The sequence below is a fragment of the Bacillus cereus group sp. BfR-BA-01524 genome, from assembly GCF_022662595.1.
Lineage (GTDB): Bacteria > Bacillota > Bacilli > Bacillales > Bacillaceae_G > Bacillus_A > Bacillus_A thuringiensis_S.
The window spans coordinates 57,672-105,496 of record NZ_JAKUDW010000005.1 but is presented as its reverse complement, the minus strand read 5'-3'; the positions used below and the strand labels follow the sequence as shown (position 1 = coordinate 105,496).

The following is a 47,825-nucleotide window of genomic DNA, read 5'->3' as shown; positions in this document are numbered from 1 at the left end:
CAAATTTCAATGGTAACGCATTTTTAGGTGGTGCTGGTGGGAAAGATATCACAATTCAGCTTTCTGACGCTTCAAATGATACAATGAAAATCACAGCTATCGATACAAAAGCTATAACAACTGCAACTTTAGCTACACCTACAGCTACAGGCGCAGATAAGGCTTTAAATGCAGCTTCTGCACCAGCTCAAATCACAGCTCTTGACACTGCTATTCAAGAAATTGCTGACGCTAGAGCAACTTTCGGTTCTCAATTAAACCGCTTAGACCATAACTTAAACAACGTAACGAGCCAAGCTACTAATATGGCAGCTTCTGCTTCTCAAATTGAAGATGCTGATATGGCAAAAGAAATGTCTAACATGACAAAGTTCAAAATTTTAAACGAAGCTGGCATCAGCATGCTTTCTCAAGCTAACCAAACTCCACAAATGGTTTCTAAATTATTACAATAAGCTATTTGAGTTAATTTCCTGAATAAACCTCTCTGCTTGCAGAGAGGTTTATTTTTTCTATATAGATAGATTATTTATAAAACTTTCTTTTTTATGTGGAAGAGAGTATCCGTGATGCTTAGAAGCGGTCAGTGCTTATCTTGATTCCCTCTTATGTTAAAACACAAACAGTAAATAAGCATAAGCCCCTCTATCCTTCCATAACTGTTTATTAGATCAAAAGATACCGACTCTAACAATCTATAAGGAGTGTCTATTATGCGTATTGGTACGAATGTTTTAAGTATGAATGCTAGGCAGTCGTTGTATGAGAATGAGAAACGTATGAATGTTGCAATGCAGCATTTGGCGACTGGTAAGAAGTTGAACAACGCTTCGGATAATCCCGCTAATATTGCAATTGTGACTCGAATGCATGCGAGAGCAAGTGGTATGCGCGTGGCGATTCGTAATAATGAGGATGCGATATCAATGCTTCGCACGGCAGAAGCTGCCCTTCAAACTGTGACGAATATTTTGCAGCGTATGCGTGATTTAGCTGTTCAATCCTCAAACGGTACAAATTCAAATGAAAATCGTAATTCGCTGAATAAAGAGTTTCATTCTTTAACAGAAGAAATTGGCTATATTGTCGAGACGACTGAGTTTAATGATTTATCCGTATTTGACGGTCAAAACCGTCCTATTACATTAGACGATATCGGTCATACGGTACATATGACGAAACATATTCCCCATTCCCCTACCCAACATGACATCAAGATTTCAACAGAACAAGAAGCAAGAGCAGCGATTCTTAAAATTGAAGATGCTTTACAAAGTGTGTCACTTCATCGTGCCGACCTTGGTGCTATGATAAATCGTTTACAATTTAATATTGAAAATTTAAATAGTCAAAGTATGGCGTTAACAGATGCTGCATCTCGAATTGAAGATGCAGACATGGCGCAGGAGATGAGTGATTTTTTAAAGTTCAAATTATTGACTGAAGTTGCACTTAGTATGGTTTCACAAGCGAACCAAATTCCGCAAATGGTCTCTAAACTACTACAATCATAAAAATAAATCTTCCATCTTTGGAACGATTCCATACAAAACAAAAGGGAAATACATATAAACTATGTATCTCCCTTTTATTTTGTACCCAAATTTTATTACTGTGTTACCGTCATAACTTGTCCGCTACGGTCAACCATTATTTTCATTTTTCCGTCTTGTGCATTATATAGCCCAAGTTTATGTAATTCCATTTTACAATCTTGTACGAAAGTTGGTAATTTACGAATTTGATCGATATCAGAACTTGTAATGAAATGAATTAAAAGCTGCGTCATACCTTTAATATCTTGTACAAGCTCTTCTTTCTCTCCTTTTAGCCTTTCATTTTCTAGTTGTAACGAATGCAATTCACCTTCTAGACTACGTGTATTCTTCGCTTCTCTAGAACGCCCTGCTGCCATGCTAGAAAGCTTATAAATACCTTCCATAAACTGATGTAGTTCGTCTTCTTTCCTTTCACTACATTGATTAATTGTTTCAAAGTTATCAACGATACCAGATATAACTGTTACAAGATTTTTTTCATCCTCTTTATGCTGAATTTCTTCTTTTAATTCGTACTCGTTTTCTTGTTTTCTTGCAACGATTGTCTCTTTTACTGGTATATATTTTCGCTTTCGTCCTGGTTTTTGTTTTTCAATATTTTCAAACGGTATTTCACGTTTTTTCAATTTATAATACGTATTTTGCAATTGACTTTCTGTTTTTGGAAAAAGATTTAGTTCATTTTTACTTACGTATTTTGAAATATTTAAAATGTTTAAACCGTGACGTTGACAAAATTGATACACTTCATACAGTAGCTCTAGTTCAGACTTCAGCCATGTAATTGCTGATTTTTCATATGCTCGCATCCCGCCATTTTTTTCTATATCTATTTGAAATAATACCATTCTATTATGTAAATCAATTAACTCTTCATACTTTACTTGGAATTCTTTTTCTATTTTTTTTAATTCCGCTTCTAGTTGCATATCGTTCATTTTATTATTTGACATGTTTTGTAAAAGACCTAATACATTAATTGCTGTGTGGTGATACATAATCTGTGCCACTCCCCCTCATCCTTTCACAATTCTCATCTGACTCCCATGTCTTTTAAGAAAATAGAAATTTTTACATATCCATATTATAACAGTTCGAAATTATCTGTCAAATAATAAACATACAAAAATGTATAGAAAGTATAAAAATTTGGAAAATGTTTTTTATTAATATGTAAAATTGCATATTAATTACATTTAATTATATTATATGGTATTTTGAATGTTTTTTCACCGAAAAAATTTGCGTTACCACGAAATATTACTAAAATAACCATCGAAAATACGTTTGCTTATATTTTTAAATAAAAAATCTTCAAATAAAGATTTTTTCATACATACAGCGCCAAACACCCCAGAAATCTTTCATTTTTCTGCCAGCTTAAAGTATAGAATACTAAAAAGGAACTAGCCAATGCTACATATGGCTAGTTCCTTCCTCTCTCTAACAGAATAGAGTTATAAACCCAGTCTTCAAATCCTCAATCGAAGTCTCACTTCTTCTTACTTAAAACTACTTCATACCTTTGAACTCACATCGCATGAGACTCTATTAAGCACTGAAAACTTCCTTACATAAGTAGTTCCTCTATTCCTACTCAATAGAAAAATGTTATACACCAGCTCTTCTACTTACCTATAACCACTCCATATGTCTCGTCTCAACATCGCATAGGGCTCTATTAAGCACTGACCGCTCAACACTTGGCTAGAGCTTCTATTCCGGCTAAGTAGAAGCTTTTAAAGCACTAACTTATCAACTAAACCAATTAGCTCTTGAATATCTGGCTTACTTACTTGAGCATTTGCTCCTACAGCTTCACCTTTATGGAATAATTCATTTGTAATTAATGAAGAGAAAATAATGACTGGTAAACGATTCATTACTTCACTATCCTTAACCACTTTCGTTAAATGATGTCCATCCATTTTTGGCATTTCAATATCCGTAATTAGCAAGTGAATATGTTCAAACATTTTTTCGCCTTGCTCTTTCGCTAATTTTTCAATTTGCGCTAACGCTTCTGCACCATTGCTGAAGAAGTTCATTTTCGTATATCCAGCTGATGATAATGTTTCTTCTAATATTTGGCGAAGCATCGCTGAATCTTCTGCAATGTAAATTACTTTTTCAGCTCGATCTGTTTTTTGTTCTAATCCTGCAATTGATTTATTGTCATAACCAGTGCCGCTAATTTCACATACAATTTTTTCATAATCTAATAGTAAGATGATTTTTCCATCTAGTTTTACAATACCAGATGTCGTTTCTTCTAGTCCCATAGATAATGAAGCTGGTTCATCAATTTGTTCCCACGAAATACGTTGAATACGATGCACTTCATCAACGCGAAAAATAACTTTCATTTGGTTTAATTCTGAGATGATAAATTTCGTTTGATCAAGTGGCTTTGTTGACTTTAAATTAAGAGCCATTGCCAAGTTAATAACAGGTAAAATTTCACCACGTACTTGAACAACACCTTCAACTGCATGATGAGATTCTGGCACAGTTGTAACAGGGAATGGATTAATGATTTCACGTACTTTCATTACATTAATACTAAATAGGTTTTCACCAACAGTGTACGTAACAATCTCTAATTCATTTGTTCCGCTTTCTAATAAAATACTTTGTGCTTGTGACATAAAGGTGTCGCTCCCCTTCCATTAATTCCGTATATCTAATTATTAAGCTTTATAAAAGAGAAAAAGTCAACTACCTATATAAAAAATATAGATAGTCGATCGATTCATTTTATTAAAAAACAATTAATCTTGTATAAAAGAAGCAAGTGCTTCTAATAACACTTCTTGCGCCCCTACAATTTCTGTCGGCATTGCTTCCCATTTTTTCGAAAGCTCCGTCTCTACTCTTATTCTTAGCTCAGAATTCATTTCTGCTAACACATATTCTTTCGTTGCTATATCAACATCAAGTAGCGCAAGTGCATATAATTCCGGGTCATTTATTTTTTCGAATAATCGCTTTAATACTACCGGTGCTATATGTTTTAATTTTTCAATATGAATTTCCTTATCCGAAAATAGTAACTCATATTGAATAAACGTAACATTTTCTTTAATCACTTTAAAATAGCAATTATTTTTTTTATCATTTACAAAATAACCATTTGGATCTGCGATAATACTTTCTACTTTACGAATTAAATCTGGCAAACTATTCGCCCCCATTACAGTCCGCTGCTCAACCTCACTCGGCGAAATGAATGTAACGCGATACTTATTTTGCGCCATCCTCCTCACCTCTCCTTTTATAAAAATCTATCATCACAAACATATAAAATGAAACTAGCATACTCTCATTTCATTGCCCTATTGTCACAACTCACAGACTATAAAAAAGTACTGGCTTGCTATAAAGAGATTATTGTTCAACCATTCCAGTAGATTTCTATAGTTCTCTTCTTACAGCTCCGAGCCACCTAAGACTAAAAACACTTTTAAGCGCCTTTAAGCAACTCAATATTGTTGAACCAAAACGCAATTTGCTGATCTGTAATGCCTGATAATGTAACAAAAAACTCACGGCACTTCATCTCGTCCTTAAACAGTTGATACTTCCATGCGCCATCATTACCAACACTGACGAAATAAAACTCATGAATACGACCAATAATCGCTTTCTTTTCAGCAAATGAATACGGGGGCACTTGCTTAATTTCAAATTGATCTGGTAAATATACACGCTCTTCTCGTTCCATTTTTAGCACTTGCTCAGCAAGTTCACGTTTATTCTCGAAAAATGGCAATTGTAAAATTCGTTCTTGTCTTGTCATACGAATAAAAACCCTTTCTACTACATTACGATCTTTCTTTATAATACATTATCGAATTAAGTTTACAACTTCATTTAATACTTCATCTGACACTTTAATTACTTTCGCATTTCCTTGGAATCCACGTTGATATAACATTAAGTCAACAAATTCTACAGATAAATCTACGTTTGAACTTTCTTTTGCTGAACCTCTTACATTACCTGCACCATTCTCACCTGCCACACCAATCCCTGGAATCCCTGCTGATGGTGTGGCAATGTAATTACCATTCCCAGTTTTCATTAATCCACCTGAATTAGGGAATGTAGCTACAGCTAGTTGTCCTACAACCTTCATACTACCATCCGAATATCTCATCATAACGAAACCACCGTCAGAAATTGAATAGTCATTTGCAATTGCAGCTGGACGCCCCGTTACTTCTGTTGTAGAAATAGTTTTCCCTGTTGGATAATTTGTTAAACCACTTAAGTCCAGTGTCAGTCCCTTACCAAAAGGAATTTTAACCGTTCCACCTTTAGTAATTTCACCAGTTACTGGATTTTTTTGTACAGCTTCATCTGTCTCCTTTAGATTTCCTAATGTATCAAATTTAAGATTTTTTTCGCCCGTCATGCCTTCAACCGGCTTAAACTCTTTTTCGTTTTTAGAATCATTTCTTACAGAAACTGTATACGTATATTCACCTGGCACAGGCTTTTCAACTTCTTTACCATCTACAGTCTCTTTTGTAGTCTTTTGTTTAATATTTACACGTAACGTTAACGAGTTCCCTTCCTCATCAAAAACTGTGAATTCGTGAGATAATGCATTTTGATTTCTAGGAAGGTTTCCACCTATTGTTGCTTTATCTGTTTGAATCCCACCAACAGCTGATCCCATTGGAATATGAATTGGACTTGGTCGTGAAGAAAAATCTATTTCTTGAGTTCCTGTTTTCACACCATACCCTAGCACATACTGACCACTTGTATTTGTAACATAGTTATCTTTCGATACACCGAAAGACCCTTTTCTCGTATACTCTACATTTCCGCTATTACGATCGCCAACTAAAAATAAACCATTTCCCTCTATGGCTGTCTCCATCTTATCACTAGTTAAAGTAATAGAACCATCACTAAAATCTGTAGATGTCCCACTAAACTTTACACCGTTACCGATACTCTTTGGATTCGTACCAGCATAAGCACCATCCCCACGTGAACCAACCGTATTATTATATAGCAGATCATCAAAAATAGCTTTTTGCTTTTTATATCCAACTGTTTGTGCATTTGCAATATTATTTGAAGTAACACTTAATGCATTTTGTGCCGCATTCATCCCTGTAATACTCGTATATAACGCTTTAATCATAACCTATATACACTCCTTTTATTAATTTTGCTTAACCTCTTCATTTTTCTCTATATCATCTTTCTTCTCATCTTCTGGATTTGTTTCTGCTATCGGTTTATCTGAAACCCTTTCTACAAAACGAAGTGAGACAACTTGATTATCAACAATAAGTTGTACATCGTTATTTTCGGCAAGTCGAACTGTTTCCACTTGACCAGTCACTTGCTCCCCCTTATTGTTTATACCTCTAACATACTTTCCTAAAAATTTCATCCCACCATCAAGAGCTGTCGTATACATCGTTGATTGTAGTTTATCTACTGCTTTCGTCATATTTTGTACTTGCTCCATAAGCGATAGTTGAGCCGTTTGATTCATCATTTGGTTCATATCCATCGCATTAAACGGGTCTTGATGTTGAAAGCTCGCTAAAAAAAGTTTCAGGAAATCATCTTTATCCATAATACCGGGTGTTTTTTGATTACTTGCTGATACTCCGTTTGTTTGTTGAACTGGCGATTGCACACCATTTACAGATGCGTTTTTTGTTTGCGCCCCTGCTTGTAACGGAATATGATTTGTACTCGTTGTATTTAATCCAACTGTTGGCACGCGTTATTCCTCCAATAATCCCGCAAATTCTGTTGATTGTTGTTTTTCATGATTTGTATTTGCTAATTTCTGTTTTTGCCTTTGCTCTTGTTCTCGCTGTTCTTTACGATTTTCATCTTTATCTGAATAGCTAATTTGAATATTGATTTCTTTTTCTTTTAACTTTAATTTCAATTCATCAAAAATGATTTCAACACGTTTTTTCGCATCGTGTTTTTCCATTTCTACGTGAACGTCAATTTGATCTCCATGTTTTTTCATAAACACTGTTAATGTACCAAGTTTTTCTGGATTTAACTGAAATAAAACACGTTCTTGTTTCACTACAAATTTTTGCAAGGCTTCTACTTGTGCTTCCATTTTTTTTCCTAAGTCAGGTAATGAAACTTTCTCAGCACCACTATTCGATTTCCCTATTTGTTCGGTACTCGTCGTTTTATTTAATAACTCTGCACCTGCAGAGCTCGAATCGTTTAATGCATCACCTTCTGGCAACTCTACCTTTGCATCATCGCTCTCAGCTTTCGAAAGATCTACATCTTTAAATTCTTCTTGTTTCTTTGCAATATTACAAGTTTCTGTTTCTACAACCTTCAATGCTTGCATCGTTTGCTCTGGCATCTTCATTTTGTCTAATACCATTTGCATTGTATCTTCTAAACATATAGCATTTTTGATATTCATATTTGAAAGAAGTTCTTGTAATTGTTGTAATTCAGCTGCAGGTAATTCATTAAGTTTAATATTGCCATATTCTTTATATAGCTCTTGTATTTTTTGTATGTATTGATATAACAATTTCGGCTGCACATGTAATTGCTCAATTGCAACCATTTGCTCAGATACAGCTAATAACAACTGTTCTGTCTCTTTTTTTTCTTCTTTCTTTACAATTGGTTCTTCTTTCGTTACCGATGGTTTAGAAAGGTTATATTCTTTTTTCTCTTCTTTTGGTGCTTCTTCTCGTTTCGTTTTCTCCGTTTTCGGCTGCTTTTTATTTTCCATTCTCATCGTACGATCAAATGAAGAATCTTCATTTTTCGATTGTACTTCTAGCCCTTTTTCTTTTTGCGGAGGTAAACTTTGTTGCACCGGTAATACAGACTGTATCACTACATTCACCTCATCCATTCATACACATTTTCAAATCCAGAAGCATTTTTTCTTCCAGCTTTTCTTGTGCTTTCGCAAGCTTTTTGCAATCTTCTTGATACATCTCATCAATGACACGTTCTTTTTCTTTTACTTGCTCTAAAAGACTTTCATTTTTTTGAATAAAACCTTCCGTTTTTTTAATTTTCCGATTCCATTCTTCTATTCTTTCAGGTGAAAACGTATGTGAAGAAAGCATACCAGCCATAATACGTTGCCCAGTTTGTACGACTTTACTACGCGATTTCACAACATATAAATCATATTCTTTTTTTTGTTCTATTTTTCTTTTTTCAGCTGTTAATTCATACACTTCTTTTAAAATATGTTCTTTTTCTTGATTTATTTGCAATTTTATTGTGTCGTACTGCTGTTTATCCACCTGTTTTCATAACCCCTTTCTATTATAACGTTCTCTTTTTCTATTATATAGTTTTTTTCCAAAAAAATCTGTGAAATATTAAAAAACAAAAAAATAAGACCTCTTATGCAGAGGCCTTATACTATATGCTGTATCGCTTCAACGATATCATCAAATTGGAAACTATCCGATCGACCTTGCTTTAAAAATGTATTTATGCCTTCTACTTTATTTTTACATTCAAAAATATAAGCATTTTCTTCATTTTCTTGAATCGTTCCTAGCTTAAAATACAATTCATTTTCTTTATAAATTGATAAAATCTTTCTCATTTCATTTGCAAGTTGCCAATGATGTGGCGAAACAATTTCTTCCATAATCCTACTTACTGAATCTAATACTGAAATTGCAGGATAATGACTAAGCGTTGCAAGCTCACGCTTTAATACGATATGTCCATCTAAAATACCACGTGCTAAATCTGGTACAGGACCATTTAAATCGTCCCCATCAACAAGCACCGTATAAATACCTGTTATAGATCCCTTTTGTGTTTTTCCGGAACGCTCTAACAACTTCTTCATATAACTTTCCATTAACAGTGTTTTACCACCAATCGGTAACTCTTTAACAGCAATATCAACACTTCTTCGTGCATCGGCAAAACGAGTAACAGAGTCCATCATAAGTAATACGTTATTGCCTTGATCACGGAAGTATTCAGCAATAGACGTTGCAAGTTTCGCTGCACGAAGTTGCATAAGGTGACTTTCATCTGACGTCGCTACAACAACGACGCTTTTTCGCATACCTTCCTCGCCTAACTCTTTTCGAATAAAGTCTTTTACTTCCCGGCCACGTTCTCCTACTAAACTAATAACATTTATATCAGCTTTTGCATTTTTTGCTATCATTCCAAGTAAAGTTGATTTACCAACACCTGATCCAGCAAAAATACCAATCTTTTGACCGATACCAATTGTTAGCATAGAATCAATTGATTTTATTCCTGTTTCAAATACATCGGTAATCTCTTCACGTTCAAATGCATGTATAGGTGGTGCATCTAGTTTCATTTTCTGTAATGGAATGTTTTCAGCTTCCTCATTTAACACTTCACCATTTGCACTTAACACTTTTCCGAGCAAGTGATTACCACGTGGTACAACAACATCTTCTGAAACTAATGTCACTGAATCTCCATAACATACTTTTTCTGTCTGTTCAAATGGAAGTAGCATATTATTTTCCTTTTCAATGGCAATCACTTCACATAAGACGTTATGTTCTCCAACGAAGCAAACATCACCAATCTTCGCTTTCGGCCCTTTTGCTACGAAAAACTGTTCTTGTACACTATGAACTTTGCCTACTTTCGTATACAGCGGTGTTTCAATGAACTTATTCCATTTTTCGTTCTCATTCATTAACAGGCGGCTCATACATTTTGCTCCTCAAATAACTTCTCTTCTTCCCATTTCTGACGAAGTTTCGCAAATATAGGTGCAAATTTAAATTCAAAGAACTCTTTCTCTTCCTCCAGAACAAATTCACCAAACTGCAGGGAGAAATCATATTTCCATTCTACTAATTGTAGTAACCAATATTCTTTCGTATTTTCCTTCTCTTCTTGAATACGTTCAAACGTTTCTGGATGTACTGTAATGATTAATTTTTCAAATGAAGTTGGTAATGTTTGCACGATGCCAGTTAAAATAGGTAAAACATCAAGCAATCGTGAATCTACCGCTTGATTCACGATTTTTTCTGCTAAATGAAAAGATTGATCCCATAATAACTCTGTCCATTCATACGCTGTTTCTTGTTGTTCTTTTTGAAATTGCACACGCGCTGCTTCCATCTGTTCCATTTGCTCATGAATATGCATTTGAAATTGTTCTTTATCTTGTAATAACTGCTGCCGCTCTCGTTCTAGCATTTGCTTCTCTTGCCTTAGCTGATTCATTTCCATATGTAACGATTCTTGCTGGGCGCGAAGTTCTGCATGATCAGCTTGTAATTCTTCCTCTTCTATTTGAATTGAAGCTGGTTTTGGAAATTGTAATTCATACGTTTCTTCAGAAAAAGAAACAGAATTCTTCGGAATTCTGTTTTTAAATAAGGACATCCTCTTCACCTCTTTGAACGATAATTCTTCCTTCTTTCTCTAGCTTTTTCACTGTACCAGTGATCGTTTGCTGCGCTTTTTCAGCATCCGTCATCTTAAGCGGTCCTAAGCCATCTAATTCTTCTAGAATCATCTCTTTACGGTTTGAAGACATACATGTAAATAATTTCTCTTTAATTTCTTCTTTTGCAATTTTAAGTGCTTTCGCAAGAACACCGTTATCTGTAATTTCTTCTAATACACGGCGAAGCGCAAGATCTTCAAGACCAAGTAAGTCTTCAAAGACAAACATATTTTCTTTAATTTTCTCAGATAACTCATAATCGACTTCATCCAGCTTTTGAAAGACTGTTTTTTCAACACCTCGTGAAACATTATTTAAAATATTTACGATTGTTTTCAAGCCATCAGTTTTATTAATTGCACTAAATGCCATATTATTTAATTTCGATTTTAACAACTCACCAATTTGATTAATTAACTCACCATCAACTTGTTCTAGTTTCGCTATACCCATTACCGTTTCAACGCGCTTATGATCTGGCAATCTCTCAATTAATTGAGACGCAAGTTGCGGTTTAATATAAGAAGCGATAATTGCAATTGTTTGTGGTGACTCATCATTAAGCACTGTAAGAAGTGGCTCTAAATCTGTAAGTGAATTTAAGAACTCAAACGGATTATCTTTGTTATACCAAAGGTCTTCCAATAATTTTTCCAGTTCGTCTTCTGGCATGTTTTTAAATATGCGACGAATGTATTCTTTATCTGGAGTGACTAAGTTTAATTCTTTTACATTTAGTTCATATAAGAACTCTCCTAGTACATTTTCTAACGTTTCTGGTTTGTATACACGAAACTTTGCGATTTCACGAAGTAATACTTCTTTTTCCTCAGCTGTCATATATTCAATGACTTTTGCTGCCACCCCTTCTTCTAATGTACGAATAAGGATGGCAGCTTTTTCTTTGGAGGAGATTTCATCTAACATCGTTGTTCCTCCCTTACTGTCCGTTTAACCATTTTTTAATTACTTTTGCAGTTCCTTCTACATGTTCTTTCGTAGCATCCTGCACTTGTTCATCTAACGTTGGTTCTTTCGGTTCTTCTGGTTCAGGTTTTGGCTCTGGCACTATTTTTTCTTCAGGAATTTCCAAGATACTTTCATTACTTGCAGCAATTTCCTCTTCTGCTAAGTATTCTTCATATTCCTCTTCTTCTTTCTTTCTCTTACGTCTTGCTAATAAGAACCATACTAGGCCACCAATCGCTAATAAGCCAGCTGTAATTCCACCGAATAACCACCAGTTCATACCACTTTTTTCTGGCTCTTTCTCTTTTTCGGCTTTCGGCTGATCGAACTGAACAGTTACAACGTTAACTTGACCATTTATAAAGTTACCGTTCGGATCAGCTTGAAGTCCTGCCGCTGTTCCGATTGCTTCTTTAAAAGTTGTCATATCAATTCTACGTTTTACTAGCGTATCATTATCTACCCATACAACAACATTTGTTTTCGTTAATTCTGGGTGTTTCTTAATTGTTTCAACTGTTTTATCTATTTCATAGTTTTCGATTTTGTTACCATTTTTATTATCATAGACAACTTTACCATTTTGATTATTGTTCGTACCGTAGTTTGGCACTTCACCGTTCGCTGTAATACCAGCACCTTGCTTCGTATCTGCCCCTTCTTGCGCAGTAGAGCTTTCCTCTTGCTCTTGTTTACTACGAAGTACACCTTTATCACCATACTTCTCTGACTGACGTGTAACTTCATCGTAGTTTACAGATACTTTCGTATTCACTTTATATTCATTCGGTTTAAACATCGTCATTAATGTTGCATCAATGTCTTGCTTTAATTTACCTTCAAGTTGGTGCTGCATCTCAACTTCTTTCTCATAAGAAGAGGAACTACTAGAATGTGCTTCATCTGCTCCTTTTGAGATAACACCTTTTTTACTATCAATAACACTTACTTCTTCTGCTTTCACACCAGGAACCGCTGCACTAATCATTTGCTGTATACCTGCAACTTGATCAGCTGTTAACAATTGTCCACGCTTCACTCCAACCGTAATCGCCGCTGTTCCTTTCGCTTTTTCTTCATCAAAAATTGTCTCTTTTTCAGGCAATGTAATTTGAACATTTGCCGTTTCAACTGTCGCAAAGTTTCTTACAATATCTTGCTCCAATTGCTTCTTCGTACCGACAATTTGCTTCATTTTTTTATCTTGCTCACTTGAACCGAGCGAGCTTTCTAATAAAATTTCTTCACCGCTTTTCGAATTAAACGGTAAGCCCATCCCATTCATTTCTTTTCGAACCCATGGAGCATCATTCTTTTGCACACGAATCGAACCATCGGCCGCTAATTGATAATCGACACCTAACTTCGATAATTCTGCTGTAATCTCTTGTTTATCTGCATCATTTAAATTTTGATATACAACAACATATTTATCTGGCAAGGTGAAGTATAAAAGTGCTCCTGTTACAATCGCTAAAAGCGCAGCACCGATTACTAACTTATGCCACGTTTTTAACGATTGGATAACATTTTTCATCTTTTCCATTTAAACACACCCGTCCACTTTCCTAAATTTGCATATTAATTAGTGACTTATAATTTTCAATAAGATTATCACGTACGAGAGCAGCCGTTTTCATTTGAGATTCAGCTTTCTTTTGCTGAATTAAAACGTCATGTGTTTCTCCTACCCCTTTAGTTAGTAAATCATATACTGCTGTTTGCGCATTGTTTTGCGTTTGATTCATATCTTCCAATAAATCAATAAACTTTTTCCCCTCAACTACAGATGTTTGAGAAGTCTTCGGTGCACCAATTGACTGAATTGCTCCAAATGGTTGTGTATGTAACATTGGTTGGATTTTCATATTATTATCTTCCCCCTTATCCTCGGCCGATTTCTAAATCTTTATCAAGCATTTTTTTATTTGCATTTAATACACTCGTATTCGCTTCATACATTTTTTGAGCAACCATTACATTCGTCATTTCAGCAGTTACATCAATATTTGGATAACGTACATATCCTTCTTCATTTGCGTGCGGATGCGTCGGATCATACACTAAATTTTCCGTTTTGTCTGCTTCAATACTTTTTATTTTTACTCCATTAGTAGGAGCCCCATCTAACATACTTGCAAAACTATTGTTTGATTCTAGCACCACACTACGACGCTCATATAAATCTGCCCCCGGAGCCGCCGTCGTATTCGCATTTACAATATTGTTAGAAGTAACTTCCATCCACTTTCTCGCTGTCGTTAGCCCTGAGCCACTTGCATTAATTGCCTGAAACATCCGTTGTCTCTCCTTCTACTTTTAACGTCCGCGTGCCGCTTGGTTAATTGCATATTGTGTATTAATTGCGTTAATTGAAATACCGTATAACTGATTTGCTTTCATTAAATCTAGCATTTCTGTCGTTACATCCACACTATTTCCGTCTTTATTCGTTTGCATTGATTTTGTTTGAATCTTTGCATATGTATTTTTCGTATTTACTGTCGGTAAGTGCATTTCATTCGTTTGATATAAATCTGGATTGCTCTTTAAATCAGCCGCATTATTTTTATATAACGCACTACTTTTATTCATCTGCTCAGCAAATGTTACATCTTGTGCTTTATAGCCAGGTGTATTCGCATTTGCAATATTACTAGAAACAGTATTTCGTTTCGTCACTAAATAATTCATATAATGGCTTACATCACTCACTAAATCTGGCATATTCCACACCCTTCCTTTTCTAACGTAATGATCCACTGATAGAAGTTTCACTTCATTATTTATTTTCTTATATGCATTTATTAAAATATTTACTATTATGTACCCTTACATATTTTATTCCATTTTTTCATTGTTGTCTTTAGAAAAATACAAAAATATAAAAAAAGAATGCAAAAAACTGTATACACATAGTAATCTATAGAACATTTCAATATATAAACTACAAACTAAAGTCCATTTTTCTATTATTTAGATTACAATTATTATTTCATCACAGTCATAAAATGAAACCTCAATCAGCGGAGTTCTTTATGTAAACGAAGGAATAGACCCCCTTTTAAAAGGGGAATCTGTTTCCAGACGTTATTATTAATATTTACCGTAAAATGAATTAGCCTTCATTCGCCCATCATTTTCCATAATCATTTCTTCCAAAATCTTTTGCTTATCTCGAATATGCTGCGCTGCCTTAATAATGAATGGGCTTACTTCTGCTGCAACTTGTGCACGTCTTTCTTCATCTAGTGTCATCATCCAACGATTTAACATCTCACTCTTCTCAGCAAACTCTTCATCTGACACTTGTAATTCACCGATTTCATTAAAACAGCTGACAAACGTTCGATAAATATCATTGTTCATTTTCAAGTGCTCCACGGTAACCGTCTATTAAATCTTGTAACACTTGTACAATCGCATCAATGTCTTTTGCTTCACGCGTTACTTTCATCGTTTGAATTTGAATGCTAATCCAATCGTATAAACCAAATAGACTGTCATATAAATCTTTTGAAATATCAGGATTTAATTGAAGCTTCAACTCTTCAAATATACGTTCTAACTTTTCAAGAAGGTCGTCTCCTTCTTGAAGTTTAAATGTATTTAAAAGTTCTTCTAATTTACGAAACTCTACGATACATCTTTCATAAATAAATATTGTATTTTTAATCGGATTACTCGTCATAATATCATTTTGCATATAACGTTGCCATGCTTGCATATAATCACTTCCTCAACTTTCATTAATCATCACTTTTGGTTTTTGTCATTGCTTTGATTGTCTGCAGCTGACTATCAAGCAATGCTAGCTGGCTTTCCAACTTTGCATATTTATCAATAATTGATTCTTGTTTTTTCTTATTAATTGTATCAATATCTTGAATTTTTCTCTCTAAATCAGTCACTTGCTTTTCAATACTTTTAGAGCGTTTTCCGATAATCCCTTCATCTCCAAAGATTCCCTCAAGCTTTTTATCTATATCATGACCAATACCATTAAAGCCAAAGAAAAATTGTTTTGTAGATTCTGGATTCTCTTTAAAAGCTATTTTCAATTTTTCTTCATCAAGAGTCATATTTCCTGTTTTATCAATTTGAATTCCAAAAGAAAATAAATACTTATCATCTTGTGAAAATTTAAAAATGCTTGTCATTGCATTACTGATAGCAAATGAAACATTATTCCCTTGCATTACTCCATTTTCACCAGAAAATAAATCTAAACTTTTAACAGCGTTATTATACTCATCTTTCATTTTTTTGATTAAATCTATCGAATTTTTTATATCTGAATCTTCGATAGTTAATTTAATTGGCTCTGTAGTTACCTTTTCTAAGTTAATAGTTAATCCTGGAATTGTATCAATCTTATTTGTTTTACTAGTTCCTTTAATTCCGTTTATTGTATATTCTGCATTTACTGCTCCTGTCACTTGATGTGCAATGGCATTCGTTCCATCCGTATTTTTCGCAGAAGTAACTAGCCCTATATTTTGTAAAAAGCCATTGGCACCATCTGTTAATTTCAGCTCTCCCTCTTTTCCTGCAGTAGTTGATGTGAAAAATAGTTGATCTCCTAATGTATATACTGATGCACCATAATTCCCATTATTTATCTTATTGACAAGGTCTTTATACGTCATATCTTTTGAAATTTTAACTTCTTTTCCATTTATCTGAAATACATCATCTACTCCAAGTTTTAAATCTAAACTAAATTTTTGCTCCGTACCTTCAGGAGTTTTTGGGGGAGTAAGTGGAGCTGTAGTTATTTGATGCCTTTCTGCTACTCGCTCTACTGTAATTGTATATGTTCCAGGAATTGCAGCAGCATCCGCCTGCGCTGTCATAAAACCATCTTTGGATAAAGTTGTTTTCTTTTCATCACCTTTAAATGTGTTTAAATCTTTGAATACTTGCACAAAATTTGCAAACTCTTTTTTCATGCTCGCATAAACTTTGTTTTCATTTGTTAACGTTTGTTTTTGTGTAGTGTATGGTGATTTTTTCATTTCCAATGCTTGTAACTCTAAATCTACTAACTTCTTTGTATCTATTATGTTATTTCCTAAATTCCATATTTGCTGTCTGTCACCATAATTAGATATTGTCCCTGCCATATTTTTCACTCCTTATCATTTACATGTAATCTAAAATACTCGTTTTACTCATCGTACTAACAGCTTTTAATGTTGCTTCGTATGTTGCGTTTATATAAGCTAAATCAGAAATTGCGACAGCTAAATCAACATCCTCAATTTCTTTACGGTTTTCTTGAAGTGCTACATTTTGCTCGTTTAAAATTGTTTTAAACGTCTCCATTGTGTTCATTGTCGAACCAACTTCAGTTGTACGGTTAATGATGCCATCTAAGTTTTGCTTATTTCCTTCCAATAACGGTTTTAATGCTTTTTGGTCACCGTTTTTCATCGCTTCACTCATCTGTTTTAACGTTTTTATAACCGGGGATAATAATGCTTCTCCGTTACGGAACGCTTTGAATTCATAACCGTCATTTAATTGCCAGTTCACATCATTTTTTCCACCTTGGTACGTACCATCTTCTGTAAATGGCGGATTTTTTGCACTATCACCACCGAAAATATAACGACCTTGTTCTTTTGTATTCGCTAAATAGACGACCTGTTTTAAAATTTGATCAATCTCTACACCAATAGCCTGCAATTCTTTTTCACTATTTGTCCCATTTAATGCTTGTACTGTTAATTGGTCTGCTCTTGTTAAAGATTTCAAAACACCTTGTAAAGTATTTTCAGTTTGTGTTAATACATTTTTCGAATCTGCTATATCTTTCTGCATTTGCTCCATATTTGCCAATGAATGTTGAATCGCAAATGATTTACTTGCTGCAAGTGGATCTTCACTCATAAGAAGGTTTTTCTTCCCTGAGGTTACTTGATTTCGGTGGTATTGCTGTTGCACATTTAAATCCATCAACTGATTCTTTGCCCAGTTTGCATTTTGAAATGTAGATACTCTCATTTCTATCTCCTCCTTAAATATTTCCAATTACCAACTATAAATGACTACTCCTTATCTAATAATCGAAAACAAACTATCAAACACTTCATTCATAGTAGTTATAGCTTTAGAATTCGCCACGAAGTACTTCTGGAAGGCCATTAAATTAACCATTTCTTCTTCCATATTTACGCCCTCGATGCTCATCTTTTCTTGCTGGATACCTTCTAATAAATCCTTATGAATATTTTGATATGCATTTACTGAACTTTTATCAGAGGCTACACCAACTAAAAATTGATCTAAGGCTTGCTTATATGTAAGTCCATCCTTATAGCCTTTATCTGTAATAGCCGCAAGGTTGTTGGCAGTTTCAGCCGAAATTTTCATTTTTGAAATATCTTTTATAAAATCAGGATTCAATTCAAGCTTCTTCGCATCTTCTCCTACAAAAAGCTCTTTCTTCATAGTATTATTCACTTGTTTTTTTAACGAATTTACAAACTCATTCAGATTATCTTTATAATTTGTAATCTTTGCTTTCGTATCAATTGCCGATAAAATTGTTCCACCACTTAATGGGATATCTGTTCCAGATATTTGTACAGACATTGGCTTTTTATCCTTCTGTAATTGAAGTGGGTATGTATCTTGACCATTTACAGTTAAAACACCATTCATCCTAACACTTGCAATATTAGGATTTGTAGCTTCATACGATACTTCTATATCTGCATACTTAGACATTTCTGTCATAATACGATCACGTTCATCTAATAGTTGATTTGGTACTTGTGTACCAGCTTGTCCAATTTTCTTGTTCGCTTCTGCTAAACTAGCAGCAAGTCGATTAAATTCATTAACATGCGCTTCAATATCTTCTGTCGTCTGTGCTTCCACTGTATCTAAGCTTTTCGCAAGACGACTTACTTGACTTGTGAACTTCCCCGTTTCAGCAATTAATGTATCGTAGTAATTTGATTGCTCCGGATTTTTTGCAACTTCACGAAAAGCATTGAAAAACCCATCCATTAAACTAGATAATGAATTTTTACCTGTCGTTCCTACCATAGACTCTACTCGCGACAAAGTAGAATTCATATATGCATAGTAAGAGAACTGTGACATTTGATCATTATATTGCTTTGTCTTCACTTCATCTGTAATACGATCAACACCTAACGTTTGTACACCATACCCTATTCTTTGTTCTGGTGCATACCCTTTACTTCCTCCAGCAGATCCGTAATTCACCATTTGACGAACATAACCCGGTGTATGAATGTTAGACAAGTTTTGTTTCGTTGTTTGTAACCCCATTTGAGCCGCTAACATGCCCGATAGCGGTGTATTATAATCAGATAATCTCATAAAGCTTCACTTCTCCTTTACAATAGTTCGTTCATAAAGATTTGCGAATTATTGTTTCGCTCTAAGTTATATTCAGAAACAGAATCCACAATACTTTCTGTAGTTTTTAATAGTACGTTTAAGTAATATTGATTTTTCAAAAGAAGCATTTTTACATTCTCTTCTAATTCAGTTACGTTTTTTTGTAATTCTTCCATTTTTTCAATTTCTTCTTGAGAAAAATACGAAAATAACGCACTTACACGAAACGATTCAACTCCTTGTTCTTTACAGAACTGAACAACCATTTCTTCTAATGAGCTTGATAACCCTTTTAAACCATCAATGTACTGCAATTGCTCTACTTGCAATTTTTGAACTGCATTTACATTTTTATTTTTTAAATTCTCATATATTTGCTCTCCAAGCGCTTGAATATTTTCATACGCTTTTTGAATAATAACGAGTTTTTCATATAATTGTATGTACATATAGCTTCCTTTCTTTTACAAGACTAAATTCACAATTAAACCATGGATTTCTCCAATTTGATTTAACATTTCTAAATGTCCTGTTTTCGTATTAATTAAATTCATAACATCTTCTAATTCATTCAATCCCATTTCTGCCTGTTTCACAATCGTCATTTTCTGTGAATATCCGTAACGTGGGTGACGAGACATGACATCTTTATACTGCAATACATTATCAACGTAGAAATTCAAAAATGATTTTACTGTATTTTTGTATTCCATTACATTATCAAGCGTTAATTCCATTTCAATTTTCTCTTTAATTTCTCCAATATTATCGACAAACGCTTCCATTTGTTCTAGTAATTTATCTTTTTTCGGATCTGCATGCAAATTATCCGAAAATGCAAGTCCTGTCCTGACATTTGCTTCTTTCGGCATTTGAGTAGCAGGCGGTATATGCGATAAAATTGGATTATGCGAGATAGAACGTAGCATATATATCACCTATTTATTTTTTTATTTCTTCCTAAACTTAATCGTAAAATCCAGTTATTTATAATTATACTCTGAACAGTAATATTTTGCAGTTATTTTTTATAAAAGATATGTTACAATTTAGCATGAGGTGGCACAATTCTATGAATATTTTCCTTTGTGGTTCAAATCAATTAACAGCATTAGATCAAGAAGAAATAAAAAAATTTTTAACTGACTATGCTCACAAACATAAATTTTACATATTATGTTATAAATCTATTGAAAATGAGGTTCTTCGTTTTTTCGTTGAGAATGAAAGACTCGCTCAAAATTTATGCCTTTACACGCTGCAACCATTGCAAGCAATAACAGATGAATTTCAAGAAGTCGTTGATTACTTAAAAAAACACGGAGCCGAATATGTTGCTTTCGATCATCCTTCTGACTCCATTTACCGATCAGATTATATGTTTTTTGTTAAACAAATTATTGAAGACACTGATTTAGTTCTCTGTTTTTATAATGGGGACAAACATACATCTGTCATCCCTGTCGATGTTGCAAAAGAAGCAGGTATTGATGCTGTCATTTATGATTTACCAGGATTACATGAAAAGCAAATGAAAAAAAGCTTTGAACAAAAAATTCGTATGATGTAAAGGGGGAGGCACAATATCATTATTGTGCCCATTGTAAATATGATAATTGAACAAGATTATGATCATTTTATCGCGAGTTTTAAACAACAATTCAATATGGATATCGCTTCTTATAAACAAGATAGAATGCGCCGTAGAATCGATGCTTTCATTTCGAGAAAAGGCTTCGAAAACTACACTAATTTTTTAAACAAATTACGCGCTGATCAAAATTTATTTTTAAATTTTATTGACTATATTACAATTAACGTTTCAGAGTTTTTTAGAAATAAAGAACGCTGGCAAACTTTAGAGTCAAAAGCACTACCAAAATTACTCGAACAAAATAGCGGAAAATTAAAGGTATGGAGTGCCGCTTGCGCTGCTGGTGAAGAACCGTATACACTCTCTTTAATTTTATCAAAGCATCTAGCTCCATTTCGTTTTGAAATTCAAGCAACAGATCTTGATTTTCATATTTTAGAAACCGCAAAACGCGGTCAATATACAGAACGTTCTCTGAAGGAATTACCTAATGATTTGAAAGAACGTCATTTCACAAAAGAGAATGATATATATTCATTGCATCAAAACATTAAACAAAACGTTACGTTCAAACAGCACGACCTTTTAATGCAGTCGTTCGATACAAATTATGATTTGATTATTTGTCGTAACGTAATGATTTATTTTACAGAAGAAGCAAGAGTAAAACTTTATGAAAAATTTAGTCGTTCTTTACGAAAAGGCGGTGTACTATTTGTTGGTAGTACGGAACAAATTTTAACACCCGAACGTTACAATCTTCAGCGATTTGATACATTCTTCTACGAAAAAATATAAAAAAGGTCGTCACAATGGAGTGACGACCTTTTTACATAACTCGAATTAAAATAATACCGACAATCCATATAAAGAGAAAAAGAAACGTCATAGACCATTTATGTTCTTGCACCGTATGTTTCAACGCCTGTGACAATTGTGTCATGTTCATTTCCGCAAGCGCTCTCCATACACTTACATCCTGATCTTTAGCAATGCGGTCTGTAACGCTAATTAAAATTGTTTCGTTAGACAATTTCGTTATATAAGCAGTAATAACCGTTACCATCAAATTTATATTTCCTTCTGAAGAATCACTTTCCACTCTAGAGATAAGTGCACTCACATCTAATAACGGAATATGTACTTTTCTACCAAATGATAGTTGTACTTCAGCGAAATCATATGTTCCATCTAACAAAGGAAGTTCTTTTATATGCGCCTGCTTAACAAGCCCTTGTAGGCTTCTAATTACTTGTTCAAATATTTTTTCTGTTTGCTTACCTTCTCCGGATAACGTATGTAACTTTTTAAAAAGTTGTAACACTGTATCCATCTCTTTAGAAAGCATTTCCTTCATAATCTTTCCATCACTTAAACTTGCAAGTAAAATACCTATTTCATTATTTTTCGAAATAATTTTAGACTGTCCAGTAAACACTAAATTGCTACGCTTTCGTTCTTTCTGGATTTCATGCTCCGAAATAGCTGCAGGCTGTTTTAATGGTTGTAACGCCTTATCTTCAATTGTCGTACGTTTAATCTCCATTTAAGCGCCTCCACTACTATGAAATAATTAGCCCCATTCTTTATTACTCTTTAAAACTAAAAACAGTACGAATAAACCTGACATGATAGTAAACACATCAGAAGCTTGCACTCCCTGTTCACCTTTTTCTTCTTTCTTGTCTTTCGGTTCTTCTTTTTGTTCTTTCTTTTTAGAGGCAACTTGTTTGTTATTTTTCTCTTTTTGGTCCTTCGCCTTATGTACTTCCTTGTTGTCTTCGAACGGCTCTTTTATAACGTAAGTAAATTCCTCTTTCTCTTTCAACGGTTCTTTTATAAACTTATTTACTATCTCATCTTGCTTCGGAATTTGAACGACTGGTAAATTTTCTTCTGGAAGCGGGTTTTTGACTTTCGAATCTTCTTGCTTCTCATTTTCTTTCTTATCTTCTAATTCATTTTCTAGTTTATCATCTAATTTTTCTTCTTTTTCTTTTTCTTTCTCTTCTATCTTTTTATCATCTTCGTTTTTTGGCGCCAAAACAGAAATGGTATATTCACTTTCCTCAACAAGTTTATTACCTGCTGCATCTATTATCTCTACAAGTAATTCGTATGGCCCAGCCGGCAATGCTTCTGTTATTTCAAATACTTTTTGCCAATCCATATCATGCTTGTTGTAGTCTAATAAAAAGGAAAGCTCTTTATTTTCTTTCCCTTTTAATGTAACGCGCACTTCTTTTACAACCGATTCTATATCTGACGCTTTTACTCGTATTTGTATAGAATCTCCCTGTTTTCGTTCAACTAAGTTCTCTTTTACTTCATCAATAGTAACTTTCTGTAACTTTGGCAATTCTTTATCTATAGTTGGCGTTTCATTTTTAATACGAATGAGCGGGACTTTCACTTCATTTTTTATGAGCTCTTCTTTCTCATTCTCTTTGTAACTTTGAACGAGCTGAAGATTCCAATCACCTTGCAAATCAAAATCCCCTGCTTTATAGTTAGCAACCCAGCTCTTCGTTTCTTCATCATACTCAAAAGATAACATTCTTTCTTGCGCATATTGCTCGCCATTTTTTTGTAACTGCAATATACCTTTCATACTTTGAATGTTTTTCCCATTTGGTTCTACAGCAATTCGCACCTCTTCGCCAACTTTAAGCTCCAGCTTATTTACTGTAATAATTCCCTGTTCTGTTTCTATCTTTCTTTCACTCAATTGTTTATTTGCTACTTCTTGTTGTTCTGCTTCTTTTTGTTTCTCTTCATCTTGTTTCGTTTCCACTTGCTCTGGCGGTTCTTGAGATTCCTTATTTTCTTCTTGTACATTCACTTCATTTATTTTTTGATCTGGCTCAATTTGTTCCTCAGCCTGACTTTGCAAGGGGAAGAACAAGCACACATGTATGCATAGCCAACTCATTAGAAAAAACTTTACGTTTTTCATCTACTAGTTCAAACTCCTATTTCAATGCCTTATAGTGATTTCGTCACTTTTACTCCGAAAAATCCATCTACATTTACAAGTTCACCATACGCCACTAATACATCATTTACATAAATACGAATCGGTTCATCAATATCCTCATCTAGTACAACTGCTTCATTTTCTTGTAAACTTAATATATCTTGAATTGTTTTCACTGTACTTCCAAATACAAATTTCACGTTCATTTCTACATTTTGTAGAATGGACGTGTCCATATATACTGGTTCCATTTGTTTTACTTCTTTAAATTCAATTGGTTGCACAACTGGTTCTACAATTTTTTCTTCTTCAATTTCTTCTGTTGCAATCTCTTCTTCTTCCACCATCGGATACAGAAGTCGCCTTACCATTTCTTTCGCTTCAGAAATCGGCAAAATTTGATACATTTTCGATTGAAGCAGATCGCCAATTTCAAGATTGAACGTAATTTGAACGAGTTCGTCCACTTCCATTGACTCTCCCAAATACTCCATTTCTTCTTTTAACGTTACAAATTTAACATTTGGCGGCGTCATGTCCATTTTTTCTTGGAACATTTCTGACATCGCCGTAGCAGCGTGCCCCATCATTTGGTTCATAATTTCTTTAATACCGCTCAGTTCTAATTCAGTAAGCTCTTTTTCCGGATCAACTTCTCCTGTTCCCATCATCATTAAATCTACCATTGTTAAGGCGACATCTTTCGTAAATACGAATACATTCTCATTCTTTAGCCCTTCAACAAAGTCAACATTTAAAATAACAAATGGCACTGGTACTCCATCATAATGACGAACATTGATTGCTTCCACATTTGGTGTACTAATTGTAACCGGCTGATTTAAAAGCGTTGACAATACTGTTGAAGCGGAACCAATTGAAATATTTGCAATTTCACCAAGCACATCTTTCTCTTCTTGTGTTAAATGCTCTTTTTCAACTTCTTCTACAATCTCAGTTTCCACTACTTCTGCTGTCTCGTCTTTTTCTTCTACTCCACCAGATAATTGCATTAATTTATTTACCATTTGTTTCGCATGCTCAACTGAAACAATTTGTACAAGTTTAGAGTTTACAAGATTATCTATCTTTAAATCAAACGACACTTTAACAATCGTATGATTCCCATCGATTTCAGAGATTTTCTCCATTTCTTCTGATAACTTTACAACATTAATCGTCGGCGGAGACATATCTACTGTATCTTGGAAGAATTCCGACATAGATGTAGCTGCGAATCCCATCATTTGATTCATCGCTTCTTGTACAGCACTTAGCTCTAATTCACCAAGTTCTTTTCCGTCCTCCACTTCACCTGTTCCCATCATCATTAAATCAGCGATGGACAATGCAACATCTTGCTTAAGGACAAGAAGGTTTTCCATATCTAATCCTTTTGTAAAATGAATGTTTAATACAACATGTGGAACTTCGACATCTCTTGAATCATATAAATCTACCAACTCTATGCGAGGAGCAGTAATGCTTACTTGCCTATTTAGAATCGTTGATAATACAGTCGAAGCTGAACCAAATGATATATTTGCAATTTCGCCAAGAATATCGCATTCTTGAGGCGTTAAATGCTCATTTTCTTTTTCTAGCACAATCGTGCTCGTATCCCCTTTTGTGTGTTGCTCAGGCATTTTCCCTGCCTCCTCATTTCTGTTTTTCTATCAAATAATATAAACTCTCATTTGATTTTAGCAAACTTATTATATAAAACGTTAATATGTATGTATTCCCATTATTAGATTAGTAACGATTAGCCAAAAAGCTCCCCAATTGTATACAAGTGGGGAGCTTTCCTTCATTCCTATTATAAACCTTCTGGGTTTAAAATGAGGACCACTCGTCCATCACCGAGAATCGTCGCACCAGAGAAATAGTTAGAACTCTCTGCAAAGAAGTCACCTAATGACTTTAAGACTATTTCTCTTTGACCGATAATTGTGTTTACAATAAGTCCATAGCTGCGATGTGTATTACGAACAATTAACACAGGAACCATTTGACCATCATATGACGCAAACGCCTCATCTACTGTTTTTTCACCAAATACAGTACTTAAATGTTTCACTTCAATAATTTGATTACGATAATTTAACACATCTTTTCCTTGTAAGGATTGGATGTCTTCCCTCTTAATTCGAATTGCTTCAACGATATTTCCAAGAGGTAAAGCATAACGCTTATCATTCGTTTGAACAAGCATAGATTGAATAATAGACAACGTTAACGGAAGTTCAATTCTAAATGTACTTCCCTTTCCTTCCTCAGAATCAATAATTAAATGTCCACCTAAACTATGAATCGTATGTTTTACAACATCTAATCCGACACCGCGTCCAGAAAGATCTGATACAACTTCAGCTGTACTAAATCCTGGTTGGAAAATAAGATCAAACACTTCACGATCTGTTAATCTATTCGCATCTGCTTCAGTTACAACGCCATTTTTAATCGCTTTTTCTAATACTTTCCCTTTATTAATACCGTTTCCATCATCCGTAATTTGAATAACGACATGATTTCCACTATGAAAGGCTTCTAATTTAATAGTACCTGTCTCATTTTTACCTGCATCACGTCGTTTTTCAACAGTTTCAACACCGTGATCGATTGCATTTCGAATTAAATGAACGAGCGGATCACCAATTTCATCAATAACAATTTTATCTACTTCAGTATCTTCACCTGTAATTTGTAAATCGATTTTTTTCCCTAAATCTTTCGCTAACATACGTACCATACGTGGGAAACGATTGAACACAGTTTCAATCGGTACCATACGCATATTTAATAGTACGTTTTGAATATCTTTTGAAATATCGCCTAATCGATTTAAATGTTCAATTAACTCCTTGTTTTGAATCGTTTGAGCCAATTCATCAATGCGCCCACGTTCAATTACACTTTCTTCAAACATATTCATTAATCTTTCGATTTTCTCTAATTGAACACGAATTGAACGATTCTCCACTTTAGCATTTTTCGTTTTTGTAGTACTTTTAGCTGGTATAGCACTTTTAGGTTGATTCGTTGCCACTATCGGTGATTCTACCTGCGTAGCCACAGCTGGTTGTAGCGTTCCTTCTACTTGCACAACTTCTTGTGTAACGAATTTTTTAGAAGCTACTTCCCTCGATATAGGTTCTCCTTGCTTTACTTCCACTTTCTCAATTTCAGAAACATGAAGTACTACTTGTTTCAATTCTTCTATACTACAATCAGTATCCATAAATACTGTAAATTCAAATCCGAAAGCATCTGCTTCAATTTCTTCAATACTCGGAGCTGTTTTTTGTATATTCCCTACATTCTGCAATGCTTCAATACACATAATGGCACGTACTGCTTTTAAAATTGCTTGCTGTTCAACTGTTATATGCACTTCATGCGAAACTGCATCATCGTTGTCTATATGATTTTGCTCTATATGTTCCGTAGGAGTTTCTACATTGCCGTTCAATAATGCTTCTAATTTCTGTTTAGTTGAGACTACATCAATATTGCCCATTCCACCTTGTTGCACATCTGCAACCATCTTCTCCAAATTATCAATGCACTCAAAAATCACATCAATAATATCCGCATTTACAACTATATTTCCATGACGAATTTCATCTAACACATTTTCCATCTTATGCGTTAAATCAGCCATCTCTGTAAATTCCATACTCGCAGACATACCTTTGAATGTATGAGCGGAGCGGAATATTTCTCCTACAACATCCATATCAGCAGGATTTTGCTCTAACACTAGCACATTTTCATTTAGCGACTGTAAATGTTCTTCTGACTCTTCGAAAAATATATTTAATAGATCTGTTTGCATTTTTATCCCCTACCTGTCTAACAAACATTTCATTTATGTATAACAATTTAGTGTTTTATAATGAGAAAAAAGGGGGCCACACGTCGATCCGCTATCACTGTTTTGATTCCTTGTGGCACCCCTTCTATATTAACTATTTGCTACTTTTGTTAAAGCTTCAATTACACGATCCGCTTGGAATGGCTTTACAATAAAGTCTTTTGCCCCGCCCTTAATTGCATCTAATACCATACCTTGTTGTCCCATTGCAGAACAAATAACAACCTTTGCACTTGAATCAATTTTAATAATTTCTTTTAATGCTTCAAGCCCGTCCATTTCTGGCATAGTAATATCTAATGTTACAATATCAGGTTGAAGTTCTTTATACTTTTGAATTGCTTCTACCCCATTCTCTGCTTCGCCGATAACTTCAAATTCAGCATTACTTTTTAATAAGTTTTTAATCATCGTTCGCATAAACATCGCATCGTCTACTACTAAAATTTTATGTGCCATTCTTTTTAATTCTCTCCTTCTATGTATAAATATATCTTAATATTTCACCTTATCATTCTCACTCATTATACAAAATAAAATGATAAAATTTAATATTTTTTTAAAAGAATTTTCGTATTTTTATTATTTTATTATTAAAATAATAATATACTACTCTTTTATATAAATAACAACGCGACGGTTTTTTTCCCAGTTTTGCGGTGAATCATTTGGTACAACTGGCTTTGTGTCTGCATATCCTACCGCAGCTAGCCTTTTATCATCCACATTATACACTTCAATTAAATGGTGAATCATATTTGCCGCTCGTGCTGAAGATAACTCCCAATTAGAAGGGAATTTCTCGTTATGAATAGGTCTACTATCTGTATGTCCCTCTACAACAATTGGGTTAGGTACGGATTGAAAAAATCCAACTAATTGACTTATTATCCCTTTCGCTTCAGGCTTAACGTTCGCATCGCCTGTATCAAATATTAAATTATCTACTATAACGACGCTTACCCCTGTATCCTCTCGATATACATTCACTTGGCTAATACCGTTATTATCTACATACGATTTTAACTTCTTATATAATTCGTCCATTCTCTTTTTTGAGATCATTTTTTCATCATTTTTTTCATGTGAAATATCCGGTATTGTATTTTCCATTACTTTTGCATCTACTTGCCCCGTATCACTAAACTTTTCAAGCATCTTTGACAATTTTACTGCATCTTGCTTTGATGTAGCAACTAGTAATACAAAGAAAGTTAATAATAACATCGTTAAATCTGTAAAAGTCGTCATCCAACGAGGCGATCCCTTTTGCGGTCCTTTACTCATCATACCACTCCTTGAAATATTAGGCTGCTCCTTTTACCTTTTTTACCTTTGTTACCTTTGTTTCGTATACGTATGTATCCAGTTTCAACTTTAATTTAGAAGGGATTTGTCCACGATACAATTCTGAAATTGCTTCTATTACAAACTTCTTCTCTGTATATAAATCTTCAATACCACGATATACTTTTTCCGAAAGAGGGATTGCAATCATATTCGCAAGTACAGACCCATATAATGTCGTTAACATCGCAACTGCCATCCCTGTACCAATTTGCGATGTATCTTGTAAGTTTTGGAGCATAATGATAAGACCGATTAACGTACCAATCATTCCCCAAGCTGGAGCAAAATCACCAATTTTATCTAATAATGCTGCTCCTTTTCTTAACTCATACACTTCCGTTTCAATATCTCTCAATAACACTTCTTTTAATTCATCTTCATCGTAACCGCTTAACATTAATCGAATTCCTTTTTGAATAAAAGGATTGTCTACTTGCTCTCCATCAACCTCTAAAGAAAGCAAGCCATTCTTTTTAGACTTTTTTGAAAAATCAACAAACAAATCCGTTAACTGTTCTAAATCTTCTTCTCTTCTATGTAAAACAGTGAAAATACTTTTCGTATATTTTTTTATTTCTCCAAATCGATATGCCACAACAATTGTCGCTGTCGTTCCCCCTATGACAATTAAAATAGATGAAATATCTAAAAAGTTTTTGAAAGCTTTTATTCCACCGCCACCAAGCATAATCGCCGCTATCACTATGATGAAACCTACTATGATGCCCACTGGGCTAGAAATATCAAACTTCCTTTTTCTTCTTTGTGGTCTAGCTAATACTTGATTTTTTTCTCCCATATTTCTGCCCTTTCCTTTCCATTTTCATATAACATTTTTTTATTTTAATAATACGTTTTCACATATAACATGTATTATACGCTTATCATCTGTTTATCGCAATATACTCATGAAATTGACACATTTCATTTCTATATTAGAATTATGGTATAAAAACATGAGGAGGCTCACGATGGAACACAACATTTTACAAGTCATTGCATTAGCAGAAAAATTAAAATATGAAATGCGACACAGCTGGCTTTCCAACGGACGTCAAGAAAGTGTTGCCGAGCATACATGGCGTATGTCTCTAATGGCCATTTTAGTTGAACCTTATTTGGATCAAAAAGTAAATATTGAGAAATTACTTAAGATGGTTATTATTCACGACCTAGTCGAAGCCGAAGCTGGTGATATCCCTGCTTTTGATACAATGAATAGTCACGAATTACAACTACAAAAACAAAAAAATGAACTAGAAGCTATTTTAAATATTAAACAAACATTAACAGGTTCTCTCGGCGAAGAATTATATGACTTATGGATGGAGTTTGAAGCGAAAGAAACGTACGAAGCAAAAGTTGCTAATGCACTCGATAAACTTGAGGTGAAAATCCAGCATAACGAAGCTGATATTGATACGTGGCTACCAATTGAACATAAAATGACATTCCAAGTAGCAAAGCATACAAACTTTGATTCTTTCCTATCTAAATTACAAAAAATTATTGAACAAAATGGAGAAAAGAAGTTAATCGCTGCCGGCATTGATGTTGAGGCATGCAAGCAATAATGAAATAAGACACTCAACACGAGTGTCTTATTTCATTATTGTTGATACAGCCTGCTTATAAATAAGCTGTTGTTTTCCATCCACTAAAATTAAAACTGTAAATTTATCTACTCCAACAACTTCTCCTACTATTCTAACGCCACTCTTTAAGAAAATTGTAACTGTACCTTTTTCTTCTTTTATTTGTTTATACAATTCTTCCTGTAAATGTTCCAATTACTGTCCTCTCCTTTCGCGAAACATCTTAATATAAAAAACTATAAATTTTTTATTTATGCACTTTGTCTTTTACATTCATAAACTTATTAATTAGTATATCTAAATCTCGGCTAAATAACAAAACTTTATCATGATCCAATCCGTGTCTCGCAACAAGTTGAATTAACTCTTTCTTTTTGTTTTCTATTTTATTTTGTAATTGTCCCATCTCCATCTCTATACTAAAACTCCCTTTTCCCATAATATTACTTGTAAAATTATAGTACATATTCTCTCATAAAAAAATAAAAAAATGGTTTTTTTTACAATTTTTTATTTTTCTATGCCTAAATTACGAATCATGTAAAGATTTATTTACAAATCACTAACATACAATCCTAATGAATCTACAGGCATTTGTCTAATTATAAATGAGACTGGCTCGTTTTCTATACAAAAAACATACTGTATATAGTAGTCCATGAACCATATAGATTAACTTACTAAAAAGGAGGAAAACATATGAGTTATGGTGGAAGTTGCGCTGGTTTCGGCGGTGGATTTGCTTTGCTTATCGTACTATTCATCCTTCTAATCATCATCGGATGTAGCTGTTGGGGTGGCGGCGGATACGGATATTAATATATCCTATCCTTGACAAATGAACTAAAAACTATAGAAAAACAGCTCATATTTGAGCTGTTTTTTTCATACTTTCGTATGAATTTATATCCCTCTTATTTGCGATTTCAACTAACAAAATATCGTTTAATATGGAATAAGAAACATTTTACTAAGGAGGATTACAATGATTAAAGGTCTTTACGAAGCCCATTTACCTGTCCATAGCTTAAAAGTATCTATTCCTTTTTACGAATCACTAGGCCTAACATTATATAAAAGAGGAGACAATATTGCTTTCTTTTGGATTACAGAAAATAAAAGTTGGCTCGGCCTTTGGGAAGGGGCAGAATATAAAGTTCATTATCACCCCTCTTTACGACATATCGCCTTTCAAGTTAGCTTACATGATTTAGAAAATGCGATATATTGGCTAAATCAAAAAGGAATTTCAGCACGAAAAGACTTTGGGATGGAGCCAATTGAACCGATTGTTTTTCCAGAATTAGCACACGCCTCCGTATACTTTAACGATCCTGATGGAAATAGTTTAGAGTTGATCGCACAATTACCTGTTGGACTTCCTACAGAGGAAAAAGTGTATTTAAGCAAATGGAAAAAACAAGTTCAAGCATCATCATTACATAAGGATTAATCTATTTATGTCAGTTTCTTATTCCACACTTCTTAAAACAAATAAAAACTTCAATAAACTATTTTATGGGCAAACATTCAGTGTACTTGGGGATTGGTTTCATACGGTAGCTTTATTAACATTTGTCTACAGCATAACGGAATCGCCGTTTATGATCGCACTTACTTTTATAAGTAAAGGGTTACCAGCGCTTCTTCTTAGTCCTTTCATTGGCGGAGTTGTAGATCGTTTTTCTAAAAAAATATTTTGATTTCCACCGATATTACACGGGGAATTCTAGTCCTTACATACTTACTCGCAGGCTATAAAATTGAGATTATTTTCATTGCTAATATATGTTTATCTGTACTTTCTTGTTTATTTGAGCCGGCTAAACAAGCAACTTTAAAAAATATCGTACACCAAAACCATTTCGTAACTGCTAACTCTCTTTCTAGTACAATTACTGGTTTTATGTCTATTATAGGTGCTTCTTTGGGCTGGATACTTGCACAATCTTTACATATTGAGTTCGCTTTTTTAGTAAATAGCCTATCATACTTTATTTCAGCTTATTTTATTTATACTATGAGTATCCTTACTCATAATACTTGTAACAAGAAAAAAGCATTTTTCACTGATATAAAAGATGGTTATACATACATATTACAAACAAAAATCATTTTAACATTAATTCTTGTCGGCATTTCATGGGGCATTATTGGCGGCGCTTATCAACTACTTCTAACGATCTATGCCGAGAGAATTTTCCACACTAACATTGGAATTTTATATACAGTTCAAGGCACTGGGCTTATGATTGGAAGCCTCCTCGTTAATCTTTATATGTCTCATAATAAAGAAAAAATGAAAAAAGTATTCGGTTGGGCCTACTTATTACAAGGAATTTTCTTTCTCGGATTCATTCTATCCGATCAACTTATTATCGGTATCATTACTTTATTCTGTATGCGCATAGCAGGAGGAATCATCGTTCCACTTGATACGACATTACTTCAAACTTACACACACGAAAATATGATGGGTAAAGTTTTTTCATTCCATTATTCCATTTACGGATCTCTTATTCAGTTATCGATGTTTTTTACAGGAGAGCTGTTAGAAATTCTTTCTCCTCAAATGATTGGCAGTTTATTAGCTATATGTTGTATTTTTGTAAGTTTTATATGGCTGTTCTTGTTTTATCGCGGGGATCTCAGTGAATAATTTAATGATAATCAATAAATTTTGATCCCATTCATTATTTGTTTCCCCATAATAAAATTGTTTAAAAATGTAAGTCGGATTTTTTAGTTAAAGAGCCTTATATGGCAACACTATTTGAGAAAAAACTAGATATTTATGTTAAAATATAAACAAGTTTGTGAAATATTGCACTTAAATAATAGACTTTAACTAGTTAAACTGAATTAAATAGGAGGGCTGTTTTGGGTATCACATTCATTTTCGTATGTATTATATTAGTGGCTTCTATTCTGCAAGCAAGTACAGGTTTTGGCTTTTCCATAATGGCAACCCCTTTCTTACTTATGTTATTTCTACCACAAGAAGCTATACAAATAAACATTATTTTATCTTTAATTATCTCCATTTCACTCATTTGGAAAATAAGAATGGACGTTGATTTTGTTCTACTGAAAAGGTTTATTTTTGGGAGTATAGTTGGTGTTCCTTTTGGCATTTTAATCTTCATTTCCGTTAACATAAACATTTTTAAATTAGCAGTTAGCATCCTACTCTTACTATTAACATTATTGCTAATATGCAACGTTAAGGTTAGATCAACACAATCTAGAGATTTCATAGTTGGCGGATTATCTGGTCTTTTAACGACCAGTATCGGTATGCCAGGTCCTCCCCTATTACTTTATTTTACAGGAACTAATACTGAAAAAAAGAAGTTAAGAGCAACTACATTAGCTTTTTATCTGTTTATATATTTCATTAGTCTAGTAACCCAAATACTCTTTACTGGCACAAACAAAACCATTTGGGAATCAAGTTTTTATGCCATTCCAATTGTCTTTTTAGGTTTGTTTATAGGACAAATTATTTTTAAATGGATTAATCAACGGATTTTCAAAATATTTACGTACATTCTTTTAAGTTGTACAGGGGGGTATCTTCTTATTGAAAGTTTGAACTTGTTATAGAAGGTGCTTTAAATCGTACAATAACAGATATGTTCAAACGAAATTATTGCTCTATTTTCCGGCGGGGTATTCCATATCAAAACTTAAATGACCTTATTGGCAGTTTACAATTAGCAATCATCGTTCTTTCATAAGACCAATATTTCAAATCAAAATACTAAATAAAGTGGAACTTTAATCAGTGGGGGTTTTGTTCATCCCCACCTAACTTCTTTGCTTCCCCTGAATTTTGAGATGGGGTTCTTACTGCCCGGAAAATAGCGTGATAAAACGATAAAAAGCGGCTATTATGCCGCTTTTTACATTAAATATTTTATAAAACAAAGACCTGCACTTACTATCACAAATATATTAAAAAATAAGAAAAACCCTTTTTCAAAATCTGTATACTTTTCTACTTTTACTCCGCGCTTTTTTAACTCCATAACTATCATTGCAACTTCACGTGCATACTTAATACTTCCAAATTGTATATGAGTGTTATTATATTTAATCTCAAAGACATTTTTCATTTTTTTATGTTGCGAAATGGATTGTATATCCTCTATTGGCATGCTATGTTCATGTGTCTTTTTAAAATAACAATCTAATCCTTTCATAATCACTCTTTTATTTGTTAAAACGAGATAATAATAGAAAGTAGCTCCTACGTAATATATATTTGGTATGACTTTATTATTTGTCATATACCCTTCGTCTAATAACAGTTCCTTCTTAATTTCTTCATCAACTTGTAATTCACTTCGAATTGACTCTTCTAACATTTGTAAAGTTAATTTTTTTAGTAACTCTCCATTTCTTACATAATACTTATCTATATTGATAGACTCATTTGCTTCTTTCTCTAAACGTGTAATTTCTTCCTCTGAATATTGGAGCTCATTTAACATCGATAATAATCTTTTATCCATATTACACACTCCCTTTCCACAGTTTTTGAAGTTTTTTCTTCCCACGAGAAATTCGATTGTATATATAATCCGCCGTTACTTTTAATTCTTTCGCAATATCGTCAATGGAATATCCATCAATATACCTCTTTAAAAAAATATATCGATCTTTCTTATTTAAATCTTGAACTATTTCCATAATCTCTTCTTCTTGTTCTATTTCGTACCTATCATGTACACCTGTATCTATTTCTACGTCTTTATCGATTTTATTCTCTTTATATACTTTCTTTTTATATTCCAATGCCTTCAATTTAGTAATACCAATCATCCAAGATTTTAAGTTTCCCTTTTCTGTATCAAATTGATCGATATTAAACCAAATGACAGTAAATACATCGTTATAACAATCATCCACATATTGTTTTTCAATAGGGGTACTTAATGATTTATGAATAATGTACAAAATTAATTTTCCATATTGATCAATCACTTCTTTCAAAGCATCTTGATCATGTTTTTTCATAGCTATAATTAAATCCTTTTCAGAATTGAAAATCATAAGCCTCTTCCTTCCTCAGTTCCCCTTTAGCAGCTGCTTTTACTTACTATTGGCATTTTATTCTCATTTTCTATCACTTTTGTAAAAAATTATTAATTTTTATTTCTATGTATATGATAACAAACAAAATACCTAAGATCAGAAAGAATAGACAACTTTCTGGCCTTAGGTATTTCTCCTTCAAAAAAAGGCAAACCCGCATCACAGGTTTGCCTCTTTACTCACTTCTTATTTAATCCTTTTTCACTTAAAAACTCTTTCATATGCATTCTTTTTTCTTTAGACATAAACGAACTCATTGATTCCGTCCATGTTACGCTTTTCTTGTTTGATGATCTTTCTTTGTAATACGAGTTCATCGTTTCATCATATTCATTTAATAATTCATCATATTTCTTTTCATCATATCCATTTTCATGAAGAACTGCTGCTACTGGTAAACGTGGTTTAACTCCATGTTCTTCATCTGGTACACCGACTGTCATTCCGAATACAGGGTATACTTTATCCGGTAAATGAAGCAATTCGCTCACTTCTCTCGGATTATTACGAATTCCACCAATATAGCAAATTCCGTATCCTAATGACTCTGCTGCTAACGCTAAGTTTTGCGCAAAAAGTGAAGCATCTACCGTCGCAACGATAAAGTCTTCCACTCCTTCATGCTTTATTTCTGTACCATGTTTTTCACATGCCATTTCAAGTCGTTTTAAATCTGCACAACAAACAAAAAATGCTGCGCAGTCTTTCACATGGCGATTTCCGGATAGCTCTGCTAGTTTAGCCTTTAGGTCTTGATCTGTTACATATATAACAGAATACGCCTGTACAAAATGTGATGAAGCCGCATGTTGCGCAGCGTGCACCATCTTTTCTACTACATCTTTCGGAATTGCTTCTTCTTTATATTTACGAACTGAAACGTGTTGCTCTATCTTATGTATTATCTCATTCATGAAAATCACTCCTTTTTCTCTTCATAATGAAAAATTAACACATCTTTTTTAATATTCACAACTTATAAGCACAAAAAGAGCAATTCTTTTTTTGAATTGCTCTTTTTTTAAAACGTCTATGAATACGATAAATGAAATTTTTCATTGTCTTATTACGCCGTTTTCAACACTTTAATACCTTTTACGATATTCCAAATGAAATAGTAAATTCCTACAAGAATGAACACTGCATATGTGATAATCATTCCAATTCCAGCACCGTCAGATTGATTAAAACCTAAACCGTACATGCCTGATACTGCTAGTCCTCCAAATAAGATTGCGTATGGGAAAACATGTGACCAAAATGCTTTTTTCGCGTGATATTTCACTTCATCTTCTGCAACAAAGTACACGATAATTGGTAGTAAAAATGGTGCAAAAAAGATACTAAAGTAACATAACGAAGATAAAATATTATTTCCTTTCATCCGATTCACCTCTAAATAGTTTTTGTTACCTTCATTATGTCAGGAAACCATTCTAGAAACTATCGCTTTACCTTTCACTAACGTGACATATTTGTAAGATTTTCCTCAAATTAAATCCCGTCTGAATTTTCAGGCGGGATCACTTTCACTATATTCGATTCATAAACCAATACTGTGTAATTGCTAAATATTCTCGTACATTCGATGGAATGATGATTGGTTTCGGTGTTTTTGCCGGAAGACCTTCTAATTGTAAACCTTGTTTGGCCGCTATTTTTTTCGCTCTAAACATATGAAAATCGTTTGTTACGATCATACCTTTTTTCATATCGGCTGGAATTAACGGTTTTGAGAATGTAATATTCTCATCTGTACTCGTAGATTTGTCCTCCATTATAATACGGTCTTCTGCGATGTTTTGTTTTATTAGTCCTTGTTTCATTGCTAATGCTTCTGAAATGTCTTCACCTTTTCCTTGTCCTCCAGATACAATAGCGATTGTTTTCTCATGTGATTTTAAATATTCAGCTGCTTTATCAATACGATATTGCAATGAATAAGATGGTTTCGTTCCATTTACTTTCGATCCTAGTACAATTATGTACTCAGCATCGTCACTTGCATTCATATGTCCATGCTTATAAATGTGATATTGTAAAAACCCCGCATATACGGCGCAAATCATTATAACAACTAAAATGCACTTTATTATTCTCTTCTTTCTCATACTCATATACTCCTATTTTCTTTTACTTCCTTCATGATAATATCCATTTATTTGTTTGTATACAGACAAATTCCAATAAACCCTAATTTATCCTCTGAAAGGTAATATTTATATTACTTTCGGGAATAGTAAGTACAACTTTACACGAAGGAGTGTCTCTATTGCTTCTCTTTTTATGTAACGTGTCGTTCTTTTTCATCTTATTTTTACTATCGCTTAAGTTACTCGGTAAATCCGCGTTAGCACAACTAACTCCTCATGATTTTGGGGCTATAATTTTTTTATCTTATTTAGCTTTCCAGGCCATCCCCGTCTCTGGTGCTTTACAAGCATTTCTCGGTATGGTTGTTATTACATGTTTACATTTACTCCTTACAAAATTAAGCCTATTCAACAAACTAAATCGTTTTATTCTCGGACACCCTATCATTTTAATTAAACATGGTGATATTATTTTTGAGAACTTACAAAAAAGTAGATATCCCATTGCCGAACTACTTTCTAATCTTCGCGTTGCAGGATATCCGAGTGTTCATGAAATTGAATACGCCATTTTAGAAGCGAACGGAGCTATTAGTATTTTACCAAAAAGAGAACTTGTACCATTAACTCCAAAAGATTTAAACATAGATGTTAAGTATGCTGGATTACCAATTGCACTTATCGTCGATTCACAAATTCAATACGATAACTTAAAGTTAATCCATAAAGATGAAAAATGGTTATATAAAGAATTAAAAGAAAAAGGAATTACAAATATTAAAAACGTTGCTTTCGCTTCTGTTCAAGAAACGGATGGATCTTTTGCGATTAGTTTAAAGGAATAAAAAAATCCCCTTAATTGCTTAAGGGGATTTTCTTCATCATATCGCTTCTTTCTCTCCTGCCATATTTAATGGAACAGGATGTTTCATACGATTCATCGTAAATACGATAATTGCTGTCATTACTTCAGCAACTGGCATAACGAGCCAAATTCCGTTTATCCCAAATAATTTCGGCATAATCCATAACAATGGAATGATAAATAGTAATCCTCGGCTCATTATAATAAGTACTGATTTCTTCGTTTGTCGCACTGATTGGAAGTACTCTCCATACACAATGTTATAACCTAAAAATACGTATTGGATAAAGAATAAACTAATACCTGTTAAGGTTAACTCCAATAATTCTGGAGATTGAACATCAAATAAACCAATGATATATTTCCCGAAGAATAATCCGACAATTATCGCAACGCCTCCGAGGACAACTGCAATTTTCACAGCAAACTTCAATCCTTCACGAAGTCTCTCTGATAAATTTGCCCCGTAATGGAAACTAGCAATTGGTTGCAATGCTGCTCCAACACCGAAGAATAATAGTAATGTCATTGCATGAATACTATTCACCATCGCATAGGAAGCTACTCCTACTTCTCCTGCATATTGAACAAATGCGATATTAAAACCAATCGTTACGATTGCAACTGTGCTTTCTGCTGTAAAACTTGGGAAACCAATCACCATAATTTGTTTGACAGTATCCCATTCAAAATGGAATTTCGTCCATTTTAAAATGCTACTTTTTCTAAAGAAATGAGTTAATAATACAAGGAAACCAATCGCTGCTGAAAGAATAGTCGCTGAAGCAGCACCTGTTACGCCCCATCCAAAGATAAAAATAAAGATATAGTCAAACAGTATATTTAATACAGCTGTTACAACAAGACCAGCCATTGCTAAATTAGGATTTCCATCATTTCGTATAAATGTACTTAAAATATTTTCTAAAACGTATATCATTCCAAATGTTAGTAATACGTGTAAATAGTCTAACGCATATGGTAAAATCACTTCATTTGCACCAAATAAGTACGCTAAATCTTCTATTCTCCATAAACAAATAGCCGCTAAAACACCTACGATAACAACTGCTACCGTCATGGATTGAGTAAAAATAGACCTTGCTCTTTCTCGTTTATTTTCACCTAATGCAATAGAATATAACGTTGCCCCGCCCATCCCGATCCATAATGAAATAGAGAAGAAAATCGAAAACGCTGGAATAGCCACGTTTACTCCTGCTAAACCGTTCGCCCCAACTCCTCTACTAATCATAATCGCGTCAATTACAATATTCACTGACATTAATACCATTCCTAGAACGGCTGGTATTAAATAAGAAATAAATAAACTTTTAACTGGTTTTTCTCTTAATTTTTCTGTTGCTTCCATACTATTATGCTCCTTTTTCAACGCTCTGTTCACAGTTTAAACCTTCAAGTAACTTGAAGGTCAAGAGAGAATTAAAAAAATAGGAAATTTAATTATCGGAATTGATGCAGGTTTGTAATTAATAGAAGTCCTACACTCTATTTTTTCATTACTGGAATTTGAATTTCTGTTACTTGCTCCTCTGGATTTTCTGTTACAGACCAATCAATTAATCCAATCTCAATCGAATCTCCACTTATTTCGTATCCTTCTTGATCAATGTATTCCATTAATTTCTTATATGTTTCACCTGTTTCTTCATATGATCCATGATGATAAGCGCACGCAAACATACCAGCTTTAATTGAATCTGAACTATGTACTTGATAAGGCATATAATCCAAAAGAATAAATACGCTGCTATATGCTTGAAACTCCTTTTGCATGAATGCTTTTTTGGAAATTGTCACACCTATATCTCCTGAAAATAGACTATCATCCATTTGCTTCATATTTTTTTGAAGCGAATGGATATAATAATCAAACATATCATCTGTCGTATTCGGCGCCACTGCAATCGCTGTTATTTTTCTTTTTGGTATTTTTTTAATAAGTATTCGATCGGTTTCCGCTTTCGTCGCCTTCTTTATTAAATGAATTCTATGTTCCATTTTTGCTAAAGCATATTCAATTTCTCTTTGTTTCTTCAGCATCATTTCTTGTTGTTTTTCCAGTAAATTGAGTGCGTATGTTGGATTTCTTTCATCAATATATTTCTTAATTTCCTTTAACGGAATATTTAACCGGCGTAAAAATTTAATCGTATCTAACAGTGAAAATTGATCGATTGTATAATAACGATAATTCGTTTGAGGATCAACAATGGACGGATGAAAAATTCCTTTTTCATCATAATACCTCAATGTAGATTCTGCGATATTATGCATTTTTGCCATTTCTCCAATTGTAAAGCGTTTATCTAATAACATGTTTCCTTCTCCAATTCATTAAAAATATTGCCTTATTTCTTCTTATTATATAGCCATTCCCTTCATACCTAAATCAAATTCCATCATGAAAATCTGCTATTTTTTCATTGATTTTTAATAAATTTTATTATATATTAATTACAGGTTCAAATTACGAGTTCAAAAGAACTTGTAATCAGACCCTTTTGTTTAATGGGTTTTACATATTTTCATTAGGTAAATTCCGAGAAATCGTATGATAAAACTAAAAATGATGAGGAGAGGATCAGATGGAATTCGAATTTTTCTTTCAAATTGCACTTATTTTATTAAGTACAAAGCTTGCTGGTGATCTTAGTGTTAGATTAGGTCAACCTTCTGTATTAGGTAAATTAATTGTCGGTATCGTTATCGGTCCAGCTGTATTAGGTTGGATTGAAAATTCAGAGCTTCTAACTCAATTAAGTAATGTCGGGGTTATTCTTTTAATGTTTATGGCTGGACTTGAAACAGACTTAGAAGAATTAAATGCAAATCGTAATTCTTCTTTAGCCGTTGCACTCGGAGGTATCATTCTTCCATTCGTAGGTGGTTACGTTTCCGGTCTTGTTATGGGAATGGAACAAGGAAACGCTGTATTCTTAGGATTACTTCTATGTGCGACAAGTGTTAGTATTTCCGTACAAACACTTCGTGATTTAGGTAAAATGAAAACACGTGAAAGTACGACGATGCTTGGAGCCGCTGTATTTGATGACATTCTTGTTGTTATTTTATTAGCATTTGCAATGAGCTTCTTAGGTACTGATGATGTTAACTTAACAATGGTTATCTTGAAGAAAGTTGTATTCTTCGCTTCTATTATTTTAATCGGATGGAAAGGTGTTCCTGCGATTATGCGCTGGTTATCACCACTACGCGTATCTGAGTCTATCGTGAGCGCGGCTCTTATCATCTGTTTCTCATTCGCATATTTCGGCGAATTATTAGGAATTGCTGGTATTATCGGTGCTTTCGCAGCTGGTATTGCTATTTCTCAAACGAACTACAAACATGAAGTAGAAAAGAAAGTAGAACCAATCGCTTACGCTATGTTCGTTCCCGTGTTCTTCGTAAGTATCGGTATGAATATTACATTTGACGGTATTGGCAATCAAATTTGGTTCATCTTAGCATTAACTATTATCGCTGTATTAACGAAATTAATCGGTTGTGGTGTTGGTGCACGCATGACTGGATTTGACGCTAAGTCTTCTGCAATTATCGGTGCTGGAATGGTTTCTCGTGGTGAAGTTGCACTTATCATCGCAGGAACAGGACTTTCTTCAGGTCTATTAGCGCAAGATTACTTTACAGCAATTGTTATTGTCGTTATTTTAACTACAATGATTACACCACCAATGTTAAAATACACTTTTGGTGCAAAAGATAAAGCAATGAAAGCAAGTAAATAAATTTCATATTAATAAAAGGAGATTGCTATCTTATAAGATAGCAATCTCCTTTTTATTTTATCTTTAAACAATCCCGTTCTTTTTTAACCATTTTTCAAAAATAATTCGTACTTCATTATCATCAATATCATTCTCAAATGAATACACCATAATGCCATAATCATCTATATATTTACCTAGCTTCATTCCCTCCACTTTCTTATAAAAATCGTCTGCCTCATAGTGCGGAATATAAGCATCCCAAACTGGTTCATTTATTCTTTTGTACGCCGTCACTTCTAAATCATATCCGTCTTCATAATATCAGATGTGATAATGTTTGTTAGGATCATATTTCTCCATTAAAAGTCCCCTCCTACTAAACAAAAGCGAGCCTTATATTACAGCTCGCTCCTCTCTCTATTTATTAAATACGTTCCATCGCCGTCTTCAACGTTCCAACAACAAAGGCAATTTCTTCACTTGAAATAACAAGAGGCGGTGCTAGTGTTAAAACGTTATTATATCCTGCCGTTGTCATACCGTTGCGTCCGATAATTAATCCCTTTTCTTTACAAGCATTTACGACACTTGCTATTTTATCATTATCAATTGGCTCTTTCGTCTCTTTATCATTTACTAATTCGATTCCAACTAATAGACCTTTCCCTCTAATATTCCCAACAAGTGGATGTTCCCCAATTTCATCTTTTAGTTGCTCTAATAAAAGGGAACCCATTTGTGCAGATCGCTCAATTAAATTTTCATTCTCCATAATCTCTAAATTTTTAAGTGCTAATGCACAAGCTGCTGGATTTCCACCAAATGTATTAATATGGCGGAAGAATTCATATTCTCCTTTACCTTTAAAAGCCTCATATATTTCTTTTTTCACAGCTGTTGCAGATAATGGTAAATATGCGCTCGTAATACCTTTTGCCATTGTAATAATATCAGGCTTTACATCATAATTCATAAATCCAAATGCTTTTCCTGTACGCCCAAAACCGCAAATCACTTCATCACTAATAAGCAAGGCACCGTGTTTTTGACACGTCTCATGAACAGCTTTCATATAGTCTTGTGGTGGCATTAATATGCCCCCGCCTGTAATAATAGGTTCCATAATAAAAGCAGCAATTGTTTCACTTAATTCCCACGTCATAACACGATTGACTTCTTTTACACATTCTACATCATAAATATGCTGCCCTTCAATTTCAGGCATACGGTAACAATCCGGTGGTGTTACATGTAAAAAACCTGAAGCAAACGGTTCATATTGATATCTACGCTGCGCTTGTCCCGTCGCTGCCATTGTCGCCATTGTATTCCCGTGATACCCGCGATAACGTGACATAAATTTATAACGATGTGGTTCACCTTTTTGAGCATAGTATTGTCTTGCTATTTTAAAAGCTGTTTCGTTCGCTTCTGATCCACTATTTGAGAAGAAAATAACATACTCTCCACCAAGCCACTCGTTTAACTTTTCAGCAAGCTTTATAGCTGGCTCATGTGATTGTGACATTGGAAAATATGATAATGTTTGTAATTGCTTATAAGCCGCTTCTGCAAGCTCTTTTCTTCCATATCCACTATTTACGCACCAAAGGCCACTCATACCATCTAAATATCTTTTTCCTTGTATATCTTCAACCCAGCATCCTTCAGCTTTTGCCCCTACCATTGTGCTATTTGGACTAAAGGGACGCATTCCGTGCCAAACATATTGCTCATCTTTTGCTAATAATTCATCAGTTTGCTTCGTTTTCATCATTAATTCCACCTTCCATAACAACTTATTTTTCACAAAAGCTGCGCTGGTGCCATGATGACTTAAATTTCTCCCTGCTATTTTCATTCCACAAAATTAAGACAAATCCTACTTACAAATCAGTAATATTTACAAGAAAATGACAAAAGAAAAAAGAGCTTTTCTTATCTATCGAAAAGCTCCTCTTTTATTTAATGTGAAGACGCATCGCTAATGCCATGACCAGTATTAGATTTCACGAGAATTTCATCAAATTTCGCTGCATCTTCTTTCTTACTAGATAAAACCGTTCCTAAATATGCTGCAAGAAATCCGAGTGGAATTGAAATAATTCCTGGTGTCGTATATGGGAATAACGCTTCCCCAACAAAAATAGCTTTTCCAGCTACAGGATTCCAAACATTCGGACTCAACGCTACGAGAACAATTGCTGATACGAGACCTACAATCATACCCGAAATAGCACCCGTTGTATTAAAACGCTTCCAATATATTGTAAATAAAATTACTGGTAGATTTGCACTCGCTGCAACTGCAAATGCTAATGATACTAAAAATGCTACGTTTAATGTTTGGGCAAATAATGCAAGTATGATAGATAGTATCGCTACTCCAATAGATGCATAACGAGCCATAGATACTTGCTCTTTTTCCGTTGATTTTCCTTTACGAATGATTTCATTATAAAAATCATGAGCGAATGCTGATGCTGCTGTTAATACAAGACCTGCCACTACAGCCAAAATCGTTGCAAAAGCAATTGCTGATACGAAAGCAAATAAGAAGTCCCCACCTAACGCTTTAGCTAATAAAGGTGCTGCCATATTACCCGCTGGATTCGCTTTAATAATTGCCTCATTTCCTACAAACGCTGCTGCTCCAAACCCTAAGAAAATCGTCATAATATAAAACGCACCAATTAACCACGTCGCATATACAACAGATTGACGTGCTGTTTTTGCATCACGTACTGTAAAAAAGCGGACAAGTATATGTGGTAATCCCGCTGTACCGAGAACTAGTCCTAAATTTAAAGAAAGTGTATCAAGGCCAACTTTATACTTTACTCCTGGATTTAAAAACGAATCTTTTAATGGCGTAGCTGTTTTCATTTGTGCAAACATTTCAGTCACACTAAAATTAAACTTTGCGAAAACGATAACAGAAATAATAAACGTACCAGCCATTAGTAGTACCGCTTTAACAATTTGTACCCAGCTTGTTGCTGTCATCCCTCCAAAAATAACATACACCGTCATAAGTGTTCCAACGATTAATACAGATGTCGTATATTCAATCCCTAATAATAATTTAATAAGTGCACCCGCGCCAACTAATTGTGCAATCATATAAAAGATAGAAATCGTCATCGTATTAAGAGCTGCAACTCCCCGAACTTTTTTCGCATCAAAGCGTGCTGCAATCATATCCGCCAAAGTATACTTCCCTAAATTTCTAAGCGGTTCTGCAACAAGATATAGTACAACTAAATAAGCAACTAAAAAACCGATACTATAAAAGAATCCATCAAACCCAGTTAATGCGATTGCTCCGGCTATACCAAGAAATGAAGCAGCAGACATGTAATCTCCAGCGATGGCCAGACCATTTTGCCAACCAGTTAATCCCCCTCCAGCCGTATAAAATTCACTCGCATTTTTCGTTTTTTTCGATGCAAAATATGTTATGACGAGCGTACCAAGAACAATAATTAAAAATAGTGCAAATGCAGTAGTATTCAAGTTCAGCCCCTCCTTTTTTGCATATCTTGCAGAATTTTTTGGGAGATTTCATCAAATGATTCTGCTTTTTTGCTATAAATCATACATAGTGCCCATGTCATGATAAATTGGGAAAAAGCAAATACCCACGCCCATGTAACGTCACCAAATGCAGGTGTATTAAGCACCTTTGAATACGACGTTAAAATAGGCAGTGCAATAAAAAAACTAAAAAAGAAAATACTCATTGGAACGATAAACTTCTTTTTCGTATTTAATAACAATTGAAATTCTTCCGACTGAACGACCTCTGTATAATTCACTTCATTTTGCAACTTACGTGCTGACGTATCATCTCGTTTCATTAACCGATCCCCTCTCTTACTTGAAATACACTTCCTCCTTGTATACCTAAAGACTAAATTTTATAAATATTCAGAAACTTATACTTATTTTAGACAATCCATGCATTCATGCAAAGATTTTTCGATAGACATTTTTCGGCAATTTCTCCTAAATTTTTAATATACTTTTTCAAAATAAAGTGACACCTTACTTATTTTTTCCTCATTAAGACAAAAGCAGTGCTTAACGCACTACTTTTGTCTTTTTTTCCTTTTCTAAATTACGAGCTGTTTCGCTTAACTCAACATCTTTTCCGTCTTTAAGTGTTCCAAATATAAAATCGAATACTGGATTTGAAACACCGAACCAAAACTTTTCGTTTTTATAATGGTGTAATATATGTTGTTTTTTTAGCCATCTTCCAAACTTAGTGACGGGACGAATCGGTCTATGGGCAATATAATGTTTCCATTCGTAAACGAGCAGCATGATAATCATTCCGATTCCAAATGAAAGTGTAATAGTAACACTTTTTGTAATACCATATGCTATAAGCAAATAAATAGTAAAACTAGGTATACTAAACCATACAGGTAAAAACAAAAGTTTTAAATCATCTGGATATACGTGGTGATCATAATGTAATCTTCTTAACATTTTTAATAGAAATGTGTTTTTAGGCGGCTTAATATGGAATAAAAAACGATGTGTCATGTATTCATTAAGTGTATAGAAAACAATCCCAAACATACATGCTAACATGTCAAACCACGTGAAAAATTGCATTTTTAAAATAATAATGAAAATAAATAGAATGCTATACATAATAACGATATCATGTTGTAAAAAGAACTCTTTCCCCACTTTCTTCATCTTGTTTCCCCCTTTTCCAAAAAAACAGCCGCAACATATCGTTACGACTATTTCTTTTCTATTCTTATTCTATTCATTTTACAAATTTGCCTGCTGTTCTATTGTCGAGAAAAAATTGTTCGGTCCAAATATATTTTGCTTCGGAATAATATGTTCCACCGCAAACACTGTTACTTCTCCTCTTTGCACTTCTCCAATAATGAGACCAAATATTTCATGATTTACTGCAAACGTCGGTTGCTTTGTTTGTAGCAATCTTGCAGCATTATGAAATACCGCTTCATATAGTGGATTTCTATCAGTAATTTCTCTTCGGACTTTTGGCGCTAACGTAATTATAATTTCTTTTCCGTCAATAGTGGTTCGATACATAAAAATCTCCCCTTCAATCTTATGTGAACAACTGTAAAGCTTTGTATGCAAAATGTATAGAGTACCCTACTAAAATAATACCTGCTCCGGCTGTTATATAGCCAAGCGCTTTTGGTTTTAATAAAGTTCTTCCAAAATGTACAGAAAAAGCAATATTTAAATTCCA

At 33.9% G+C, this 47,825-nt stretch carries 54 protein-coding genes and 2 pseudogenes (1 of these 56 only partly in view); 11 read left to right on the top strand and 45 right to left on the bottom strand.

Annotated elements, in window-relative coordinates; all coding sequences use genetic code 11:
* Positions 1-455, top strand: a 455-nt coding sequence (locus MR170_RS03130) for a flagellin (RefSeq protein ID WP_276575545.1), incomplete at its 5' end; no start/stop codon positions are given.
* A gap of 258 nt (positions 456-713) precedes the next feature.
* Entirely contained in the window at positions 714-1,514 is an 801-nt protein-coding gene (locus MR170_RS03125; RefSeq protein WP_071714498.1) for a flagellin N-terminal helical domain-containing protein, read from the top strand.
* A gap of 95 nt (positions 1,515-1,609) precedes the next feature.
* Here the strand turns inward: MR170_RS03125 and MR170_RS03120 are convergent, their stop codons facing one another.
* The 22 genes from MR170_RS03120 to MR170_RS03015 form a co-directional block, all read right to left on the bottom strand.
* Positions 1,610-2,557, bottom strand: a complete 948-nt coding sequence (locus tag MR170_RS03120; protein ID WP_242307155.1) for a DNA-binding domain-containing protein — start codon at positions 2,555-2,557, stop codon at positions 1,610-1,612.
* Between the two features lie 741 nt (positions 2,558-3,298).
* Positions 3,299-4,207, bottom strand: a complete 909-nt coding sequence (locus MR170_RS03115) for a chemotaxis protein (RefSeq protein WP_000075943.1) — start codon at positions 4,205-4,207, stop codon at positions 3,299-3,301.
* Between the two features lie 123 nt (positions 4,208-4,330).
* On the bottom strand, positions 4,331-4,816 hold the full coding sequence (locus MR170_RS03110) for a hypothetical protein (RefSeq protein ID WP_061883963.1): 486 nt from the start codon (positions 4,814-4,816) through the stop codon (positions 4,331-4,333).
* Between the two features lie 206 nt (positions 4,817-5,022).
* Positions 5,023-5,358 (bottom strand): DUF3964 family protein, encoded by a 336-nt coding sequence (locus tag MR170_RS03105; protein WP_242307154.1) that lies wholly within the window; start codon positions 5,356-5,358, stop codon positions 5,023-5,025.
* Between the two features lie 48 nt (positions 5,359-5,406).
* Entirely contained in the window at positions 5,407-6,720 is a 1,314-nt protein-coding gene (gene flgE / locus MR170_RS03100; protein WP_000588310.1) for a flagellar hook protein FlgE, read from the bottom strand.
* 21 nt (positions 6,721-6,741) lie between these two features.
* Positions 6,742-7,314 carry a flagellar hook assembly protein FlgD gene (locus MR170_RS03095; protein WP_001143477.1) on the bottom strand — a complete coding sequence of 191 codons (573 nt, stop codon included), beginning with the start codon at positions 7,312-7,314 and terminating at the stop codon, positions 6,742-6,744.
* 3 nt (positions 7,315-7,317) lie between these two features.
* Entirely contained in the window at positions 7,318-8,427 is a 1,110-nt protein-coding gene (locus MR170_RS03090; protein WP_242307152.1) for a flagellar hook-length control protein FliK, read from the bottom strand.
* 10 nt (positions 8,428-8,437) lie between these two features.
* Positions 8,438-8,848 (bottom strand): hypothetical protein, encoded by a 411-nt coding sequence (locus MR170_RS03085; protein WP_000360855.1) that lies wholly within the window; start codon positions 8,846-8,848, stop codon positions 8,438-8,440.
* 116 nt (positions 8,849-8,964) lie between these two features.
* Positions 8,965-10,269: a flagellar protein export ATPase FliI gene (fliI, locus tag MR170_RS03080; RefSeq protein ID WP_098607704.1), complete on the bottom strand. Its 1,305-nt coding sequence runs from the start codon at positions 10,267-10,269 to the stop codon at positions 8,965-8,967.
* A complete protein-coding gene (locus tag MR170_RS03075) occupies positions 10,266-10,955 on the bottom strand; it encodes a FliH/SctL family protein (RefSeq protein ID WP_098607703.1) in 690 nt (229 codons plus the stop codon). Before MR170_RS03075 ends, fliI begins: the two co-directional genes overlap by 4 nt.
* Positions 10,942-11,946, bottom strand: coding sequence for a flagellar motor switch protein FliG (gene fliG / locus MR170_RS03070; RefSeq protein ID WP_000883364.1), 1,005 nt, complete (start codon positions 11,944-11,946; stop codon positions 10,942-10,944). Before fliG ends, MR170_RS03075 begins: the two co-directional genes overlap by 14 nt.
* A gap of 13 nt (positions 11,947-11,959) precedes the next feature.
* The gene (locus MR170_RS03065; RefSeq protein ID WP_053514213.1) at positions 11,960-13,534 is read right to left on the bottom strand and encodes a flagellar M-ring protein FliF C-terminal domain-containing protein; all 1,575 of its coding nucleotides are present in this window, start codon (positions 13,532-13,534) and stop codon (positions 11,960-11,962) included.
* A gap of 22 nt (positions 13,535-13,556) precedes the next feature.
* Positions 13,557-13,856, bottom strand: a complete 300-nt coding sequence (gene fliE, locus MR170_RS03060; RefSeq protein ID WP_000701672.1) for a flagellar hook-basal body complex protein FliE — start codon at positions 13,854-13,856, stop codon at positions 13,557-13,559.
* A 16-nt stretch (positions 13,857-13,872) separates the two neighbouring features.
* Entirely contained in the window at positions 13,873-14,286 is a 414-nt protein-coding gene (flgC, locus tag MR170_RS03055) for a flagellar basal body rod protein FlgC (protein ID WP_000484680.1), read from the bottom strand.
* A 21-nt stretch (positions 14,287-14,307) separates the two neighbouring features.
* Positions 14,308-14,766: a flagellar basal body rod protein FlgB gene (gene flgB / locus MR170_RS03050; RefSeq protein ID WP_370445031.1), complete on the bottom strand. Its 459-nt coding sequence runs from the start codon at positions 14,764-14,766 to the stop codon at positions 14,308-14,310.
* Between the two features lie 318 nt (positions 14,767-15,084).
* Positions 15,085-15,357 carry a hypothetical protein gene (locus tag MR170_RS03045; protein ID WP_001058085.1) on the bottom strand — a complete coding sequence of 91 codons (273 nt, stop codon included), beginning with the start codon at positions 15,355-15,357 and terminating at the stop codon, positions 15,085-15,087.
* Entirely contained in the window at positions 15,347-15,715 is a 369-nt protein-coding gene (locus MR170_RS03040) for a flagellar export chaperone FliS (RefSeq protein WP_012260665.1), read from the bottom strand. The genes MR170_RS03045 and MR170_RS03040 overlap by 11 nt, the downstream gene beginning before the upstream one ends.
* Positions 15,716-15,737: 22 nt before the next feature.
* Positions 15,738-17,114: a flagellar hook-associated protein 2 gene (locus tag MR170_RS03035; protein WP_061883958.1), complete on the bottom strand. Its 1,377-nt coding sequence runs from the start codon at positions 17,112-17,114 to the stop codon at positions 15,738-15,740.
* 19 nt (positions 17,115-17,133) lie between these two features.
* Complete coding sequence (locus tag MR170_RS03030; RefSeq protein ID WP_001266411.1) at positions 17,134-17,997, bottom strand: flagellar hook-associated protein 3; 864 nt, start codon at positions 17,995-17,997, stop codon at positions 17,134-17,136.
* 51 nt (positions 17,998-18,048) lie between these two features.
* On the bottom strand, positions 18,049-19,347 hold the full coding sequence (gene flgK / locus MR170_RS03025; RefSeq protein WP_242307150.1) for a flagellar hook-associated protein FlgK: 1,299 nt from the start codon (positions 19,345-19,347) through the stop codon (positions 18,049-18,051).
* A gap of 17 nt (positions 19,348-19,364) precedes the next feature.
* Positions 19,365-19,817, bottom strand: a complete 453-nt coding sequence (locus tag MR170_RS03020; protein ID WP_000275885.1) for a hypothetical protein — start codon at positions 19,815-19,817, stop codon at positions 19,365-19,367.
* A 15-nt stretch (positions 19,818-19,832) separates the two neighbouring features.
* Positions 19,833-20,297 (bottom strand): YaaR family protein, encoded by a 465-nt coding sequence (locus MR170_RS03015; RefSeq protein WP_000946323.1) that lies wholly within the window; start codon positions 20,295-20,297, stop codon positions 19,833-19,835.
* Positions 20,298-20,440: 143 nt separating this feature from the next.
* Here MR170_RS03015 and MR170_RS03010 point away from each other — a divergent pair, with 143 nt between their 5' ends.
* Both MR170_RS03010 and cheR read left to right on the top strand, forming a co-directional pair.
* Complete coding sequence (locus tag MR170_RS03010; RefSeq protein ID WP_017762968.1) at positions 20,441-20,938, top strand: flagellar motor switch protein FliG; 498 nt, start codon at positions 20,441-20,443, stop codon at positions 20,936-20,938.
* A gap of 39 nt (positions 20,939-20,977) precedes the next feature.
* Entirely contained in the window at positions 20,978-21,760 is a 783-nt protein-coding gene (gene cheR, locus MR170_RS03005) for a protein-glutamate O-methyltransferase CheR (protein ID WP_000582875.1), read from the top strand.
* A gap of 31 nt (positions 21,761-21,791) precedes the next feature.
* Here the strand turns inward: cheR and MR170_RS03000 are convergent, their stop codons facing one another.
* The 7 genes from MR170_RS03000 to MR170_RS02970 form a co-directional block, all read right to left on the bottom strand.
* Complete coding sequence (locus MR170_RS03000; protein ID WP_242307148.1) at positions 21,792-22,508, bottom strand: hypothetical protein; 717 nt, start codon at positions 22,506-22,508, stop codon at positions 21,792-21,794.
* A 27-nt stretch (positions 22,509-22,535) separates the two neighbouring features.
* The gene (locus MR170_RS02995) at positions 22,536-23,918 is read right to left on the bottom strand and encodes a transglycosylase (RefSeq protein WP_242307146.1); all 1,383 of its coding nucleotides are present in this window, start codon (positions 23,916-23,918) and stop codon (positions 22,536-22,538) included.
* A gap of 29 nt (positions 23,919-23,947) precedes the next feature.
* Positions 23,948-25,585 (bottom strand): flagellar motor switch protein, encoded by a 1,638-nt coding sequence (locus MR170_RS02990; protein ID WP_016082188.1) that lies wholly within the window; start codon positions 25,583-25,585, stop codon positions 23,948-23,950.
* A gap of 173 nt (positions 25,586-25,758) precedes the next feature.
* The gene (locus tag MR170_RS02985; RefSeq protein WP_016082189.1) at positions 25,759-27,777 is read right to left on the bottom strand and encodes a chemotaxis protein CheA; all 2,019 of its coding nucleotides are present in this window, start codon (positions 27,775-27,777) and stop codon (positions 25,759-25,761) included.
* A gap of 129 nt (positions 27,778-27,906) precedes the next feature.
* Positions 27,907-28,275, bottom strand: coding sequence for a response regulator (locus tag MR170_RS02980; RefSeq protein ID WP_000940568.1), 369 nt, complete (start codon positions 28,273-28,275; stop codon positions 27,907-27,909).
* Between the two features lie 150 nt (positions 28,276-28,425).
* Positions 28,426-29,103 carry an OmpA family protein gene (locus MR170_RS02975; RefSeq protein ID WP_016082190.1) on the bottom strand — a complete coding sequence of 226 codons (678 nt, stop codon included), beginning with the start codon at positions 29,101-29,103 and terminating at the stop codon, positions 28,426-28,428.
* A gap of 19 nt (positions 29,104-29,122) precedes the next feature.
* On the bottom strand, positions 29,123-29,965 hold the full coding sequence (locus MR170_RS02970) for a MotA/TolQ/ExbB proton channel family protein (RefSeq protein WP_016082191.1): 843 nt from the start codon (positions 29,963-29,965) through the stop codon (positions 29,123-29,125).
* Between the two features lie 172 nt (positions 29,966-30,137).
* On the opposite strand from MR170_RS02970, the gene MR170_RS02965 reads away from it, so the two are divergent.
* Entirely contained in the window at positions 30,138-30,740 is a 603-nt protein-coding gene (locus MR170_RS02965; RefSeq protein ID WP_016082192.1) for an HD domain-containing protein, read from the top strand.
* A gap of 27 nt (positions 30,741-30,767) precedes the next feature.
* On the opposite strand, the gene hfq is transcribed toward MR170_RS02965, so the two are convergent.
* Both hfq and MR170_RS02955 read right to left on the bottom strand, forming a co-directional pair.
* A complete protein-coding gene (gene hfq / locus MR170_RS02960) occupies positions 30,768-30,956 on the bottom strand; it encodes an RNA chaperone Hfq (protein ID WP_016082193.1) in 189 nt (62 codons plus the stop codon).
* A gap of 52 nt (positions 30,957-31,008) precedes the next feature.
* Complete coding sequence (locus MR170_RS02955) at positions 31,009-31,227, bottom strand: aspartyl-phosphate phosphatase Spo0E family protein (RefSeq protein WP_016082194.1); 219 nt, start codon at positions 31,225-31,227, stop codon at positions 31,009-31,011.
* Positions 31,228-31,460: 233 nt separating this feature from the next.
* On the opposite strand from MR170_RS02955, the gene MR170_RS02950 reads away from it, so the two are divergent.
* The 4 genes and pseudogenes from MR170_RS02950 (at position 31,461) to MR170_RS02935 (ending at position 34,367) form a co-directional block, all read left to right on the top strand.
* The gene (locus MR170_RS02950; protein WP_000120179.1) at positions 31,461-31,580 is read left to right on the top strand and encodes a YjcZ family sporulation protein; all 120 of its coding nucleotides are present in this window, start codon (positions 31,461-31,463) and stop codon (positions 31,578-31,580) included.
* Positions 31,581-31,746: 166 nt separating this feature from the next.
* Positions 31,747-32,214: a VOC family protein gene (locus MR170_RS02945; RefSeq protein ID WP_088114210.1), complete on the top strand. Its 468-nt coding sequence runs from the start codon at positions 31,747-31,749 to the stop codon at positions 32,212-32,214.
* Positions 32,215-32,221: 7 nt separating this feature from the next.
* Positions 32,222-33,420: pseudogene (locus MR170_RS02940) on the top strand (MFS transporter).
* A 221-nt stretch (positions 33,421-33,641) separates the two neighbouring features.
* Positions 33,642-34,367, top strand: coding sequence for a sulfite exporter TauE/SafE family protein (locus MR170_RS02935; RefSeq protein ID WP_016082197.1), 726 nt, complete (start codon positions 33,642-33,644; stop codon positions 34,365-34,367).
* Positions 34,368-34,666: 299 nt separating this feature from the next.
* On the opposite strand, the gene MR170_RS02930 is transcribed toward MR170_RS02935, so the two are convergent.
* The 5 genes from MR170_RS02930 to MR170_RS02910 all read right to left on the bottom strand — a co-directional run bounded on the left by MR170_RS02930 (position 34,667) and on the right by MR170_RS02910 (position 37,972).
* Positions 34,667-35,278, bottom strand: a complete 612-nt coding sequence (locus tag MR170_RS02930; RefSeq protein ID WP_242307145.1) for a PH domain-containing protein — start codon at positions 35,276-35,278, stop codon at positions 34,667-34,669.
* 1 nt (position 35,279) lies between these two features.
* A complete protein-coding gene (locus tag MR170_RS02925; RefSeq protein ID WP_242307144.1) occupies positions 35,280-35,819 on the bottom strand; it encodes a sigma-70 family RNA polymerase sigma factor in 540 nt (179 codons plus the stop codon).
* 221 nt (positions 35,820-36,040) lie between these two features.
* Entirely contained in the window at positions 36,041-36,775 is a 735-nt protein-coding gene (gene nfsA, locus MR170_RS02920) for an oxygen-insensitive NADPH nitroreductase (protein WP_016082200.1), read from the bottom strand.
* Between the two features lie 152 nt (positions 36,776-36,927).
* The gene (locus tag MR170_RS02915; protein ID WP_000678056.1) at positions 36,928-37,245 is read right to left on the bottom strand and encodes a magnetosome magnetite crystal formation protein family; all 318 of its coding nucleotides are present in this window, start codon (positions 37,243-37,245) and stop codon (positions 36,928-36,930) included.
* Positions 37,246-37,393: 148 nt separating this feature from the next.
* The gene (locus MR170_RS02910; protein ID WP_016082201.1) at positions 37,394-37,972 is read right to left on the bottom strand and encodes a YdcF family protein; all 579 of its coding nucleotides are present in this window, start codon (positions 37,970-37,972) and stop codon (positions 37,394-37,396) included.
* Between the two features lie 161 nt (positions 37,973-38,133).
* Between MR170_RS02910 and MR170_RS02905 the strand changes: the two genes are divergently transcribed.
* Entirely contained in the window at positions 38,134-38,799 is a 666-nt protein-coding gene (locus tag MR170_RS02905; protein ID WP_000923922.1) for a DUF421 domain-containing protein, read from the top strand.
* 36 nt (positions 38,800-38,835) lie between these two features.
* Here MR170_RS02905 and MR170_RS02900 read toward each other — a convergent pair whose 3' ends face one another.
* Both MR170_RS02900 and MR170_RS02895 read right to left on the bottom strand, forming a co-directional pair.
* Positions 38,836-40,191 carry an MATE family efflux transporter gene (locus MR170_RS02900; RefSeq protein ID WP_053564855.1) on the bottom strand — a complete coding sequence of 452 codons (1,356 nt, stop codon included), beginning with the start codon at positions 40,189-40,191 and terminating at the stop codon, positions 38,836-38,838.
* 137 nt (positions 40,192-40,328) lie between these two features.
* Positions 40,329-41,159 (bottom strand): MerR family transcriptional regulator, encoded by an 831-nt coding sequence (locus tag MR170_RS02895; protein ID WP_242307142.1) that lies wholly within the window; start codon positions 41,157-41,159, stop codon positions 40,329-40,331.
* 269 nt (positions 41,160-41,428) lie between these two features.
* On the opposite strand from MR170_RS02895, the gene MR170_RS02890 reads away from it, so the two are divergent.
* Positions 41,429-42,592, top strand: a complete 1,164-nt coding sequence (locus MR170_RS02890) for a cation:proton antiporter (RefSeq protein ID WP_029441888.1) — start codon at positions 41,429-41,431, stop codon at positions 42,590-42,592.
* A 63-nt stretch (positions 42,593-42,655) separates the two neighbouring features.
* On the opposite strand, the pseudogene MR170_RS02885 reads toward MR170_RS02890, so the two are convergent.
* From MR170_RS02885 to MR170_RS02855, 7 genes and pseudogenes are all read right to left on the bottom strand, one after another.
* Positions 42,656-42,934, bottom strand: a pseudogene (locus tag MR170_RS02885) (DUF3986 family protein).
* 64 nt (positions 42,935-42,998) lie between these two features.
* Positions 42,999-44,348, bottom strand: a complete 1,350-nt coding sequence (locus MR170_RS02880) for an aspartate aminotransferase family protein (RefSeq protein WP_153218322.1) — start codon at positions 44,346-44,348, stop codon at positions 42,999-43,001.
* A 191-nt stretch (positions 44,349-44,539) separates the two neighbouring features.
* A complete protein-coding gene (locus MR170_RS02875; RefSeq protein ID WP_016082206.1) occupies positions 44,540-46,090 on the bottom strand; it encodes a solute symporter family protein in 1,551 nt (516 codons plus the stop codon).
* Positions 46,091-46,092: 2 nt separating this feature from the next.
* Entirely contained in the window at positions 46,093-46,434 is a 342-nt protein-coding gene (locus MR170_RS02870) for a DUF485 domain-containing protein (protein ID WP_048565245.1), read from the bottom strand.
* A gap of 223 nt (positions 46,435-46,657) precedes the next feature.
* Positions 46,658-47,287 carry a sterol desaturase family protein gene (locus tag MR170_RS02865; RefSeq protein WP_242307139.1) on the bottom strand — a complete coding sequence of 210 codons (630 nt, stop codon included), beginning with the start codon at positions 47,285-47,287 and terminating at the stop codon, positions 46,658-46,660.
* A 78-nt stretch (positions 47,288-47,365) separates the two neighbouring features.
* The gene (locus MR170_RS02860) at positions 47,366-47,659 is read right to left on the bottom strand and encodes a hypothetical protein (RefSeq protein ID WP_016082208.1); all 294 of its coding nucleotides are present in this window, start codon (positions 47,657-47,659) and stop codon (positions 47,366-47,368) included.
* Positions 47,660-47,678: 19 nt separating this feature from the next.
* Positions 47,679-47,825 carry the 3' end of a LysE family transporter gene (locus tag MR170_RS02855; RefSeq protein ID WP_016082209.1) on the bottom strand. The gene runs 597 nt beyond the window's last position, so 147 of the gene's 744 nt are visible here — the last part of the coding sequence; its start codon lies off the right edge, out of view; it ends in the stop codon at positions 47,679-47,681.

Coding starts and splice junctions, on each gene's coding strand:
- MR170_RS03125 (WP_071714498.1), top strand. CDS start 714: ATGCGTATTGGTACGAATGTTTTAAGTATGAATGCTAGGCAGTCGTTG.
- MR170_RS03120 (WP_242307155.1), bottom strand. CDS start 2,557: ATGTATCACCACACAGCAATTAATGTATTAGGTCTTTTACAAAACATG.
- MR170_RS03115 (WP_000075943.1), bottom strand. CDS start 4,207: ATGTCACAAGCACAAAGTATTTTATTAGAAAGCGGAACAAATGAATTA.
- MR170_RS03110 (WP_061883963.1), bottom strand. CDS start 4,816: ATGGCGCAAAATAAGTATCGCGTTACATTCATTTCGCCGAGTGAGGTT.
- MR170_RS03105 (WP_242307154.1), bottom strand. CDS start 5,358: ATGACAAGACAAGAACGAATTTTACAATTGCCATTTTTCGAGAATAAA.
- flgE (WP_000588310.1), bottom strand. CDS start 6,720: ATGATTAAAGCGTTATATACGAGTATTACAGGGATGAATGCGGCACAA.
- fliI (WP_098607704.1), bottom strand. CDS start 10,269: ATGAGCCGCCTGTTAATGAATGAGAACGAAAAATGGAATAAGTTCATT.
- MR170_RS03075 (WP_098607703.1), bottom strand. CDS start 10,955: ATGTCCTTATTTAAAAACAGAATTCCGAAGAATTCTGTTTCTTTTTCT.
- fliG (WP_000883364.1), bottom strand. CDS start 11,946: ATGTTAGATGAAATCTCCTCCAAAGAAAAAGCTGCCATCCTTATTCGT.
- MR170_RS03065 (WP_053514213.1), bottom strand. CDS start 13,534: ATGGAAAAGATGAAAAATGTTATCCAATCGTTAAAAACGTGGCATAAG.
- fliE (WP_000701672.1), bottom strand. CDS start 13,856: ATGAAAATCCAACCAATGTTACATACACAACCATTTGGAGCAATTCAG.
- flgC (WP_000484680.1), bottom strand. CDS start 14,286: ATGTTTCAGGCAATTAATGCAAGTGGCTCAGGGCTAACGACAGCGAGA.
- MR170_RS03045 (WP_001058085.1), bottom strand. CDS start 15,357: ATGAACAATGATATTTATCGAACGTTTGTCAGCTGTTTTAATGAAATC.
- MR170_RS03040 (WP_012260665.1), bottom strand. CDS start 15,715: ATGCAAGCATGGCAACGTTATATGCAAAATGATATTATGACGAGTAAT.
- MR170_RS03035 (WP_061883958.1), bottom strand. CDS start 17,114: ATGGCAGGGACAATATCTAATTATGGTGACAGACAGCAAATATGGAAT.
- MR170_RS03030 (WP_001266411.1), bottom strand. CDS start 17,997: ATGAGAGTATCTACATTTCAAAATGCAAACTGGGCAAAGAATCAGTTG.
- flgK (WP_242307150.1), bottom strand. CDS start 19,347: ATGAGATTATCTGATTATAATACACCGCTATCGGGCATGTTAGCGGCT.
- MR170_RS03020 (WP_000275885.1), bottom strand. CDS start 19,817: ATGTACATACAATTATATGAAAAACTCGTTATTATTCAAAAAGCGTAT.
- MR170_RS03015 (WP_000946323.1), bottom strand. CDS start 20,297: ATGCTACGTTCTATCTCGCATAATCCAATTTTATCGCATATACCGCCT.
- MR170_RS03010 (WP_017762968.1), top strand. CDS start 20,441: ATGAATATTTTCCTTTGTGGTTCAAATCAATTAACAGCATTAGATCAA.
- cheR (WP_000582875.1), top strand. CDS start 20,978: ATGATAATTGAACAAGATTATGATCATTTTATCGCGAGTTTTAAACAA.
- MR170_RS03000 (WP_242307148.1), bottom strand. CDS start 22,508: ATGGAGATTAAACGTACGACAATTGAAGATAAGGCGTTACAACCATTA.
- MR170_RS02995 (WP_242307146.1), bottom strand. CDS start 23,918: ATGAAAAACGTAAAGTTTTTTCTAATGAGTTGGCTATGCATACATGTG.
- MR170_RS02990 (WP_016082188.1), bottom strand. CDS start 25,585: ATGCCTGAGCAACACACAAAAGGGGATACGAGCACGATTGTGCTAGAA.
- MR170_RS02985 (WP_016082189.1), bottom strand. CDS start 27,777: ATGCAAACAGATCTATTAAATATATTTTTCGAAGAGTCAGAAGAACAT.
- MR170_RS02980 (WP_000940568.1), bottom strand. CDS start 28,275: ATGGCACATAAAATTTTAGTAGTAGACGATGCGATGTTTATGCGAACG.
- MR170_RS02975 (WP_016082190.1), bottom strand. CDS start 29,103: ATGAGTAAAGGACCGCAAAAGGGATCGCCTCGTTGGATGACGACTTTT.
- MR170_RS02970 (WP_016082191.1), bottom strand. CDS start 29,965: ATGGGAGAAAAAAATCAAGTATTAGCTAGACCACAAAGAAGAAAAAGG.
- MR170_RS02965 (WP_016082192.1), top strand. CDS start 30,138: ATGGAACACAACATTTTACAAGTCATTGCATTAGCAGAAAAATTAAAA.
- MR170_RS02955 (WP_016082194.1), bottom strand. CDS start 31,227: ATGTACTATAATTTTACAAGTAATATTATGGGAAAAGGGAGTTTTAGT.
- MR170_RS02950 (WP_000120179.1), top strand. CDS start 31,461: ATGAGTTATGGTGGAAGTTGCGCTGGTTTCGGCGGTGGATTTGCTTTG.
- MR170_RS02945 (WP_088114210.1), top strand. CDS start 31,747: ATGATTAAAGGTCTTTACGAAGCCCATTTACCTGTCCATAGCTTAAAA.
- MR170_RS02930 (WP_242307145.1), bottom strand. CDS start 35,278: ATGGATAAAAGATTATTATCGATGTTAAATGAGCTCCAATATTCAGAG.
- MR170_RS02925 (WP_242307144.1), bottom strand. CDS start 35,819: ATGATTTTCAATTCTGAAAAGGATTTAATTATAGCTATGAAAAAACAT.
- nfsA (WP_016082200.1), bottom strand. CDS start 36,775: ATGAATGAGATAATACATAAGATAGAGCAACACGTTTCAGTTCGTAAA.
- MR170_RS02915 (WP_000678056.1), bottom strand. CDS start 37,245: ATGAAAGGAAATAATATTTTATCTTCGTTATGTTACTTTAGTATCTTT.
- MR170_RS02910 (WP_016082201.1), bottom strand. CDS start 37,972: ATGAGAAAGAAGAGAATAATAAAGTGCATTTTAGTTGTTATAATGATT.
- MR170_RS02900 (WP_053564855.1), bottom strand. CDS start 40,191: ATGGAAGCAACAGAAAAATTAAGAGAAAAACCAGTTAAAAGTTTATTT.
- MR170_RS02895 (WP_242307142.1), bottom strand. CDS start 41,159: ATGTTATTAGATAAACGCTTTACAATTGGAGAAATGGCAAAAATGCAT.
- MR170_RS02890 (WP_029441888.1), top strand. CDS start 41,429: ATGGAATTCGAATTTTTCTTTCAAATTGCACTTATTTTATTAAGTACA.
- MR170_RS02880 (WP_153218322.1), bottom strand. CDS start 44,348: ATGAAAACGAAGCAAACTGATGAATTATTAGCAAAAGATGAGCAATAT.
- MR170_RS02870 (WP_048565245.1), bottom strand. CDS start 46,434: ATGAAACGAGATGATACGTCAGCACGTAAGTTGCAAAATGAAGTGAAT.
- MR170_RS02865 (WP_242307139.1), bottom strand. CDS start 47,287: ATGAAGAAAGTGGGGAAAGAGTTCTTTTTACAACATGATATCGTTATT.
- MR170_RS02860 (WP_016082208.1), bottom strand. CDS start 47,659: ATGTATCGAACCACTATTGACGGAAAAGAAATTATAATTACGTTAGCG.